The 56415-nt window shown below is 72.1% G+C and carries 51 protein-coding genes (1 of these 51 only partly in view); 25 read left to right on the top strand and 26 right to left on the bottom strand.

What is annotated here, in order from left to right:
• From MKK60_RS08720 to MKK60_RS08710, 3 genes are all read right to left on the bottom strand, one after another.
• Window positions 1-250 carry the 5' portion of a BrnA antitoxin family protein gene (locus MKK60_RS08720; protein WP_243985117.1) on the bottom strand. It extends 203 nt beyond the left edge of the window, so only the first 250 of its 453 coding nucleotides appear in the window; it begins with the start codon at window positions 248-250; the stop codon falls past the left edge of the window.
• Entirely contained in the window at window positions 192-512 is a 321-nt protein-coding gene (locus tag MKK60_RS08715; RefSeq protein WP_243938490.1) for a BrnT family toxin, read from the bottom strand. The genes MKK60_RS08720 and MKK60_RS08715 overlap by 59 nt, the downstream gene beginning before the upstream one ends.
• A 145-nt stretch (window positions 513-657) precedes the next feature.
• A complete protein-coding gene (locus MKK60_RS08710) occupies window positions 658-2193 on the bottom strand; it encodes a PLP-dependent aminotransferase family protein (protein ID WP_243945923.1) in 1536 nt (511 codons plus the stop codon).
• Between the two features lie 90 nt (window positions 2194-2283).
• Here MKK60_RS08710 and MKK60_RS08705 point away from each other — a divergent pair, with 90 nt between their 5' ends.
• Together MKK60_RS08705 and MKK60_RS08700 are read left to right on the top strand one after the other, a co-directional pair.
• Window positions 2284-2940 (top strand): FMN-binding negative transcriptional regulator, encoded by a 657-nt coding sequence (locus tag MKK60_RS08705; protein WP_243985114.1) that lies wholly within the window; start codon window positions 2284-2286, stop codon window positions 2938-2940.
• A complete protein-coding gene (locus MKK60_RS08700) occupies window positions 2937-3647 on the top strand; it encodes a GNAT family N-acetyltransferase (protein ID WP_243985099.1) in 711 nt (236 codons plus the stop codon). Before MKK60_RS08705 ends, MKK60_RS08700 begins: the two co-directional genes overlap by 4 nt.
• 7 nt (window positions 3648-3654) lie before the next feature.
• Here MKK60_RS08700 and MKK60_RS08695 read toward each other — a convergent pair whose 3' ends face one another.
• The 6 genes from MKK60_RS08695 to MKK60_RS08670 all read right to left on the bottom strand — a co-directional run bounded on the left by MKK60_RS08695 (window position 3655) and on the right by MKK60_RS08670 (window position 9297).
• Window positions 3655-4296 (bottom strand): phosphoribosylanthranilate isomerase, encoded by a 642-nt coding sequence (locus MKK60_RS08695; RefSeq protein WP_243985097.1) that lies wholly within the window; start codon window positions 4294-4296, stop codon window positions 3655-3657.
• A gap of 23 nt (window positions 4297-4319) precedes the next feature.
• Entirely contained in the window at window positions 4320-4676 is a 357-nt protein-coding gene (locus tag MKK60_RS08690) for a lipopolysaccharide assembly protein LapA domain-containing protein (RefSeq protein ID WP_147842388.1), read from the bottom strand.
• A gap of 103 nt (window positions 4677-4779) precedes the next feature.
• Window positions 4780-5091, bottom strand: a complete 312-nt coding sequence (gene ihfB, locus MKK60_RS08685; RefSeq protein ID WP_147727600.1) for an integration host factor subunit beta — start codon at window positions 5089-5091, stop codon at window positions 4780-4782.
• A gap of 53 nt (window positions 5092-5144) precedes the next feature.
• Window positions 5145-6128 carry a signal peptide peptidase SppA gene (gene sppA, locus MKK60_RS08680; protein ID WP_147842387.1) on the bottom strand — a complete coding sequence of 328 codons (984 nt, stop codon included), beginning with the start codon at window positions 6126-6128 and terminating at the stop codon, window positions 5145-5147.
• A 398-nt stretch (window positions 6129-6526) separates the two neighbouring features.
• Window positions 6527-8251: a 30S ribosomal protein S1 gene (gene rpsA, locus MKK60_RS08675; RefSeq protein WP_147727602.1), complete on the bottom strand. Its 1725-nt coding sequence runs from the start codon at window positions 8249-8251 to the stop codon at window positions 6527-6529.
• A 338-nt stretch (window positions 8252-8589) separates the two neighbouring features.
• Window positions 8590-9297 carry a DUF1013 domain-containing protein gene (locus MKK60_RS08670; RefSeq protein ID WP_147727603.1) on the bottom strand — a complete coding sequence of 236 codons (708 nt, stop codon included), beginning with the start codon at window positions 9295-9297 and terminating at the stop codon, window positions 8590-8592.
• A gap of 374 nt (window positions 9298-9671) precedes the next feature.
• Between MKK60_RS08670 and MKK60_RS08665 the strand changes: the two genes are divergently transcribed.
• A complete protein-coding gene (locus tag MKK60_RS08665) occupies window positions 9672-10862 on the top strand; it encodes a PepSY-associated TM helix domain-containing protein (protein WP_243985095.1) in 1191 nt (396 codons plus the stop codon).
• Window positions 10863-11016: 154 nt separating this feature from the next.
• Window positions 11017-11775, top strand: coding sequence for a DUF502 domain-containing protein (locus MKK60_RS08660; RefSeq protein WP_243985093.1), 759 nt, complete (start codon window positions 11017-11019; stop codon window positions 11773-11775).
• A gap of 1 nt (window position 11776) precedes the next feature.
• Here MKK60_RS08660 and MKK60_RS08655 read toward each other — a convergent pair whose 3' ends face one another.
• A complete protein-coding gene (locus MKK60_RS08655; protein WP_243938477.1) occupies window positions 11777-12055 on the bottom strand; it encodes a hypothetical protein in 279 nt (92 codons plus the stop codon).
• A 277-nt stretch (window positions 12056-12332) separates the two neighbouring features.
• Here MKK60_RS08655 and MKK60_RS08650 point away from each other — a divergent pair, with 277 nt between their 5' ends.
• Window positions 12333-13307: a quinone oxidoreductase family protein gene (locus MKK60_RS08650; protein ID WP_147842384.1), complete on the top strand. Its 975-nt coding sequence runs from the start codon at window positions 12333-12335 to the stop codon at window positions 13305-13307.
• A gap of 64 nt (window positions 13308-13371) precedes the next feature.
• A complete protein-coding gene (locus MKK60_RS08645) occupies window positions 13372-14001 on the top strand; it encodes a nicotinamidase (RefSeq protein WP_243985091.1) in 630 nt (209 codons plus the stop codon).
• A 46-nt stretch (window positions 14002-14047) separates the two neighbouring features.
• Here the strand turns inward: MKK60_RS08645 and hspQ are convergent, their stop codons facing one another.
• Entirely contained in the window at window positions 14048-14401 is a 354-nt protein-coding gene (hspQ, locus tag MKK60_RS08640; protein ID WP_147728590.1) for a heat shock protein HspQ, read from the bottom strand.
• A gap of 133 nt (window positions 14402-14534) precedes the next feature.
• Complete coding sequence (locus MKK60_RS08635) at window positions 14535-15251, bottom strand: DJ-1/PfpI family protein (protein WP_243985090.1); 717 nt, start codon at window positions 15249-15251, stop codon at window positions 14535-14537.
• Window positions 15252-15305: 54 nt separating this feature from the next.
• Here MKK60_RS08635 and MKK60_RS08630 point away from each other — a divergent pair, with 54 nt between their 5' ends.
• Window positions 15306-16325: a GlxA family transcriptional regulator gene (locus tag MKK60_RS08630; RefSeq protein ID WP_243985088.1), complete on the top strand. Its 1020-nt coding sequence runs from the start codon at window positions 15306-15308 to the stop codon at window positions 16323-16325.
• A gap of 111 nt (window positions 16326-16436) precedes the next feature.
• Here the strand turns inward: MKK60_RS08630 and MKK60_RS08625 are convergent, their stop codons facing one another.
• Window positions 16437-17489, bottom strand: coding sequence for an HpcH/HpaI aldolase/citrate lyase family protein (locus tag MKK60_RS08625; protein WP_147728376.1), 1053 nt, complete (start codon window positions 17487-17489; stop codon window positions 16437-16439).
• Window positions 17490-17715: 226 nt separating this feature from the next.
• On the opposite strand from MKK60_RS08625, the gene MKK60_RS08620 reads away from it, so the two are divergent.
• On the top strand, window positions 17716-19020 hold the full coding sequence (locus tag MKK60_RS08620) for a patatin-like phospholipase family protein (RefSeq protein WP_243985086.1): 1305 nt from the start codon (window positions 17716-17718) through the stop codon (window positions 19018-19020).
• 7 nt (window positions 19021-19027) lie between these two features.
• On the opposite strand, the gene mfd is transcribed toward MKK60_RS08620, so the two are convergent.
• The 3 genes from mfd to recG form a co-directional block, all read right to left on the bottom strand.
• Entirely contained in the window at window positions 19028-22657 is a 3630-nt protein-coding gene (gene mfd / locus MKK60_RS08615; RefSeq protein ID WP_147859186.1) for a transcription-repair coupling factor, read from the bottom strand.
• Window positions 22658-23065: 408 nt separating this feature from the next.
• The gene (locus MKK60_RS08610) at window positions 23066-24283 is read right to left on the bottom strand and encodes a UbiH/UbiF family hydroxylase (RefSeq protein ID WP_243985084.1); all 1218 of its coding nucleotides are present in this window, start codon (window positions 24281-24283) and stop codon (window positions 23066-23068) included.
• A gap of 186 nt (window positions 24284-24469) precedes the next feature.
• Window positions 24470-26626 carry an ATP-dependent DNA helicase RecG gene (recG, locus tag MKK60_RS08605; RefSeq protein WP_243985082.1) on the bottom strand — a complete coding sequence of 719 codons (2157 nt, stop codon included), beginning with the start codon at window positions 26624-26626 and terminating at the stop codon, window positions 24470-24472.
• 231 nt (window positions 26627-26857) lie between these two features.
• Here recG and MKK60_RS08600 point away from each other — a divergent pair, with 231 nt between their 5' ends.
• Both MKK60_RS08600 and MKK60_RS08595 read left to right on the top strand, forming a co-directional pair.
• Entirely contained in the window at window positions 26858-27208 is a 351-nt protein-coding gene (locus MKK60_RS08600) for a 4-fold beta flower protein (protein WP_147729744.1), read from the top strand.
• 60 nt (window positions 27209-27268) lie between these two features.
• On the top strand, window positions 27269-27565 hold the full coding sequence (locus tag MKK60_RS08595) for a succinate dehydrogenase assembly factor 2 (protein ID WP_147729745.1): 297 nt from the start codon (window positions 27269-27271) through the stop codon (window positions 27563-27565).
• Between the two features lie 27 nt (window positions 27566-27592).
• On the opposite strand, the gene MKK60_RS08590 is transcribed toward MKK60_RS08595, so the two are convergent.
• Window positions 27593-27937, bottom strand: coding sequence for a hypothetical protein (locus MKK60_RS08590; RefSeq protein ID WP_147729746.1), 345 nt, complete (start codon window positions 27935-27937; stop codon window positions 27593-27595).
• Window positions 27938-28254: 317 nt separating this feature from the next.
• The gene (locus MKK60_RS08585) at window positions 28255-29595 is read right to left on the bottom strand and encodes an AMP-binding protein (RefSeq protein ID WP_243985081.1); all 1341 of its coding nucleotides are present in this window, start codon (window positions 29593-29595) and stop codon (window positions 28255-28257) included.
• A gap of 302 nt (window positions 29596-29897) precedes the next feature.
• On the opposite strand from MKK60_RS08585, the gene MKK60_RS08580 reads away from it, so the two are divergent.
• Window positions 29898-30665, top strand: coding sequence for an invasion associated locus B family protein (locus MKK60_RS08580; protein WP_147860186.1), 768 nt, complete (start codon window positions 29898-29900; stop codon window positions 30663-30665).
• A gap of 172 nt (window positions 30666-30837) precedes the next feature.
• Here MKK60_RS08580 and MKK60_RS08575 read toward each other — a convergent pair whose 3' ends face one another.
• The 4 genes from MKK60_RS08575 to pabB all read right to left on the bottom strand — a co-directional run bounded on the left by MKK60_RS08575 (window position 30838) and on the right by pabB (window position 34300).
• Window positions 30838-31272 (bottom strand): DoxX family protein, encoded by a 435-nt coding sequence (locus tag MKK60_RS08575; protein ID WP_243985079.1) that lies wholly within the window; start codon window positions 31270-31272, stop codon window positions 30838-30840.
• A gap of 14 nt (window positions 31273-31286) precedes the next feature.
• A complete protein-coding gene (locus MKK60_RS08570) occupies window positions 31287-32138 on the bottom strand; it encodes an aminotransferase class IV (RefSeq protein WP_243938451.1) in 852 nt (283 codons plus the stop codon).
• Window positions 32125-32745, bottom strand: a complete 621-nt coding sequence (locus MKK60_RS08565; protein ID WP_243985077.1) for an anthranilate synthase component II — start codon at window positions 32743-32745, stop codon at window positions 32125-32127. Before MKK60_RS08565 ends, MKK60_RS08570 begins: the two co-directional genes overlap by 14 nt.
• Window positions 32746-32890: 145 nt before the next feature.
• Window positions 32891-34300 (bottom strand): aminodeoxychorismate synthase component I, encoded by a 1410-nt coding sequence (gene pabB / locus MKK60_RS08560; RefSeq protein WP_243985075.1) that lies wholly within the window; start codon window positions 34298-34300, stop codon window positions 32891-32893.
• A 301-nt stretch (window positions 34301-34601) separates the two neighbouring features.
• Between pabB and rimO the strand changes: the two genes are divergently transcribed.
• A complete protein-coding gene (gene rimO / locus MKK60_RS08555) occupies window positions 34602-35957 on the top strand; it encodes a 30S ribosomal protein S12 methylthiotransferase RimO (protein ID WP_147729438.1) in 1356 nt (451 codons plus the stop codon).
• A 121-nt stretch (window positions 35958-36078) separates the two neighbouring features.
• Here rimO and mazG read toward each other — a convergent pair whose 3' ends face one another.
• Complete coding sequence (gene mazG, locus MKK60_RS08550; RefSeq protein ID WP_243985073.1) at window positions 36079-36906, bottom strand: nucleoside triphosphate pyrophosphohydrolase; 828 nt, start codon at window positions 36904-36906, stop codon at window positions 36079-36081.
• Window positions 36907-37710: 804 nt separating this feature from the next.
• Here mazG and MKK60_RS08545 point away from each other — a divergent pair.
• Both MKK60_RS08545 and MKK60_RS08540 read left to right on the top strand, forming a co-directional pair.
• Window positions 37711-38850, top strand: coding sequence for a replication protein RepA (locus tag MKK60_RS08545; RefSeq protein WP_243985071.1), 1140 nt, complete (start codon window positions 37711-37713; stop codon window positions 38848-38850).
• Between the two features lie 160 nt (window positions 38851-39010).
• On the top strand, window positions 39011-39529 hold the full coding sequence (locus MKK60_RS08540) for a winged helix-turn-helix domain-containing protein (protein ID WP_243985158.1): 519 nt from the start codon (window positions 39011-39013) through the stop codon (window positions 39527-39529).
• A gap of 22 nt (window positions 39530-39551) precedes the next feature.
• Here the strand turns inward: MKK60_RS08540 and MKK60_RS08535 are convergent, their stop codons facing one another.
• Window positions 39552-39713: a hypothetical protein gene (locus tag MKK60_RS08535; protein WP_187274950.1), complete on the bottom strand. Its 162-nt coding sequence runs from the start codon at window positions 39711-39713 to the stop codon at window positions 39552-39554.
• Between the two features lie 340 nt (window positions 39714-40053).
• On the opposite strand from MKK60_RS08535, the gene MKK60_RS08530 reads away from it, so the two are divergent.
• Both MKK60_RS08530 and MKK60_RS08525 read left to right on the top strand, forming a co-directional pair.
• The gene (locus MKK60_RS08530) at window positions 40054-41250 is read left to right on the top strand and encodes an alpha/beta hydrolase (RefSeq protein WP_243985069.1); all 1197 of its coding nucleotides are present in this window, start codon (window positions 40054-40056) and stop codon (window positions 41248-41250) included.
• A gap of 257 nt (window positions 41251-41507) precedes the next feature.
• Window positions 41508-43751: a TonB-dependent siderophore receptor gene (locus MKK60_RS08525; RefSeq protein WP_147862995.1), complete on the top strand. Its 2244-nt coding sequence runs from the start codon at window positions 41508-41510 to the stop codon at window positions 43749-43751.
• Window positions 43752-43805: 54 nt separating this feature from the next.
• Here the strand turns inward: MKK60_RS08525 and MKK60_RS08520 are convergent, their stop codons facing one another.
• Window positions 43806-45452 carry an acyl-CoA synthetase gene (locus MKK60_RS08520; RefSeq protein WP_243938464.1) on the bottom strand — a complete coding sequence of 549 codons (1647 nt, stop codon included), beginning with the start codon at window positions 45450-45452 and terminating at the stop codon, window positions 43806-43808.
• Between the two features lie 75 nt (window positions 45453-45527).
• Complete coding sequence (locus tag MKK60_RS08515) at window positions 45528-46124, bottom strand: PAS domain-containing protein (protein ID WP_243985067.1); 597 nt, start codon at window positions 46122-46124, stop codon at window positions 45528-45530.
• Between the two features lie 485 nt (window positions 46125-46609).
• Here MKK60_RS08515 and MKK60_RS08510 point away from each other — a divergent pair, with 485 nt between their 5' ends.
• The 9 genes from MKK60_RS08510 (at window position 46610) to MKK60_RS08470 (ending at window position 55931) form a co-directional block, all read left to right on the top strand.
• Window positions 46610-47317 carry a ParA family protein gene (locus MKK60_RS08510; RefSeq protein ID WP_147727997.1) on the top strand — a complete coding sequence of 236 codons (708 nt, stop codon included), beginning with the start codon at window positions 46610-46612 and terminating at the stop codon, window positions 47315-47317.
• Window positions 47301-47618, top strand: a complete 318-nt coding sequence (locus MKK60_RS08505; RefSeq protein WP_147727996.1) for a ribbon-helix-helix domain-containing protein — start codon at window positions 47301-47303, stop codon at window positions 47616-47618. Before MKK60_RS08510 ends, MKK60_RS08505 begins: the two co-directional genes overlap by 17 nt.
• A gap of 325 nt (window positions 47619-47943) precedes the next feature.
• On the top strand, window positions 47944-49188 hold the full coding sequence (locus MKK60_RS08500; protein WP_243985065.1) for a septal ring lytic transglycosylase RlpA family protein: 1245 nt from the start codon (window positions 47944-47946) through the stop codon (window positions 49186-49188).
• Window positions 49189-49501: 313 nt separating this feature from the next.
• A complete protein-coding gene (locus tag MKK60_RS08495; protein WP_243945891.1) occupies window positions 49502-50722 on the top strand; it encodes a D-alanyl-D-alanine carboxypeptidase family protein in 1221 nt (406 codons plus the stop codon).
• Between the two features lie 46 nt (window positions 50723-50768).
• On the top strand, window positions 50769-51485 hold the full coding sequence (tmk, locus tag MKK60_RS08490; RefSeq protein WP_243985063.1) for a dTMP kinase: 717 nt from the start codon (window positions 50769-50771) through the stop codon (window positions 51483-51485).
• The gene (locus tag MKK60_RS08485; RefSeq protein ID WP_243985061.1) at window positions 51475-52536 is read left to right on the top strand and encodes a DNA polymerase III subunit delta'; all 1062 of its coding nucleotides are present in this window, start codon (window positions 51475-51477) and stop codon (window positions 52534-52536) included. The genes tmk and MKK60_RS08485 overlap by 11 nt, the downstream gene beginning before the upstream one ends.
• A gap of 93 nt (window positions 52537-52629) precedes the next feature.
• Entirely contained in the window at window positions 52630-54210 is a 1581-nt protein-coding gene (gene metG / locus MKK60_RS08480; RefSeq protein ID WP_279604035.1) for a methionine--tRNA ligase, read from the top strand.
• Window positions 54211-54259: 49 nt separating this feature from the next.
• Window positions 54260-55057 carry a TatD family hydrolase gene (locus MKK60_RS08475; RefSeq protein ID WP_147729586.1) on the top strand — a complete coding sequence of 266 codons (798 nt, stop codon included), beginning with the start codon at window positions 54260-54262 and terminating at the stop codon, window positions 55055-55057.
• 43 nt (window positions 55058-55100) lie between these two features.
• A complete protein-coding gene (locus MKK60_RS08470; RefSeq protein WP_243938473.1) occupies window positions 55101-55931 on the top strand; it encodes an MBL fold metallo-hydrolase in 831 nt (276 codons plus the stop codon).
• Window positions 55932-56415: the final 484 nt, after the last annotated feature.

Below are 56415 nucleotides of genomic sequence, written 5' to 3'. Positions count from 1 at the left end.
CGGGACCGGTCGCCTTGTAGGCATCGAGCACACGGCGATCGATCCGAAGCGTGAGTTGCACCTTGGGCGACGCGGCCCGCGGGCGTCCGCCGCGGTTTCTCGGAAGCGCGGCGTAGATATCCGGAGGCAGCTCGCGAGCCGGTCTCAACGCGGCGAGTTCCACGTCCGTCAGGTCGGGGTTGTCGGAGACCTCATCCCAATCCGCCTGGGAAAATGCCGGCGCGTCTGTCTTGCGATCCGAGACGATCATGGACGGCCCTTTCCTTCGGATTGGCGTAGCGCAAACTCACCAGGGCGATGGCTTCCGCCCCCAATGGCGAGACGATCACGACGACGACCAACCGGTCCCGCCATCGACCGATGATCTTGTAGCGGATGCGGCCGGTGCGGCTCGGCTGCGCGGGCAGGTAGACGGCATCCTCGCCATCGAAAGCGGTCTCGAACTCGGCGAAGTCGAGCCCATGCTTGAGCAGGTTCGCCTGCCGCTTCGCCTCGTCCCAGACCGCCGTCACGGGTTTATGTAACTCCGAAAACCATGAGGGACAATCCGGTCGGCTCGTTGGTGCCGCATCGGTCGGTTGTCGAACCCTCTAAAGCCGGATTCGGGATGCTAGCACAGGCGCGCGGTGCGGATGGCAAGGAGCGGGCCACGTCGCCTCATCCCCCGCCGGCGGCCCACAGGGTCGTCGCCAGGCGCGTCACCGCCGGCGCGATGGCGCGCTCGGGCACGGCGGCGTAGCCGAGCAGCAGGCCCGGCTCGGCCGTCATCGGGTCGGCGTGGTAGGCCGAGAGCGCCACGGCCGCGATGCCGGCCTGCGCCAGGGCGGCGACGGCCGCGGCGTCGCCGAGCCGGGGCGGCCAGTCCGGACCGGGGCGAGCGACCAGGTGCATCCCGCCCTCCAGCGGCGCGACCGCGAGCAGGCCCGCGGCGTGGTCGCGGGCGGCGTCGAGCAGGGCGGCCTGCCGCCCGGCATGGAGCTTCCGCGTGCGGCGCAGGTGGCGTCCGAGATGGCCCTCGTCGATGAAGCGGGCGAGCGCGCCCTGGCCGAGGCCGGAGGGCGCCGGCCCGGTCTCCGCGAGCGCCCGCTGGACCGGGCCGGCGAGCCCTTGCGGCAGCACGAGGTAGCTCAGCTGCAGCGCCGGCAGCAGCACCTTGGAGAAGCTGCCGGCGTAGATCACCCGTCCGGTCCGGTCGAGGGCGCGCAGCGGCGGCAGCGGCCGGCCAGCATAGCGGTACGTGCCGCCGTAATCGTCCTCGACGATCCAGGCGCTTGTGGCCTCGGCCCAGGCGAGCAGCGCCAGCCGGTTCTCGAGGCTCATGGCGTGGCCCAGCGGATAGTGATGCGCCGGGGTCACCACGGCGAGGCGCGCGCCCATGGCGGCGCCGGCCCGGTCGATCGCGAGGCCGCCCGGCCCGACCGGGACGGGGGCGGGGCGCAGGCCGGCCTCCGCCAGCGCCGACGCGATGCCGGGAAACCCCGGATCCTCGACCAGAGCCGTCTCGCCCGGATCGAGCAGCAGCTGGGCGAGTAGCCGCAGGCTCTGGCGGATGCCCGCCGTCACGATCACCTCGTCGGCCGTGCAGGCGACGCCGCGGGTGGCGGCGAGGTAGGCCGCGGTGGCGGCGCGCAGGCGCGGGTCGCCGAGGGGTTGGGGCGGCGGGGCGCCGTCGCGCCACTCGGTCTGGAGCAGGCGCCCGAAGGTCGCGAACGGGAACGCGTCGGCGGCCGGCCGCCCGAGGGCGAAGGCATCCGGCGCGACCGGCGCGGAGAACCACGCCCGCGCCGACGACGCCATCAGGGCCGTCCCGCGCCGCGACAGCACGGGCGGTGCCGGGAAGGACCCGGCGGCCTCGGGCGGGCTCGCGACGGCGAGGGTGTCGTCGGGGAGGATGGCGGCCACGCGGGTGCCGGAGCCCCCGCGCGCCGTCAGGTAGCCTTCGGCGACCAGCTGCTCCAGCGCGGCCAGCACGGTGCCGCGGGCGCATCCGAGATCCTCGGCCAGCGCCCGCGAGCCGGGGAGGCGGGCGCCGCGGGCGATCCGGCGTTCCAGGATCGCCCGGCGAAGCGCGTCGCCGATGCGCGCCTGCAGCGGCAGCGCCCCGCCGGGCGCGAGATCGAGCACGAGGGGGAGGGCGCTCGCGTCCCCGGGAGGGCTCGTCCCCGCCGTTTCCCTCTCCGGGTCCTTGCGCACGAAGTGGTCCAGTCGCTTGCGTGAAACCGGATCTTTTGCCTGAACCGGAGATCGGTCAAGCACGGGCCTCCACCGGTCCGGAGCGCCGCGATGTACCAGCCACCGCATTTCCGAGAGGACGACCTCGGGGCGCAGCATGCCCTGATCCGCGCCCATCCCCTCGGGCTCCTGGTCACCGCCGGTCCGGGGGGCCTGATGGCGAACCCGATCCCGTTCCTGATCGACGGCGCGGCGTCCGAACGGGGGACGCTGCGCGCGCACTTGGCGCGGGCCAACCCGCAATGGCGCGAGCTGGCGCAGGTCGCGGAATGCCTCGTGGTGTTCCAGGGTCCCCAGGGCTACGTCACCCCGTCCTGGTACGCGACCAAGCGCGAGACCGGGAAGGTGGTGCCGACCTGGAACTACGCCACCGTCCACGCCTGGGGTCGGCCGCTTGTGGTCGACGACCCCGACTGGCTCCGCCGCCAGATCGCCGAACTCACCGACCAGCGCGAGGCGTCGCGGCCCGAGCCCTGGTCGGCGGACGACGCGCCCAAACCCTTCACCGACGCGCAGGTGAAGGGCATCGTCGGGATCGAGATCCCGGTTGCGCGCATCGCCGGCAAGTGGAAGCTCAGCCAGAACCGGCCGGAGGCCGACCGCGCCGGCGTGGTCGCGGGTTTTCGCGCGGCGGGCGGCCGGGAGGATATGGCGGCGGACATGTCAGCACACATGGCCGACCTGGTGCAGGAACGGAGCGGACGATGAGCGCGCGCGAGAACAGCTTCGGCCAGCCGATCGGGCCGGCCCTGCCCGACTGGCGCCCGCGCCCGCTGCCGCCGCGGGAGGCGATGCAGGGACGCACCTGCCGGGTCGAGCCGCTCGATGCGGAGCGCCATGGCGCCGACCTGTTCTCGGCCTTCTCCGCGGCGCCGGACCGGCGGGGCTGGACCTATCTCGGCAACACCCTGCCGGAGACGGAGAGCGCCTACCGGGCCGAGCTGGCGGCGATGGCGGCCGGCGCCGACCCGCTGTTCCACGCGGTCGTCGATGCCGGCACCGGCCGGGCGGTCGGGATCGCGTCGTACCTGCGCATCGATCCGGCCAACGGCGTCATCGAGGTCGGGCACCTGCACTTCTCGGCCCTGCTGGCGCGGCGGCCCGCCGCGACCGAGGCCATGGCCTTGATGATGGCCCGCGCCTTCGACGAGCTCGGATACCGCCGCTACGAGTGGAAGTGCGACGCCCTCAACGCGCCCTCGCGCGCGGCGGCCCTGCGCTACGGCTTCACCTTCGAGGGCGTCTTCCGCAACGCCGTCGTGGTGAAGGGCCGCTCGCGCGACACCGCCTGGTTCTCGGTCACCGACGCCGAGTGGCCCCGGGTGAGGGCGGCGTTCGGGGCCTGGCTCGCCCCCGACAACTTTTTCGAAGACGGGCGGCAGCGGCGATCCCTCGCCGATCTGCGAGCGGGCTGATCCCGGCTCAGCCCCCCGCGCGGGCCGCCTTGACGAAGGCGGCGATGCGGTCGGGATCCTTCACGCCCGGGCCCGCCTCGACGCCCGAGGAGACGTCGACCGCGGTGGCGCCGGTGCGGGCGAGCGCCGCGGCGACGCTGACCGCGTCGAGGCCGCCCGACAGCATCCAGCCGGCGGGAAGGTCCGCTCCGGCGAGCAGATCCCAATCGAAGGCGCGGCCGTTGCCGCCGGGCAGCGCGGCTCCGGGCGGCGGCTTGGCGTCGAGGAGCAGGCGGTCGGCGACGGCGTAGGCCGCGATCCGATCGAGGTCGGCGCGGGTCGCGACGCCGATGGCCTTCATCACCGGGCGGCCGGCGAGGCGGCGGATTTCGCCGACGCGCTCCGGGGTCTCGGAGCCGTGCAGCTGGATCAGGTCAGGATCGATCGCCTCCATCGCGGCGGCAAGCGCGGCATCGTCCGGATCGACCAGCAGCACGACGCGCTCGGCCCTGCCGCGGGCCTGCTCGGAGAGGGCGCGGGCCGTGTCGAGGCCGACATGGCGCGGGCTCTTTTCGAACCGCACGAGGCCGATCCAGTCGGCCCCGGATTCCAGCGCGGCGGCCAGCGTCTCGGGCGTGCTCAGGCCGCAGATCTTGACGCGAATCGACATGGCCCGAGAACCGGAATCGCGCGTCAGCGCGGGGCCGGCAGCGCGGTCCGCCCCGGCAGCGTCAGGGCGGTGCCGGGCTCCGGCGGGGCGTAGGCCTTCAGCCGCTCGGTCTCGCCTTCGAGCCGGCGGATCTCGCGGCCGCGGTGGCGGACCTGGCGGCGCGCCTTGCCCTGCCCGAGCCAGGCGAAGATGCCGCCGACGACGATGCCGAGCGCCACGGCGCCGAACAGGATCGCGTAAAGGGGCAGCGTCACGCTGAACACCGGATCGGGCGAGAACGGATCGAGCGAGAGGCGGACGGGATCGCGGTTGGCGACCGCGAGCAGGATCACCAGGACCGCGATGGGCAGCAGCACCAGACTCTTGAGGAAGCGGACCATCGATCTCTCCGAACCGTTCTTAACCGTGCTGCGGATGGCCCGAGGGGCCATCCGCGATCCGCCGCACCGGCGGCGACGCGGCCGCCCAGCATCCCGCGGCGCCCTACTCGGCCGCGGACTGGCTCTCGCCGATCCCGGCCGCGTTGAGGCGCAGGCGCATCTCCTTGCCGGTCTTGAACACGGGGATGGCCTTTTCCGACACGGCAACGGCCGCACCCGTGCGCGGGTTGCGCCCGCGGCGCGCATCCCGGCGCTTCACCGAAAACGCGCCGAAGCCGCGCAGCTCGACCCGGTCGCCCCGTGCCAGCGCGTCGGCGATCGTGTCGAGGATCGCGTTGACCAGCGTCTCGACGTCCCGCTGGTAGAGGTGCGGGTTCTGCTCGGCGATCTTGAGGACGAGCTCCGACTTGATCATGGCGTCTGGTCTTCTCGAAGTTCCGGGGCGCGAATCCTGATGGATCGCACCGATCAGGGCGCGGCGGACGGGCTCGGGCGCCACAGCACGAGCATGCCGCCCCGGGTGACGGCCCCCGCCTCGGCCCCGGCCTCGGCCAACCGGGCGGACAGGCCGTCGAGCCCGAGGAGGTCGGCACCGAGGCCGAGCGCCGAGAACAGGCCGAAGCCCTGGCCGGAAGCCGGCTTCCAGTCGGTCACCGGCAGGTTCTTGGGCACCTTGCGCGCGCTCTCGAGCCAGGCGATCGCCTGCCGCTCGCTGCCGAGCTCGTCCACGAGCTTCAGCGGCACGCTCTGGCGGCCGCTGAACACCCGGCCGTCGGAGACCGTGGCGACCTGGGCGCCGTCCATCCCGCGCCGCTCGGCCACGAGGTTCTTGAACCAGGCGTAGGTGTCGCCGACCACCGCCGCAAGGGCGGCGCGCGCCTCCGGCGAGGTCGGGGTGAAGCCCGACGGCTCGGCCTTGAGCGGCGAGGACTTCACCGATTCGACCTTCACGCCGACCTTGTCGAGCAGCCCCGACACGTCCGGATACTGGAACAGCACGCCGATCGAGCCGACGAGCGAGGTCTCGCGCGCGACGATGTGGTCGGCGGCGATCGCGGTGATGTAGGCGCCCGAGGCCGCGGTGCCGTCGACGAAGGCGACGATCGGCTTCTTCTCGGCCAGCGCCCGCAGGTTGCGGAACAGCTCCTCGGAGCCGGTGGTGGTGCCGCCCGGCGAGTTGATCGAGACCACCACGCCCTCGACGGCGGCGGATTCACCGACCCGCTTCATCAGCTTGGCGGTGGCCTCGCTGCCGGAGATGAAGCCCGAGATCGAGATGCGGGCGATCTGCGGCTTCACCGCACCGAACAGCCCGCCCTCCGTTCCGGCGCGGACCCGCAGGCCGACCGCGCCGACGGCGACGACGAGGCCGCCGATGCCGACGACGCGCCACAGGGACAGCTTGCGGCGCAGCCGCCGCCGGTCGATCAGGAGTTCGGCGTCGGCTGCCATGCGATGGTCTGCTCCCTCACGGTCCCGGCCGCGCGGGCCGGCCGGTTCTCAGCCCACCCGCAGACCGATGCCCGGGGCAGGGCGCACGAGGCTCACGTGCCGCGACGTGGTCCGCACCTTAGGCAGCGGTACAGACCAAGTCCTTGGCAGGCTTGAGCTCGTGGGCGCCGGGCGGTTGCCCGCGAGCGGTGTTCTAGCCCTGCCGGACACGGACCGGCAAGGGGCGCAGGGGGCCAAAACCGCATCGCCTTGCGGTTGCGCCGCGCCTGTCATGGGCCGCCGGATCGTCTTGCCCCGCCAAACGAAAGGCCCGCGCCGGACGGGTGTCCGGCGCGGGCCTTCGATCGACCGGGACCTGACGGCCGCCCGGATGGACCGGGCGGCCGGCCTGGACCGGACTACTTCTCCTCGACGTCGTCGCTGGTGCGGGCCTTCTTGAAGGCCGCACCGAGGATGTCGCCGAGCGAGGCACCCGAATCGGCGGAGCCGAACTGGGCCATCGCCTCCTTCTCCTCGGCGACTTCCAGCGCCTTGATCGACAGCTGGACGCGGCGCGCCTTGCGGTCGAACTGGATGACGCGGGCGTCGAACTTCTCGCCGGCGGCGAAGCGCTCGGGGCGCTGGTCGCCGCGGTCGCGGGCGAGCTCGGCGCGGCGGATGAAAGTCGACATGTCGGTGTCGACGATCTTCACCTCGATGCCCGAATCCTTCACCTCGACGACCTCGCAGGTGACGATCTGGCCCTTCTTGACGTCGCCGGCCTCCGCGAAGGGGTCGCCGCCGATCTGCTTGATGCCGAGCGAGATGCGCTCCTTCTCGACGTCGACGTCGAGAACCTGCGCCTTGACCATGTCGCCCTTCTTGAACTCCTCGATCACCTGCTCGCCGGGACGGTTCCAGTCGAGGTCCGACAGGTGGACCATGCCGTCGACGTCGCCTTCCAGGCCGATGAACAGGCCGAACTCGGTCTTGTTCTTGACCTCGCCCTCGACCTCGGACCCGACGGGATGCTTCTCGTTGAAGGCCTCCCACGGGTTCTGCAGGGTCTGCTTGAGGCCGAGCGAGATGCGGCGCTTGACCGGATCGACCTCGAGGATCTGCACTTCCACTTCCTGCGAGGTGGAGACGATCTTGCCGGGGTGGACGTTCTTCTTGGTCCAGCTCATCTCGGAGACGTGGATCAGGCCCTCGATCCCCGGCTCGAGCTCCACGAAGGCGCCGTAGTCGGTGATGTTGGTGACGCGGCCCTTGAGCTTGGCGTCGACCGGATAGCGCTGGGCGATGCCCTCCCACGGATCGGCGAGCAGCTGCTTGATGCCGAGCGAGATGCGGTGGGTCTCGTGGTTGATCTTGATGATCTTGACCTTGACCGTCTGGCCGATGGTCACGACCTCGGACGGATGGTTCACGCGGCGCCACGCCATGTCGGTGACGTGGAGCAGGCCGTCGATGCCGCCCAGATCCACGAACGCACCGTACTCGGTGATGTTCTTGACGACGCCGTCGATGACCTGACCCTCCTCGAGGTTGGCCACCAGCTCGGAGCGCTGCTCGGCGCGGCTCTCCTCGAGGACGGTGCGGCGCGAGACGACGATGTTGCCGCGGCGGCGATCCATCTTGAGGATCTGGAACGGCTGCGGGGTGCCGAGCAGCGGGGTCACGTCGCGCACCGGGCGGATGTCGACCTGGGAGCGCGGCAGGAACGCCACGGCGCCGTCGAGGTCGACGGTGTAGCCGCCCTTGACCTGGTTGAAGATCGTGCCGGAGACGCGCTCGTTGGCCTCGAAGGCCTTCTCGAGCTTGACCCACGACTCCTCACGGCGCGCCTTGTCGCGCGAGATGACGGCCTCGCCGAGCGCGTTCTCGATGCGGTCGACGTAGACCTCGACCTCGTCGCCGACGGCGAGCTCGCCCTCGCGGCCGGGGCCGTTGAATTCCTTGAGGGCGACGCGACCCTCGGTCTTGGCGCCGATGTCGATGACCGCGACGTCCTTCTCAATCGCGACGACGCGACCCTTGACGACGGAGCCTTCGGTGATCTCGTGTTGGAGGAACGATTCCTCGAGCAGCGCCGCGAAGTCGTCGCGGTAGGCGTCGCGCTGCAGAGCGGTACCAGCAGTCATTCTGTCTCCTGAACGGGCTCCCTCAAGGGATGCCCTCACGTCGGCGGCTCGTGTTGCGAACGCCCCCGTTGCCGCTGCCGCTCCGGATGGGGGAGCGACCGATCCGAAAATGGGATCGGCTTGCCGACGCGTTCGTACGGTGTCCGAGGGCGGTCGTCCCGGGGCGGCGCGGCGCAACACGAGAACACGCGCGTGCGGTCGGCCCGGAAGGACGCCGGCTCTCTACAGCAACGGGCCCTGAAGTTCAACAGAAACGGATGTCGGCACGAAAATGGGCCCGCTTCCTTCGAAGCAGGCCCACGCCTTCGGTCCGGAGACTTGAGCCCCCCGAGTACGATCTAGTCTTCGTCGTCGTCCGCCGGGCGGACGCCCTTGAGCTTGGCGAAGACCGAATCGGCGTTGATCCGCTCCTCGCGGCCGCCGTGGCGGTGCTCGTCGGCCTCGGGCGCCTCGTCGCGGGTGGAGACCTCGGTCGGCAGGAGCGAGGCTCCCGAATCGGCGGCGAGCGCGGCCGGCCGGTCCTTGGCGGCGCGCTGGACCTCGAAGTCGAGGTCGATCTGGGTGCATAGGCCGAGCGTCACCGGGTCCATCGGCTGCAGCGAGCCGGAATTCCAGTGCGAGCGCTCGCGGATCTGCTGGATCGTCGACTTGGTGGTGCCCACGAGCCGGATCACCTGCGCGTCCTTCAGCTCGGGGTGGTTGCGCAGCAGCCAGAGGATCGCGTTCGGGCGGTCCTGGCGGCGCGACAGCGGGGTGTAGCGCGGCCCCTTGGTGGTGCGCTTGACCTCGGGCAGCTTCACCTTCGAGACCGCGACCTTGAGCTTGTAGGCCGGCGACTTCTGCGCCTTCTCGATCTCGTCGCGGGTGAGCTGGCCCGCGGTGATCGGATCGAAGCCCTTGATCCCGGCGGCGACCTCGCCGTCGGCGATGCCCTTCACCTCCAGCGGGTGCAGCTTGCAGAAATCGGCGATCTGCTCGAAGGCGAGCGAGGTGTTCTCGACCAGCCAGACGGCGGTCGCCTTGGGCATCAGCGGACCCTGGGTCATGTTTCGCACGGGCTCCAAAACCGACGCGTGGACGGACGGGGCCGGGCATCGGTCCGCAGCCTCCGGACCGCTCGATCCGAAAGTCCCGTCTCACGCATTCAAAAGGGGAATGACCTTGTATACGCGGGGCCGCCGGAGGGCGCAATCGACTCGACGGCCTGCGACCGGGCGATCGTCGGGCGGCGCCGGGTCGAAGAACCGGCCCCGGCCCTCCGGTCCGTCCGTGTCGGGCGAAGGGTTTCGGGGCGTTCGACCATGGCCGGGCAAGCAACGCGAGGGGACACTACCCTGAATTGTAGTAATTCAGCGTCGAGAATTTCGGGGTCCCGCCGGAAGACTTGACTTCGCGTCGTTCTCATGACGTACCGCCCGCGATGCCCGTCCCCCTCCGCACCGTCCTGTTCCGCCTGCACTGGGCGCTCGGCCTCATCGCCGGTCTCGTCCTCGCCGTGGTCGGCGTCACCGGCGCGATGATGAGCTACGAGGAGGCCATCGTCGATCTCGCCAATGCCGACCGTGCGCGGATCGCGGTCCTGGACCGGCCGCATCTCGGCCCGGAGGCGCTGGTCGCGCGAGTCGGCGCGCAGCGCCCGGGCCTGAGGGTGAGCACGCTGACGATCGCCGGCGACCCGGCGATCGTCCCCCGCGTGCGCTTCGCCGACGACACGTCCGGCGCGCGGCCGCCCTCGGTCTACCTCGATCCCTACCACGGCACGCTGCGCGGCGAGATCCGCGGCGAGGCGACCTTCGCGACGATCCGCGGCCTGCACCGGTGGCTGCTCCTGCCCGGGGAGGGCAGGGGCTGGGGTCGGACGATCACCGGGGCGGCGGCGGTGGCGCTGCTCGCGTTCCTCGCCACCGGCCTGTACCTGCGCTGGCCCAAGGCCCACGCCTGGCGGATCTGGCTGAGGCCGAGCCTGCGCCGGCCGGGGCGCCCGCGCTACTGGTCGCTCCACGCCGTCGCCGGCACCTGGCTGCTGCCGGTCTACGCCGTGATCGCGCTGACGGGGCTGTGGTGGTCCTACGAGCCGTACAGGTCGGCCGCGACCCGGCTCCTCACGGGCAAGGCGCCCGAGGCGCGTGCCGGGCGCAAGGCGGGAGAGAGGCAAGGCGAGGCGAGCCCGGTCGGGAGCACCGAAAACCCGCTCGCCCTGGACAGGGCCTGGGCCGCGTTCCGGGCGGAGGAGGGCGCGTCGGCGGCGCTCGCGACCGTGACGCTGCCGGGGCGCGACGCGACGCGGATCCGCATCCGCTGGATCGCCGCGGCGTCCGACGCCCCGAAGGCGCGCAACGAATCGACCTTCGACGCCGCGACCGGCACCCGCCTCTCGCGCGTGCGCTTCTCCGACGAGGCGCTCGGCCGGCAGATCGCCGAGTCCATGCTCGAGGTCCATCGCGGGCGCTTCTTCGGTGGGGTCTTCGCCCTGGTCTTCTGCCTCGCCGCGCTCATGATGCCGCTGCTCGCGATCACCGGCCTCGTGCTCTACGTCCTGCGCCGGCGTGCCGGGGCCGCGCGACGGTCGGCGCCGCGCGGCCCCGGTCTCGTTGCCGAACCGCGGCCTTGAGACGGGCCGGCGGAGGGAGTAGGTCTGAGGGCACCGGAGCCGTGCCCGGCATCGTGCCTTCGCGACCTTGCCTTCGGGGGCTGCCCTGGTTTCCGTGAGACCGCCGACCACGCTGCCGCCGTCCGAGCCGGACCCCGCGGGCCCCCGCCCCCGCGTGAGCGCGCGCGGACGGCTGCGGACGTACTTCCTCACCGGCATCATCGTCGCGGGGCCGCTGGCGATCACCGCCTACATCACGTGGTGGATCATCACGCTGATCGACGGGTTCGTGAAGCCGCTGGTGCCGGCGAGCTACCTGCCGGACCATTACCTGCCGTTCTCGATCCCGGGGCTGGGCATGCTCATCGCCTTCGTGGCGGTGACCCTGCTCGGCTTCCTCACGGCGAACCTCGTCGGGCGCAGCGTGATCGAGTTCGGCGAGGTGCTGCTGGCGCGCACGCCCGTGATCTCGGGGCTCTACAAGGGCCTGCGGCAGATCTTCGAGACGCTGTTCTCCGCCAACGGAACCTCGTTCCGCACGGTCGGCCTCGTCGAGTTCCCGGTGAAGGGAACTTGGTCGGTGGTGTTCCTGTCGGCGCCGGCCGCGCCCGACGTCCAGGCGGCGCTTCCCGGCGGCAAGGGAGAAGCAGGGGAGGACGGCCGCAACGACTATGTCGGCGTGTTCCTGCCCTGCGCGCCGAACCCGACCACGGGGTTCTTCTTCTACCTGCCGCGCACCGACATCATCGAGGTCGGGATGAGCGTGGACGATGCGGCCAAGCTGGTGATGTCGGCCGGCGTCATCCAGCCGGACGATCCGCAGGCCCGGCTTCAGGCCATGGCCGCGACCCTGCGGACGGCGCAGGGGCTCGCGCCCGAGACGTCGCGGGAGACGCCGCCGGCAGGCGCCGCCCCGCGTCGCGAAACGGTCTGACTCAGGAGGCGCTGGCGGTGACGACGGTCTTCGGCGTCGCCGCGAGGCGGTTGCCGCTCATCCAGCCGGTCGAGGTCTCGGCGGCCAGCAGGAGCGCCAGGGCGAAGCAGAGGCCGTTGGCGGCGATCCAGAGGGGCCGCGCGGCCCGGCGAACCGCGATACCCACGTCGGAAGCCTGCTCGGAGGCGGCGTCGGAGATCGGCAGCAGCCAGGGCTCGTGAGCGAGGGACTGCCATCCCTCGGAAGACCCCGGCAGGCGTTGGAACGGTCCGGTCAGCATCGCTGTCCTCCATCTTTCCCGTGACGGCCTGAACGAATCAGCCTTTCGTTCAGGTTCAGTTAAGATTGAAACATGGCCACTGCAAGGCATGCTCGGCGACGTGGGCCTCTCAACCGCGTCCGGGCCGATCGCGTTCCCTCCCCGGATCGATGATTTGCTCGCGGCGCCGGGATGCGCGCCCCGCTCTGTATCGCCCGCCCCGATCGAAGCCATTGCGCCGGGCGCCCCGTCCCTTATCTCGCCGGGCACGATCTCACGCGAGGAAGAGGCGACGACGATGCCGAAGGCGATACGCGTTCAGGATTACGGCGGCCCCGAGGTGATGGCTTACGAGGACGTGCCGACGCCGCAGCCCGGCCCCGGCCAGATCCGCATCCGCGCCGGCGCGATCGGCGTCAACTTCATCGACATCTACTTCCGCTCCGGCGCCTACAAGGCGGCACAGCTGCCGTTCACCCCGGGCAAGGAGGTCGCCGGGACGGTGACGGCGGTCGGCGAGGGCGTGACCGGGTTCTCGGTCGGCGACCGGGTCGCCACCGGATCGGGGGAGGGCACCTACGCCGAGGAGCCGCTGATCGCGGCCTCGGCCGCCGTGCACGTGCCGGACGGGATCGACGATTCGACCGCCGCCGGCATGATGCTGAAGGGGCTCACCGCCGAGTACCTGCTGCACCGGACCTATGCGGTGAAGCCGGGCGACACGATCCTGTGGCACGCGGCCGCCGGCGGCGTCGGCCTGATCGCCTGCCAATGGGCCAAGCACCTCGGCGCCACCGTCATCGGCACCGCCGGCTCGGCCGATAAGGCGGAGCTTGCCCGCGCCCACGGCTGCGACCACGTCATCCTCTACCGCGAAGAGGACGTGGCGGCCCGCGTCCGCGAGATCACCGGCGGCAAGGGCGTCCCGGTGGTCTACGACGGCGTCGGGCAGGACACGCTGATGGGCTCGCTCGATTCGCTGGCCCCGCTCGGCCTGCTCGCGAGCTTCGGCTCCGCCTCCGGCCCGATCAAGGCGCTCGACCTCGGCCTGCTCGCCGCCAAGGGCTCGCTCTACGTGACGCGCCCGACCCTGTTCACCTACGCGAGCCGCCCGGAGATCCTGGCCGAGATGGCGAAGAACCTGTTCTCGGTGGTGCAGAGCGGGGCGGTCAGGATCCCGGTCAACCGGACCTACAAGCTGTCGGAGGCCCAGCAGGTCCACCGCGACCTCGCCGGCCGCGAGACCACCGGCTCGACGGTGATGGTCCCGTGATCCCGGGATCGCCGGGTCGGAGGATCCCGGGCGGACGCCGTTCCGCCGAAGCCGGGGGCTGCCCGTGACGGTCGGCGCGGCCGAGGCCCTGCTCGTCGTCGACGTGCAGCACGACTTCCTGCCCGGCGGCGCGCTCGCAGTGCCCGACGGCGACGCCGTCGTCGCGCCGATCCGGGCGCTGGCCGCGCGGTTCCGGACCCTGGTGCTGACGCAGGACTGGCACCCGGCCGGGCACGTCTCGTTCGCGAGCGCGCATCCGGGCCGGGCGCCGTTCGAGACGGTGCGGCTGGCCTACGGCGAGCAGGTGCTGTGGCCTGACCACTGCGTGCAGGGCAGCGCCGGGGCGGCGCTCGCCCCCGGCCTCGACCTGCCCGGCGCCGCCCTCGTCCTGCGGAAGGGCCTGAGCCCCGGAGTCGACAGCTACTCGGCCTTCGTCGAGGCCGACGGAACGCCGACGGGGCTCGCCGGCTACCTGCGCGAGCGCGGCGTCCGGCGCGTGGTCCTGTGCGGGCTCGCCACCGATTACTGCGTCGCCTGGAGCGCCCTCGATGCGCGCGCGGCAGGCTTCGAGGCCGCCGTCGTCGCGGACGCGACGCGGGCGATCGACCAGGGCGGATCGCTCGCCGCCGCCTGGGCACGGATGGAAGCCGCCGGAATCGTCAGGGCGACGAGCGCCGACGTCACGAGATCGTAGGCCACGAAGGCGCTCGAAGGGCCGGACGGTGCGCGTCCCGAAACGGTCAGTTCGCGGTGCGGTCGCGCATGCGGTAGGTGCCGCCGGGGTCGCGCTCGAACATCTCCGGGATGCCGGCGTGGCGCAGGCTCTCGCCCGAGGTGTCGGGCACCAGGTTCTGCTCGGACACGTAGGCGACGTACTCGGTCTCGGCGTTCTCGGCGAGCAGGTGGTAGAACGGCTGGTCCTTGCGCGGACGCGCCTCCTCGGGGATCGCCAGCCACCAATCCTCGGTGTTGTCGAACACCGGGTCGACATCGAACACGATGCCGCGGAACGGGTAGATCCGGTGGCGCACCACCGCGCCGATCCCGAACTTGGCGATGCGCAGTCTCGATTCGGTCGGTCGCGGGTCGGTCATGGCCTGATCCATCATGACGGATCAGATAGGCGCGGATGGCGGGCTTGTCACCGGGTTCCGGGGGCGGTGCATCGGAACCGACCCGCGTCGCGGGTCGCCCGCGCCCGTGCGGCCGTCGTGATCGAGGCGAGCCTCACCCGCCGGCGGGGAGGGCGATCCCGAGCTCGGCGGCGACCCTGCGTGCGGTCGCCTCCCGCCGCGCGGTGATCTCGGCGACGCCGGTGCGCGCCCGCTCGAGGATCGCGGCCGGGGCGGTCCGCGGCGTGCCGCTGTCGAAGGGCGGCTCGGGGGCGTATTCCATGCCGAGCTGGATCGCCTGGGCGACCTCCGGGCCGCGCAGCTCGGCCGCAAGCTGCAGCGCGCCGTCGATGCCCGCGGTGACGCCGGCCGCGAACACCCACGACCCGTCGACCACGACGCGCCGGTCGACGGGCTCCGCGCCGAAATACGGCAGCAGCGCGAAGGCGCTCCAATGCGTCGTCGCCCGGCGCCCCCTGAGCAGCCCGGCACCGCCGAGGAGCAGGGCGCCGGTGCAGACCGAGAAGACGTGCCCGGCTCCCCCCGCCTGCCGCCGGATCCAGCCGAGCACGGCCTCGTCCCGCATCAGCGCCTCCTGGCCGAAGCCGCCGGGCACGTGCAGCACGTCGAGCTGCGGCGCATCGGCCAAGGCCGCGTCGGGGGTGAGCCGCAGGCCGCGGACGTCGCGCACGCTCTCGGCGGTCGGGGCGTAGATCCGGTAGGTCGCGTTCGGGATGCGGGACAGCACCTCGAACGGGCCGGTGAGGTCGATCTGGTCCAGCCCCTCGAACAGGAGCGAGCCGATCTGCAGGTGGGTCTCGGGGGGGATCATCGCGGGGTCTCCGTGGTGGACAGGGACACCCTAAGGCCTCAAGATCTGGCCGGGATGCCACACGACCCTCGTTTCCAGCCAGATGCCGCTCGAACCCATACCATTCGAACCCACGCCGGATCGCCCCGCATCGTCGAGGTGCTGGCCTTTCCGTCCGTGCAACTGCTCGACGTGGCTGGTCCGCTGCAGGTCTTCGCGACGGCCAACGAGCAGGCACGGGGCTCGCGGCCCTACGCGCCGCGTGTGGTCGGCTGGGGCGACGGCGCGCTGACCTCGTCCGCGGGCCTGCGGCTGGCGGTCGACCCCCTGCCCGACCGCGACGCCCCGCTCGACACGCTGATCGTCGCCGGCGGCCCCGGCGTCGTCGCGGCCTCGGCCGACGCGGACCTCGTCGACTGGATGCGGGCGCGGGCGGCGCGGGCGCGGCGGGTCGCCTCGGTCTGCACCGGCGCCTTTCTGCTCGGGGCGGCAGGGCTCCTCGACGGGCGCCGGGCGGCCACCCACTGGGCCCATTGCGAGCGGCTCGCCGAGCTCTATCCGCTGGCGCGCGTCGAGCCGGACCCGATCTTCGTGCAGGACGGCCCGGTCTGGTCCTCGGCGGGGATCACCGCCGGCATCGACCTGGCGCTGGCGCTGGTGGAACAGGATCTCGGCCGTGCGCTGGCGCTCGGCGTCGCCCGCCATCTCGTGATGTTCCTCAAGCGCCCCGGCGGGCAGGCGCAGTTCAGCGCGGCGCTCGCGCTCCAGGCCGGCGACGACCGGTTCGACGCCCTCCATGCCTGGATCCGGGAGAACCTGGCCGGCGACCTCTCGATTCCGGCGCTGGCGGCGGTGGCGGGCATGAGCGAGCGCAGCCTCGGCCGGCACTACCGCGCGGCGACCGGGCTGACGCCGGCCAAGGGGGTGGAGCGCCTGCGGGTGGAGGCGGCGCAACGGGCGCTGTCCGAGACCAGGCGCCCGGTGAAGCGCATCGCGCAGGCCTGCGGCTTCGGCTCGGAGGAAACCATGCGCCGCAGCTTCCTGCGGCTCGTCGCTGCGCTGCCGCAGGATTACCGAAGCCGGTTCGGGCCGTGACGGCTCATGCCGGACCTCATGGGCGAGAACCCGTGAGGTCCGGCGGAGAGCCGCCGCCCCGCGGTCGCGGGGGCCAAGCCTCGATGCGTCGGGCTCATCGAGGTCTGGTCATCAGCCGAGCTTGTACACCGCGGCCAGCTCCGGGTCCTTGGCCGCCACGAGCTTGGCCAGGTCGACGATGACCTTGGCCTGCTTCCAGGTGGCGTCATCCTGCATCTTGCCGTCGAGCATCACCGCGCCGGTGCCGTCGGGCATCGCCGCGACGATGCGGGCGGCGAAGGCCACCTCGTCCGGATCGGGGGCGAAGACGCGCTTGGCGATGGCGACCTGGTTCGGATGCAGCGTCCAGGCGCCGGCGCAGCCCATGAGGAAGGCGTTGCGGAACTGGACCTCGCAGGCCGGGCCGTCGGAGAAGTCGCCGAACGGGCCGTAGAAGGCCTTGATGCCGTTGGCCATGCAGGCGTCGACCATCTTCGCGATGGTGTAGTGCCAGAGGTCCTGCTGGGCGGAGGCGCGGGCGACGCCCTCGCCGGCCGGGTCGGCGATCACGCGGTATTCCGGGTGGCCGCCGCCGACGCGGGTGGTCTTCATGCCGCGGGACGCCGCCAGGTCGGCGGGGCCGAGGCTCATGCCGTGCATGCGGGGCGACGCGCAGGCGATGGCGTCGACGTTGGCGACGCCTTCGGCCGTCTCCAGGATCGCGTGGATCAGGATCGGCTTCGTCACGCCGTGGCGCGCCTCGAGCTGGGCGAGCAGCTGGTCGACGTAGTGGATGTCCCACGGGCCCTCGACCTTGGGAATCATCACCACGTCGAGCTTCGAGCCGACGGCGGCCACGAGCTCGAACAGGTCGTCGAGAAACCACGGCGAGTTCAGCGCATTGATGCGGCTCCACAGGCCGGTGCCGGTCGCCGCGAAGTCGGTCGCCTGCGCCATCTGGACGAAGCCCTTCCGGGCCGCCTCCTTCTGGTCCATCGGCACCGCGTCCTCGAGGTTGCCGAGCACGACGTCGACGGTCGGCGCGAGCTCCGGCACGCGGGCGCGGACCTTGTCGTTGTGGGGCGGCACGAAGTGGATCATCCGCTCCAGCCGCACCGGCAGCTCGCGGAAGGGCTCGGGCGCGCCGGCGGCGAGCGGCTGGAAGAAGCGGCGCGGCAGTTTCATGGAAGAACCTCGTTGCAGGTCGGCTTGCCGAGTCGGCGTGACGGACCGGTTCGTCCGGTTAGTGCAAGCACAGGCCCGGCGTAAAGCGATCCGCGTGGCAAGCGTCATGGTGCGCTGCCGCACGAACGGCGCGGCCGGCTCGGTGGTCGTGCCCGGTTGCGGGAACACCGCGGACGGCGCAGCGTTTTCGAAACGAGGCGGGTCAATCGGTATCGGGAAACGGGCTATGCCCTCTTCGAAGACGCGTCAGCTCGCGCTTTGCGCGACGATCCTCGCACTTGGAATCGGTGCGCCTGACCTTTCCCGTGCCGGATCGGATACTGCCAAACGCACCGAGCGCACGGCGTTCACCGCCGGCGAGATCGCGACGGCGCGTCCTGCCGCCCTGAAGGGCGAGATCCGCATTGCCGGCGACGACGGGCAGGCCTTCCAGGCGCTGATCGACAGGGCGTCCGCGGCGGCCGACCCCTGGCTCGTGCTGTCCGGCGGCGGCGAGAACGGCGCCTTCGCCGCGGGCCTCCTCTCCGGCTGGAGCGCGAGCGGGCGCCGCCCGGCCTTCGGCGTGATCACCGGCGTCTCGACGGGCGCCCTGATCGCCCCCTTCGCCTTCATCGGTGCCGCCGGCGATGCCGCCCTGCGCGAGGCCTACACCACGGTCTCGGCGGCGGACGTGTTCGAGTTCGGCGGCTCGGCCGAGGCCCTGACCGACACCTGGCCGCTCAAGCGCCGGATCGAGAAGGCGGTGACGCCGCGCCTGCTCAAGGCGATCGCCGCCGAGCACGCCAAGGGCCGGCGCCTGCTGGTCGCCACCACCGAGCTCGACACCGAGCGCCCTGTGCTGTGGGACATGGGCGCGATCGCGACGATCGGCGACGACAAGGCGCTGAACCTGTTCCGGTCGATCGTGCTGGCCTCGTCCGCCGTGCCGGGCGTGTTCCCGCCCGTCTCGATCGACTCGACGACCGTCGACGGCAAGACGAACCAGGGCAAGACGATCCAGGAGATGCACGTCGACGGCGGCACCACGGCGCCGTTCTTCCTCGCGCCGAAGCCGGCGCTGATCGCGGCGCAGACGGGTGCCGGCGGGGTCAGGATCCCGGCCCGGACGGTCTACCTCGTCGTCAACAACAAGCTCGCGCCGTACTTCCAGATGGCGACGCACACCACGCTCTCGGTGCTCGGCCGGGCGATGTCGTCGGCGATCAAGGCGCAGACGCGCGACGCCCTGGCGCTGGCCGACGCCTTCGCCCGCCGCGAATCCATCGACCTGAAGGTCGCCGAGATCGACGACCGCTTCACCGACACCTCGCCGGCCCCGTTCGACCAGCGCTACATGAAGGCGCTGTTCGCCCACGCGGAGAAGCTCGGCCAGGAGGGCACGGCCTTCGGCGGACCGGAGGCGCTGGCCGAAGGCTCGTCGAACCTGTCGACCGGCTCGCTCGGCGCGCTGCATCCGAAGGCCCCGCAGCCGGCGACGCCGCGCCTGGACGCATCCCGACCGGACGCCTCGCAGGCCCTGGCGACGCGCTGAGCGGCGCTTACGCCGCCTTCTTCTTCCCCCCGCGCTCGGCGATCCCTGCCAGCGCCCGCACCACCTGCGTCGCGGTCTTGAGCCGGGCCGGGATCGAGTCGAGCTCGCGGATGAAGACCACGCTCATGTCGGGCCGGACCTTCGCGAACGAGGCCTGCTCGGCGACGTAGGCGACCAGCCCCTGCGGGTTCGCGAACGACTTGTCGCGGAAGTGGACCACGACGCCCTTCGGCCCGGCCTCGACCTTGGCGATGTTGGCGGCCAGGCACAGGATCTTGATCGTCACGATCTTGAGCAGCTGCTCCACCTCCGGCGGCAGCGGCCCGAAGCGGTCGATCAGCTCGGCGCCGAACGCCTCCATCTCGGCGTCGTTCTCCAGGGTCGAGAGCCGGCGGTAGAGGGCGAGCCGCACGCCGAGATCCTCGACATAGGTCTCGGGGATGGTGACCGGGGCGCCGAGCGCGATGGTCGGCGACCACGCCTCCTCCACCGGCTCCTCGTAGCCGGCCTTGAGCGCGGTGACCGCGTCCTCCAGCATCTGCTGGTAGAGCTCGTAGCCGACCTCCTTGATGTGGCCGGACTGCGCATCGCCGAGCAAGTTGCCGGCGCCGCGGATGTCGAGGTCGTGGGAGGCCAGCTGGAAGCCGGCGCCGAGCGTGTCGAGCGTCTGCAGCACGGTGAGGCGCTGCTCGGCCTGGGCGCTCAGGGTGCGGTTGGCCGGCGTCGTGAACAGGGCGTAGGCGCGGGCCTTAGAGCGGCCGACGCGGCCGCGGAGCTGGTAGAGCTGGGCCAGGCCGAACATGTCGGCCCGGTGCACGATCAGCGTGTTGGCGGTGGGGATGTCGAGACCGGATTCGACGATCGTGGTCGAGAGCAGCACGTCGTACTTGCCCTCGTAGAACGCGGTCATCACGTCCTCGAGCTGGCCCGCCGCCATCTGCCCGTGGGCGACCGCCACCGTGGTCTCGGGCATCTCGGTGTCGAGGAAGCGCTTCACCTCGGCCAGATCCTCGATCCGCGGCACCACGTAGAACGACTGGCCGCCGCGGTAGCGCTCGCGCAGCAGCGCCTCGCGGATGGTCAGCGGATCGAACGGCGTCACGAAGGTGCGCACCGCCAGGCGGTCCACCGGGGGGGTCGCGATGATCGAGAGGTCGCGCACGCCCGTCATCGCCAGCTGCAGCGTCCGTGGGATCGGGGTGGCCGAGAGCGTCAGCACGTGCACGTCGGCCTGCAGCGCCTTCAGGCGCTCCTTGTGGCTGACGCCGAAATGCTGCTCCTCGTCGACGATGATCAGGCCGAGGTCCTTGAAGGCGATGGTCTTGGCCAGCACCGCATGGGTGCCGACCACGATGTCGACGGTGCCGTCGGCGAGCCCGGCGCGGGTCTGCTTCATCTCGGCCGCGCCGACGAAGCGCGACAGCTGCGCCACCTGGATCGGCAGGCCCTTGAAGCGCTCGGCGAAGGTGCGGAAGTGCTGGCGCGCGAGCAGGGTGGTCGGCACCACCACCGCCACCTGCCGCCCGGAGATCGCGGCGGCGAAGGCGGCGCGGAGCGCCACCTCGGTCTTGCCGAAGCCGACGTCGCCGCAGACGAGCCGGTCCATCGGGCGGCCCTCGTTGAGGTCCGAGAGCACCGCCTCGATCGCGTTGGCCTGGTCCTCGGTCTCCTCGAAGGCGAAGCGGGCGGCGAACTCGCCGTAGAGGCCCTCGGGCGGCACCAGCCGCGGCGCCTGCCGCACGAAGCGCTGGGCGGCGACCTTGATGAGCTCGCCGGCCATCTCGAGGATGCGCTTCTTCATCCGCGCCTTGCGGGCCTGCCAGCCGGCGCCGCCGAGACGGTCCAGCGCCACCTCGGAATCCTCGGAGCCGTAGCGGGTCAGGAGCTCGATGTTCTCCACCGGCAGCAGCAGCAGGCCGGTGGCGTATTGCAGCTCCAGGCAATCGTGCGGGGCGCCGGCCGCCGTCACCGTCTTCAGGCCGACGAACCGGCCGATGCCGTGGTCGGCGTGCACGACGAGGTCGCCGGGCTGAAGCGCCTGCACCTCCAGGATGACGTCCTGCGGGCGCTTGGACTTCCGCTTCTGGCGCACCAGCCGGTCGCCGAGGATGTCGCCTTCCGAGATCACGGCGAGCTGGCCGGCGGTGAAGCCTGATTCGAGGCCCCAGACCGCGACGGCGACGTCGGTGCCGCGCTTCAGCGCGTAGACGTCCGACAGGCGCGAGATCGCCATCGGCTTCCTGAGGCCGTGGTCGGCGAGCACGCCGCAGAGCCGGTCGCGCGAGCCCTCGGACCAGGATCCGAGGATCACGTGATGACCGGATCCCTGCAGATCCTTCACGTGCGCCACCGCCGCGTCGAAGACGCTCGCCGCCTCGCTCGCGCGCTCGGCGGCGAAGGTGCGGCCGGGCTCGGCGCCGCAATCGATGGCCGGGCCGCCGGCCCCGCCCTCGGGCACCGCGAACGGCGTCAGGCGGGCGACGGAGCAGGCCGCGATCCGGTCGCGCAGCTCGTTCTGGGTCAGGTAGAGCGCGCGCGGCGGCAGCGGCTTGTAGGGCGCGACGCCCGATTGCGGGGTCTTGCGCGCGCCTTCGCGAGCCTGGAAGTAGTCCTGGATCAGGGCCAGCCGCTCGGCGGCCGCATCCTCGATCTGCGGCTCGAACACCATCGGCACCCCGGCGACGTAGTCGAACAGGGTGTCGAGGGATTCGTAGAACAGCGGCATCCAGTGCTCGAGGCCGGCATAGCGCCGGCCCTCGCTCACGGTCTCGTAGAGGCGGTCGTCGCGGGTCGCGGCCCCGAAATTGGCGACGTAGCCCTGGCGGAAGCGCCGGATGGTCTCGGTGGTGAGCTGGACCTCGCTCATCGGCACGAGATCGAGGGAGCGGAGCTGGCCGACGGTGCGCTGCGTCTCCGGATCGAAGGCGCGGATCGATTCCAGCGTGTCGCCGAAGAAGTCGAGGCGGATCGGGTTCGGGAGCCCCGGCGGCGACAGGTCGAGGATGCCGCCGCGCACGGCGTACTCGCCGGTGTCGCGCACCGTCCCGGTCCGCAGGAAGCCGTTGGCCTCGACCCAGGCCACGACCTTGTCCATCGAGACGACGTTGCCGATCGCGACGGAGAAGGTCTCGACGGCGATGCGCTTCATCGGCGGAACGCGCTGGATCAGGGCGTTGACCGTGGTGCAGACGATGCGGGGCGCGGCCTCCGAGGAGCGCGTGCGCGTCAGCCGCGAGAACGCGGTCATGCGCTGCGCCGCCGTGGCGCCGTTGGGCGACACCCGGTCGTAGGGCTGGCAATCCCAGGCCGGCACGCTCATCGCCTCGATCTCGGGCGCGACGAACTTCAGGGCGTTGACGAAGGCCGCCGAGCGCCCGGAATCGCGGGCGACGTGGACCAGCACCGCCGGCCCCTCGAAGCCGGCGCTCAGGGCGCGCGCGAGGTCGGCCACCACCAGGGCGTCGAACCCGTCCGGGACGCCGGCCAGCGTCGGGCTCTCGCCGCGCGCGAATGCGTCGCGGATCCGCGCCAGCGGCCCGGACTTGGGAAGCGCGAAGCGCGCCGTCTGAACCTTCGGCGCGGGGACCGGGGGCGCGGGCGTCTTGGATGCGGATGTCTTGGATGCGGGCTTGGCCATCGGGTGTCTGTTCGTCGTCGAATCGGGCGGGCAGGCGATGCCCGGGGGCGGGACGTGGAGCCCACGAAACGGGATGTATAGACCGGAAGGCAGGGTGTCAGGAGGCGGCGATCCGACGATGCGGCGCTCCGACCCGGGCCGCCATGGTCCGACCGGACGAATGCATGGGATGAGCTTTTCGAGGCAACCTACTCGAAATCAGCGATTTTCGATCGTTTTTTCCCGAGGCGGCCCCGTCGGCTCTTGCGCCGACAGGGCCAGCATGGAGCGGCTCGGGTCGGTGCTCCGCATGCCGGTGTCGCAGGGGCGGATCGCCGGAGGGACGCGCACCCGATTTTCGCGCCGAAACGCTTGATGCTCAACGCGAGCCGATAGGGACAACCCACACGTCGAAAAGAGTTTTTCCGTTCAGTGCGTGGCCCGCATCTGCTCGGGTGCGCCGAGCCGCGGCAGGACGCCCTCGCGCATCACGGCGCGGCGCAAGGGCCCGATCGCGCTCATCGCCAGCAGGCCGAAGCCGCGCAGCGCGTCGACGGGCACGAGGTCGGCGAGCAGGCTCCGGTTGAGCGTGTCGACCGCCGTGGATCGCAGCGCCGCGTCGAGCCGGCGGGCGCGGGCGAAGCCGGACAACGCCGCGCGGGAGCCCGGATCGCGGCGCTCGCGGGTGGCACCGAGCACCGCGTCCCGAAGGGCGGCGGCATCCCGCAATCCGAGGTTCAGGCCTTGCGCGCCGATCGGCGGGAAGACGTGGGCGGCCTCGCCGATCAGGGCGAGGCGGTGGGCGGTCGGGGTCGCCACGGAGAGGCCGCGCATCGGCACCAGGCCGCGGGGGCCGTCGATCCGCATCGTCCCGAGCATGCCCTGCGCCTGGCGCGTGACCGCCTCGGCCAGCGCCGCGTCGTCGAGCGCGGCGAGCCGGCGCGCGACGCCCTCGGCCGCGACCCAGACCAGGCTCGAGCGGTTCCCCGGCAGCGGCACCAGGGTGAAGGGGCCTCCGCGGGTGTGGAACTCGGTCGAGACGTCGCCGTGCGGGCGGTCGTGCGCGAGGATCGTGGTGATCGCGGATTGCGGGTAGGACCAGTCCCGCACCCGGATGCCGCTCGCGCTCCGCAACGGCGACCGCCCCCCGTCCGCGGCGACGACGAGCTGTGCCGAGACGCGCCCGCCATCGACGAGCCGAACCTCGGAAACCTCTTCGCCAGGAACGGCTTCCGCGGCATCGCTCTCGAACAGCGTGAGGTTCTCGGTGGCGCGTGCCTGCCGGCGCAGGGACTCGACCAGGAGCCGGCTCTCGACGTTCCAGCCGAACGCTTCCAGCCCGATCTCGCCGGCCTGGAAGCGCGCGGGCGGGGGGCGGAACAGGCTGCCGGTGTCGTCGATGATCTGCAGCGTCGCCAGCGGGCCGGCCTGCGGGGCGATGCCGCCCCAGGCCTTCAGCGCCGCGAGGAAGCGCACGGACCCGTCGAGCAGGGCGACGGTGCGCCCGTCGGCCACGGGTGCATGGCGTCCGACCAGGGCCGTGGGCACGCCGTCGCGGGCGAGCGCCAGGGCGGCGGCGAGGCCCGCGGCGCCGGCGCCGACCACCGCGACGGCAAACGTCCTGTCCTGTCGGGGCGGCTGGGGCACGGGCGGAGAATCCTTGGTACGACCCAAACGGATCTAGGGCGATCGCGCGCGCCTGTCGCCCAGGCTGCGGCAACCCGCGCCGGCGAGAGCATGGTCCGTGATCCGTCAATCACGGACACGGCTCGCTCTCGTCTCGAGGACGCATCGTCGTCACGCCAGCGGGAATCCACCTCGCTCGACGATGCTCTAGCCGGCTCCGAGCAGCCGGATCGCGGCGTCGCGCTCGAACAGGTAGAGCAGCACCCGCAGCGCCTGGCCCCGCTCGGTCCGCAGGGTCGGATCGCGCTCGACGATCAGCCGTGCGTCGTCGCGGGCGACCTCCAGCAGGGCGCCGTCGCTCTCCAGGCGGGCGAGCCGGAAGGCCGCGAGGCCGGATTGGCGGGTGCCGAGCACCTCGCCCTCGCCGCGCAGCCGCAGATCGGCCTCGGCGATGCGAAACCCGTCCTCGCTCTCGCGCATCATCTCGAGGCGGGCCTTCGACACCTGGCCGAGCGGCCCGCGATAGAGCAGCAGGCAGGACGAGGCCTTCGCGCCGCGCCCGACCCGGCCGCGCAGCTGGTGGAGCTGGGCCAGCCCGAAGCGCTCGGCATGCTCGATCACCATGATCGTCGCCTCCGGCACGTCGACCCCGACCTCGACCACGGTGGTCGAGACCAGGACCCGGGTCTCGCCCGCAGCGAAGCGAGCCATCGCCGCATCCTTGTCGGCGCCGGGCATCTTGCCGTGGATCAGCCCGACCTCGGCCCCGAAATGCTGCTTCAGGTCCTCGAAGCGCTCCTCCGCCGCGGCGAGGTCGACGAACTCCGATTCGGCCACCAGCGGGCAGATCCAGTAGACGCGCTCGCCGCCCTGGAGCGCGCGGTGGAGGCCGGCCACGACCTCGTCGATGCGCTCGGTCGGGATGGTGATCGTCCGGATCAGCTGCCGTCCGGCCGGCTTCTCGTCGAGGACCGAGACGTCCATGTCGCCGAAGCAGGTCAGCGCCAGCGTCCGCGGGATCGGGGTCGCGGTCATGACGAGAATGTCGACCGCCGCGCCCTTGGCGCCGAGCGCGAGGCGCTGGTGAACGCCGAACCGGTGCTGCTCGTCGACCACCGCCAGCCCGAGATCGGCGAACACCACGCTGTCCTGGAACAGGGCGTGGGTGCCGACCAGGATGTCGATCTCGCCGGCGGCGAGGTCGGCCAGCGTCGCCCGGCGCTCGGCGGCGCGGTCCCGGCCGGTCATCAGGCGCAGGCGCAGGGCGCCGGCCAGCGGCTTCAGGCGCTCGAAGTGCTGGCGTGCCAGGATCTCGGTCGGGGCCATCAGCGCCGCCTGCCGGCCGGCCTCGCAGGCCGAGGCCATGGCGAGGAGCGCCACGGCGGTCTTGCCCGACCCGACATCGCCCTGGAGCAGGCGCAGCATCCGCTTGTCGGAGGCCAGATCGCCGCGAATCTCGGCGACGGCGCGCGTCTGCGCGCCGGTCAGCGCGAAGGGCAGCTCCGCCTCGATCCGGGCGGAGAGGCGGCCGTCGCCGGCGTTGACCCGTCCGGGCTTGCGCCGGCTGCGCGCCCGCATCAGCGCCAAAGCCAGCTGCGAGGCCAGAAGCTCGTCGTAGGCCAGCCGTTTTCGCGACGGCGTCGCGGGCGGCGGGACCGCGACGCCGTTGGGGCCCAGCGTCGAGGGCTTGGGCGCCTCCTCGGGCCGGTGCTCGGCGCGCAGCGCGTCGGCGAAGGGCGGCAGCCGGTTCTGCCGCAGCCAGGCCGGGTCCTGCCACTCCGGCAGCACCGGCAGCCGCTCTAGGGCGGCCACCGCGAGCTTGCCGATCGCCCGCGAGGTCAGGCCTTCCGTGGCGCCGTAGACCGGCTCGACGGAGGGCAGGGCGGCCAGGCCTTCCGCGTCAACGATGCGGGAGGGATGCACCATCTGGCGGCTGCCGTCCCAGAGGTCGATGCGGCCGGTGACGTAGCGGTGGCTGCCCAGCGGCAGCATCTTCTCGACCCGCGCCGCCGGCATCCCGAAGAACACCAGGGTGATGTCGCCGGTCTCGTCCTCGACCAGCACCCGGTGCGGGCGCCTGCCCGGCCCGGTCCCGGCCGGCCGGTGATGCGAGACGGTGACGCCGACGGTGACCGGCTCACCCACAGGGGCCTCGCCGACCGAGCCGACGAGCTTCTGCGCGATGCCGCCCTGCGGAAGGTGGAACAGCAGGTCGACGATGCGGGCCGGCCGCTCGGGCGTGCCGAGCAGCCGCTCGATCATGGGCGCCATCTTCGCGCCGACGCCCGGCAGCCCGCGCGCGGGCGCGAACAGCGGATCGAGGATGCTGGGGCGCAGGAGCGCAGGGGCCGTCTCGTCGCGCATCGCCAATCCGCTCGTTCGGACCATCCTGCCCGGCGGGCCCTAATAGCCCGTGCATCCCGCCCCGTCGCGCGCGGCCGCTCGACGCTGGCGCGCCGCGTCGCCCTCCCGTGATCGGCGGATCGGAGGATCCTGTGCCCGGCGCCCGGATGCGGCCGGCTGGCAGGTCGGCCGCGATGGCTTAGATACGGACGGTGGCGGCGCTCGGCGCGGCCGGCGGCGGGAGCCAAGGCGATGATCGAGTTTTTCGACCGGGAGGGACGTCCATCCGCCTTCTGCGACGACGGCCGGGCGGTCTACCACTGGGATGGGCGGCCCGCGGCGATCATCGACGACGACAAAGTCTTCGCCTATTCGGGCCGCTTCGTCGGCTGGTTCTCCGACGGATGGATCAGCGACGCGCGCGGGAACCGGCTGCTGTTCGAGTTCGATGCGGTCGGCGGCCCGGCCAAGCCGGACCGCGGCACCCGGGTCGCCAAGGGCCAGCGCGGGCACAAGCCGCCGGTCGGCCCGCGCGATCCCGTCCCGGCCCCGCCCGGGCCGTCCGCGGCGTGGTCCGAGACCGCCTTCGCGGGCCTGGTCTGAGCCTTTCGTCCCGTGATCCTCGGATCACGGGTTGTCTCCAGCGATCCGAAGGCCCTCACGATGTCCGGCACCACCCGCACCAGCGCGGATCTCGATCCCCGCCGCCGCCGCACGCTGTTCCGCGCCTGGCACCGGGGCATCCGCGAGATGGACCTGATCATGGGGCGCTTCGCCGACGCCGAGATCGGCAGCATGAGCGATGCGGATCTCGACCTGTTCGAGGGCCTGATCGAGGTGCCGGACCGCGACCTGTTCCGCTGGCTCGTCGGGGAGGAACAGGTGCCGGGAAACTACGACACGGCGCTGTTCCGCCGTCTCAAGGCGTTCCACAAGCACGACGCGCCGATCCATTCGTAGCGGATCGGCGCCCGGGCCGGGCGATGCCTAAAGGTCGGGTTCGTTGACGACGTAGGGGCCGATGCGGCTCATCAGGTCGATCGGCGCGCCCGCGCGGCGCCCCTTCGCGCCGTCGATCACCAGGACCGGGATGCCCTGGTCGCGGACCTGCGCACGAAGCCGGGCTGCGAGGCGGGCATAGCTCGAATCGCGGCGCGACGAGGTCTGGAGCAGGATGGCGGCAGGCCGGGCGATCACCGCCAGCACGTCCGCCGCCGCCTCGAGGGAGACGGTGACGCTGGCATAGCCGAGCTCGGCCAATTCTCCGGCCAGGGAGTGATCGATGGCACGGACACCATCGTCGACGACGAGCACTTGTTGCAGCGCACCCATAAGATCGAGAGCTACCCCATCGCAGGCCACTTGGGAAGAGAGCTGAGCTTTAAACCCTCCGCCAACGGTTTGGTTCGCCGGCGCCCTTTGCAGATGCGAAAATAAACCCTTTCGATGAGCGTCCGATGAACCGCGCGGCCGGCGCCATCGATCGTACCGGGCACAGGCGCGGGCACGGGCGGCCAAGGCCCTGGCGACGCTGAGCTTTCGGAACGGTTTCGTTTCACGGGCGAGGATGCGCGGTCGAGGGATGCGCCGGGCGGGCACGCGGCACCGCCGCGCCGGATGGTGCGGCGCGGGGCGGCCCGAGCGGCCGCTCAGGCCTCGGTCACGGCGATCCCGGTTCCGGCAAAGCGATCGACGCGGAAGCGCGAGGCGCGAAACTCATCGGCTTCGGACGCGCCGGCCTCGCCGCGTTGCACCAGGGCCGTCGCGCAGGCCTGGCCGCGGAAGGCGAGGCGGCCGTCGGGCTCGCGGCGCAGGTCGAACAGGGCGGGGGGCAGGGCGGGGGGCAGGGCGCGGTGGCCGGGCTCGGTGAGCGCCCCGGCGAGGCCCGGCCCCTTGCGCCTGACCGAGAGGATCGCATCCTCGTCGAAGGCCAGCACATCGAGCACCGGCCGTGCCGGGTCCGGTCCGGGCGGAGGCACGGGCCCGGGCGCACGGCGTGCGAGGACGACCGAGCGCAGCGTCGTCGCGGGCAGGGCGTCGAGCGCACCCTCCAGGAAGGCCGGGGCGACGAGATGGGTCGGGCGCGGATGCGCCAGGCTCTCGATCAGCGCGCCTCCGTCGAAGACCGGCATCGTCTCGAGGTCGGCGCCGACGGCGAGCGCCGCGCCGAGGCCGGTGACGATCCCGCGCAGATCCGAGGGCGGCAGCAGGGTGAGGATGCGGTCGCCGGGCTCGATCCGGGCCGAGACCAGGTGCGCGGCGACCGCCGCGAGCAGGGCGTCGCCCGTCCGGTGGACCGGCCGCGCCGGATCGCCCGCCACGAAGCTGACGAGGCCGCCGCCGGTCTCGGGCAACGCAATGGCGCCCCCGGCCCGGTCGAGGGCGAGCGCGTCGAGGTTGATCACGCCGTCGGGCACGGCCGGGCCGAAGGCGGCGAGATAGCGCAGGCCGAAATAGCCGGCCGCGATCCGGCACATCGCCTCCGCCGGGCGGCCGGCGCCGACATGGGTCTGGGTCAGCACCGCGGAGAGGCCGGCCGCCTGGATGCCGGCCGCCGCCTGCGCCTCGGTCCAGGACGCGGGCAGCGGGCAGGGGACGTGCCCCGCCGCCTCGACGGCGAGGTGGGCGACCAATCCCTCGGTGCTTCCGGGAAACCACAGGCCGATCCGGCTTCCCGGCGGCAGCCGCCACGTCCGCAGGGCCCGGCCCAGCCGCCCGACGATCTCGGCCGCCGTCCCGTAGGTCCAGGTCATCGGCGGCCTGTCGCTCCAGCCGCGCTTGGGCGCGGCGTCGGAGAAGGCGAGGCGGGCGGGGTCGAGGCGGGCGGTTCCGGCGAGCAGCGCGCACAGCCCCACCCGCGGAAGCACGACCTCGGCGGCGGCCGGCGACCGCACCGGCTCGCGGGCCGCCGTCCGGGGCAGGGGGCGTCGATCGGCGGCCGGTCCCCATCCGGCGGTCGACGGCTCGAGGGAGGGCTGCGCCGCGCTCACGGGGTACTCGAACTCCATCCGAAGGGCGTCGCCCAACATCCCGCACGGGGACGACTGGTCATCGATGCAGGTTTAGGGTTAACCCCCGCCTAAGGCCGACCCGCGGATGTCCCGCATGCGCGGGGCCGGGTGTCGCGGTGGGTGTCATGCCTTCGCCGCATTCGGCGGGGAATGCAGGCCGCCCGATCGCCCGGGACCAGCGCGGCGCCCTGTCGGACCGGCCGCCCGCGTCCCGCACCGCATCACGTTTTCCCGTCACGACGACGTCCTCTTCATCGACGAACTTCAAAGGGTCTGAGCCGATGTCCTTCGCCAAAAGCCCGGCGCTCCTGATGCGCGCCGCCGCGTTCCTTGCGCTCGCCGGCCTTGCCGGACCCGCCCTCGCCCAGCCGAAGAAGGCGACGCCGGCCCCCGCGGCCCCGGCGCCGGCGGCCCCCGCCCCGGCCCAGAGCACGCCGGCGGCCAACACCGCGGCGCAGACCGGCCCGCAGACCGTGACCGTGAAGTCCGAGCCGAGCCAGGCCGACTGGACCAAGGTCTGCGGCAAGGACGGCGGGTCGGGCACCGACATCTGCTACACCACCCGCGACTTCGTCTCCGACCAGGGCCAGCCGGTCCTCGCGGTCGCCGTGTACGAGATGAAGAACCCGGCCACGAAGCAGGAGGTGCGCGTGGTGCGCTACCTGCTGCCGCTCGGCCTGCTGCTGCAGCCCGGCATCCGCTTCACCGTCGACGGCCAGCAGGGCACCGCCGGCAAGTTCGCGGTCTGCTTCCCCAACGGCTGCTTCGCCGAGGCCGGCGGCGTCGATGCCGGCGTCGTCGCCGCGATGAAGAAGGGCACCACGCTCAACGTCTCGGTGCAGAACCAGACCCAGCGCGAGGTGACCTTCGCCGTGCCGCTCGCCGGCTTCGGCAAGGCCTTCGACGGCCCGGCCATGGACCCGAAGGTGCTCGAGGAGCAGCAGAAGAAGCTCCAGGCCGAGCTCGAGAAGCGCAGCGAGGACATGCGCAAGAAGCTGGAGCAGCCGGGCGCGGCCGGCGCCGGCGCCGCGGCGGCCCCCAAGCCCTGATTCGCGACCGCCGATCCCGCCGTCGGGATCGGCCCCTGCAAATTGACTTTTGCAAGAAGCCCGGCGCCCCGAAGCGCCGGGCTTTTCCGCTTTGGGGTGCCGGCATGATGCGATCGGCACAAGATCCCGTGATCACGGGATCGCAGCATGACCGGATCACGGGATCACGGGATCATCGCCCCGGGGCGCGCCGGCCCGCAGCCCGCGACGCCGCGCGGCGGAACGGCCAGTCGATCGCGCCGCCGGCAAACAATCCGGCCCAGATCAGCACCGGTTGGAAGGCCAGCCGGGGGCCGTGGTACCACCAGGAATCCGGCAGCGGCGGCACCACGATCCCCTCGACCGCCTGCTTGATGTTGGCCGGCCAGACGCAGAGCGCGTAGAGCGCGAGCCCGATCCCGGCCGCCCGGCGCAGGGCCGGGCGCGTCAGCGCCAGCGCGCCCGCGACCTCGCAGAGCCCGGTGCCGAGGATCACGAGGCGCGGCTCCGGCACCCAGGCCGGCATGATCGGCATCAAGGTGTCGGGCGCGGCGAGGTGCACCGCGCCGACGAGGCCGTAGAGGCTGACCAGCCCGCGCCGCAGCCAGATCCGCCCGGGCGTCTCCATCGATCGCCCGTCCGTCATGCGACGACGCTGGCGGGAACGCCGCATTCCGCTGCGACGCGGTCGCGCAGGGCCGCGATCAGCCGCATCAGCACCGGGTGGTCGGTCGCGTAGGCGGTGTCGCCGATCGCCGCGACCGGTGCGACGAGCCGCAGCGAATTGGTGACGAGCACCGCGTCGGCGCGGCGCAGCTCGGCCCTCGTCGCGGACCGTTCCTCGCAGGCGAGCCCGCAGGCCGGCGCGAGCTCGGCGATCACGACGGCGCGCACGATGCCGGCCAGCACCCCGTCGCCGAGCGGCGGCGTGACCAAGCGGTCGCCGAACAGCGCGAAGACGTTGCCGGTGCCGGCGCAGGCGAGGTGCCGCCGGGTGTTGCAGAACAGGGCCTCGTCGAAGCCGGCCGCCCGCGCATCCCGCGCCGCGAGGATCGCGTCGCCGTAGCCGAGGGTCTTGAGCCGCGCCAGCGGCGAGGTCTCGTTCCGGGCGATGGCGGTGGGCCACAGCCGCAGGGGCGCGAACGCGATCCGGCGGTCGCTGACGGCCGCGGTCGCAAACAGCGTCGGGCGCGGATCGGGCGGCGGGGCGAGTCCGCGCGGGCCCGTGCCGCGGGTGACGGTGGTGCGGATCGCCAGGCGATCGCCCGTGGCGGCGAGCGCATGCATCGCCGTGCGGGCGGCATCGGCGGGCACGGAGAAGCCCAGCGCTTCGGCCGAGGCGACGAGGCGGGCGACGTGCGCGTCCGCGAAGGCGACCCGGCCGGCCAGCGCCAGGGCCGTGTCGAAGACGCCGTCGGCCAGGGTCAGGCCGCGATCGGTCAGGTCGAAGGGCAGGGTGGTGCCGTCGATCAGGCGGCCGTCATGCCACAGCATCGCCGCCCTCCCCGGATGCGGGCCGCTCCCGCCAATCGCGGGCCAGGCCGAGGAAGTTCGAGAAGATCGCGTGGCCGTTCTCGGTGAGCACCGATTCCGGGTGGAACTGGATGCCGTAGGTCGGATGGCGGCGATGCGACAGCGCCATCACCTCGCCCTCGGCCGAGCGCGCGTCGACGGTGAGGTGGGCCGCCATCGCCGGCTGCGGCGCCACCACGAGGGAGTGGTAGCGCCCGACCTGCATCGCCGGCGGCAGCCCGGCAAACAGCCGCTCCCCGCCATGCGCCACCGGCGTCGCCTGCCCGTGCAGGGGCTTCTGCGCCCGCTCGACGGTGCCGCCGAAGGCCGCGCCGATCGCCTGGTGCCCGAGGCAGACCCCAAGGATCGGCATCCGACCCGAGAGCTCGCGGATTGCCGGCAGCGAGATCCCGGCCTCGGCCGGCGTGCACGGCCCCGGCGAGATCACCAGGGCGTCGGGGGCGAGCGCGCGGATGCCGGCCACGTCGAGGGCGTCGTTGCGCACCACGCGCACCGTCTCGCCCAGCTCCTCGAAGTAGCGGACGACGTTGAAGACGAACGAGTCGTAGTTGTCGACGACGAGGATCATGGGGTTTCCCGGTGGCCCCCGGCCGTCGCCGGCCGCAGGCATCGGCCGCGCCGCCGGCGACGCGCGGTCGCGCGCGCCGACCTCCGCTCGGATCTCCCCGTGCGGCCCTCGGTCGTCGCGCCGGCCCGGGCTCGCGCAGGCGCGCTCATGTTTCGAACGCCTCTGCCTCGAACGCCTGGAACACGCGGGCGGCCTTGGTCAGGGTCTCGTCGTACTCGGCCGCCGGCTCGGAGAGCAGGGTGACGCCGCCGCCGGCCTGGAGCACCGCGGTCGTCGCGTCCATGAACACGGTGCGGATCGCGATCGCGGTGTCGAGCGACCCGTCGAACCCGATCCGGCCGATGGCCCCGCAATAGAGCTCGCGCGCGTCGCCCTCGATCTCGGTGATGATGTCCATGGCCCTGAGCTTCGGCGCGCCGGTGATCGAGCCGCCGGGAAAGGTCCTCTCCAGCAGGTCGAAGCCGTCGAGACCGTCCCGCAACGTGCCCGTGACGACCGAGACGAGATGGTGGATGCCGGCATAGGATTCCAGCCCGCACAGCACCGGCACCTGCACGCTGCCCGGCGCGCAGACCCGGGACAGGTCGTTGCGCAGCAGGTCGACGATCATGGTGTTCTCGGCGCGCTCCTTCGGGTCCGCGAGCAGCCGCGCGGCGCGGGCCGCGTCCTCGACCGGGTCGGGGCTGCGCGCGAGCGTGCCCTTGATCGGCCGGGTCTCGACCTGGCCGCCCTCGAGCTTCAGGAAGCGCTCGGGCGAGCTCGACGCGACGGTCAGCCCGTCGAACTCGAGATAGGCGCCGAAGGTCGCCGGGTTGGTCTCGCGCAAGCGGCGGTAGAACGCGAACCGGTCGAAGCCCGCGGGCAGGGCGGCGGTGAAGCGCTGGGCGATGTTGGCCTGGTAGATGTCGCCGGCCCGGATGTAGTCCCGCACCCGGTCGACCGCCGCCTCGTAGCGGGCGCGCGTGAAGTTCGAGTGCCAGGTCGGCGGGGCAGCGCGCGGGGGCAGGGCGGCCGGTTCCGGCGTCGCCCCGCTCAGGCGATCGGCGAAGGCGGCGAGCCGCGCCTGCGCGCGGGCCTCGCGCCGCGACGGCTCGGTCTCCGGGAAGCCGGTGGCGGCGAGGCGGCAGGTGCCGACGCCGTGGTCGATGGTGAGCGCGACGTCGTGGAGGTCGAAGGCGGCGTCGTCCGTCAGCCCGGCCCGGCGCGCGGGCGGGACCACCCGCTCCAGCGCCTGCCCGAGATCGTAGGCGCAGTAGCCGATCGCGCCGCCGGAGAACGCGGCCCCCTCCTCCGGGCCGAGCCGGTAGGGCGCGAGGCAGGCGCGGAGCGCCGCCATCGGCCCGCCGGGGACGGGCCGCCCGTCCAGCGTGGCGCGGCCGTCGCGAAACCGGAAGCGGGCGAAGGGGTCGGCCGCCAGGATCGAGACCCGGCCGAGGGTGTCGTGCCGCATCGCGCTGTCGAGGAAGGCGAGGCCGGGCCAGCGGCGCAGCCGCATCGCCGCCGCGACGGGGTCGACGAACGGGATCTCCCGGGTCCAGATCTGTTGCGCCGCCATGTCCTGCGCTGTCGCGTCCGGTTCGAGGGCGACGGGTGCCGGCCCGTCGGTGGGTCCGAAGGCCTCGCACAGGCGGTAGCCCCTGGGAAGCCGCAGCCGATGCCGCAGGGTTTTGCGACCGATGCGCCCGACGCAATCCCACTCGGCGCTCGGCCGCGCGCCGGCGGGGCTCGCGCGGGCGCCGCGATCCCGCTATAGCGATGCCCCATCACGAAAATTCGGGCCCGAAGATCGGGATGTCCCCCATCCTCGGATTCTCGAGGCGTCCGACCTGGCGGCGTCCACGCCGCACGAAGGCAGCATGACCGCATCCGCTCTTCCGTCCGATCCGACGCCCGCAAGGGTCTCGGCCGCACCCAAGATCTCGTTCGTCTCGCTCGGCTGCCCGAAGGCGCTGGTCGATTCCGAGCGGATCCTCACGCATCTGCGGGCGGAGGGCTACGAGCTCGCCCGGCGCCACGACGGGGCGGACGTAGTCATCGTCAACACCTGCGGCTTCCTCGATTCGGCCAAGGCCGAATCGCTCTCGGCGATCGGCGAGGCGATGGCGGAGAACGGCCGGGTCATCGTCACCGGCTGCATGGGCGCCCAGCCCGACGAGATCCGCGACAAGTACCCGAACCTCCTGGCCGTCACCGGCCCGCAGGCCTACGAATCGGTGGTGGCCGCCGTCCACGAGGCGGTGCCGCCGGCCCACGACCCGTTCCTCGACCTGGTGCCGCCGCAGGGCGTCAAGCTGACCCCGCGGCACTACGCCTACCTGAAGATCTCGGAGGGCTGCAACAACCGCTGCACCTTCTGCATCATCCCGTCGCTGCGCGGCGACCTCGTCAGCCGCCCCGCCGGCGACGTGCTGCGCGAGGCGGAGAAGCTGGTCAAGGCCGGCGTGAAGGAGCTGCTCGTCGTCTCGCAGGACACCAGCGCCTACGGCGTCGACCTGCGCTACGCCGAAAGCCCGTGGCGCGACCGCGCGGTGCGGGCGAAGTTCTACGATCTCGCCAAGGAACTCGGCGAGCTCGGTGCCTGGGTCCGGCTGCACTACGTCTACCCCTACCCGCACGTCGACGAGGTGATCCCCCTGATGGCGGAGGGGAAGATCCTTCCCTACCTCGACATGCCGCTCCAGCACGCCTCGCCGACCGTGCTCAAGCGCATGCGCCGCCCGGGCAACCAGGAGCGCCAGCTCGAGCGCATCCGGCGCTGGCGCGAGACCTGCCCGGACCTCGCCATCCGCTCGACCTTCATCGTCGGCTTCCCCGGCGAGACCGAGGCCGAGTTCTCGGAGCTGCTCGACTGGATCGGGCAAGCCAAGCTCGAGCGCGTCGGCTGCTTCACCTACGAGCCGGTGACGGGCGCGCTCGCCAATTCCGTCGGCGCGGCGGTGCCGCCGGAACTGCAGGCCGAGCGCAAGCGCCGCTTCATGGAAGCGCAGCAGCAGGTCTCGCTGCGCCTGCAGAAGGCGCGCATCGGCAAGCGCCTGCCCGTGATCGTCGACACGGTGGGGCCCGACGGCATCAAGGGCCGCTCGAAATACGACGCGCCCGAGATCGACGGCACCGTCCACGTCGCCAGCCGCCGGCCGGTGCGCCAGGGCGACATCGTCACCGTGAGGATCGAGGCGGCCGACGCCTACGACCTGCGCGGCAGCGTGGTCTGAGAGCGGGTTTCGAAAGGGATCATCCCTTTCGTGGGTCCAGGGCGAAGCCCTGGTGCCTATTCGTCGGGCTCCGCCCGACACCCGCCGAAGGGATGATCCCCTCGGCATCCCGGATCCGCGATCAGGCCTCGCCGCGCTCAGCGCGCTTCACGGCGATCCAGGCCGCCTCCATCGCGGCGAGGTCGGCATCCGACAGCGTCCCGCCCTCGGCCTCGAGCCGGGCGGCCATCGCGGTGAAGCGGCGCACGAACTTGTCGTTGCCGGCCCTGAGCGCCGCCTCCGGGTCGATCCCGGCGTGCCGGGCGAGGTTGGCCACCGAGAACAGCAGGTCGCCGATCTCCTCGGCCACGGCCTGCCCGTCGTCGCCGGCGAGCGCCTCGGCGACCTCGTCGGCCTCCTCGCGGACCTTGGCGACCACGTCCGCCGCATCCGCCCAATCGAAGCCGTAGCCGGCCGCCCGCCGCGAGATCTTCTCGGCCCGGGTCAGGGCCGGAAGCGTCCGGGCGACGCCGTCGAGCGGTCCCGCCGGGGCGCGGGACGGCTTGGCGGCGCGCTCGGCGGCCTTGATCGCCTGCCACTGCGCCTCGACCGCGCGCGCGTCGCGGCGCGGGCTGCCGGCCGGGAGCAGGGTCCCGTCGGGCTCGAACACGTGCGGGTGCCGCCGCACCAGCTTCGCCACGATCGTGCGCGCGACGTCGTCGAGATCGAAGGCGCCGGCCTCCTCGGCCATCCGGGCGTGGAACACCACCTGCAGCAGCAGGTCGCCGAGCTCCTCGCGCAGGTCGCCGAGATCGCCGCGCGCGATCGCGTCGGCGACCTCGTAGGCCTCCTCGAGGGCGTAGGGCGCGATGCTTGCCGAAGTCTGGGCGACGTCCCAGGCGCATCCGCGGTTCGGATCGCGCAGCGCGGCCATCACCCGCCTCAAGGCATCGAGCGGCGCTTCGGCCATGCGTCACGGCTCCTCACGGGGTCGGCCTGCCCGACGCCCACCGGCCGCAGGGGTAGACCGGCACGGCCGCGAAATCACCTGCGCGAGCCTCGCGGCGTACGCCGCCGCTCCCGGTCCGGCTCCGCGCTTCCGACGCGCCTTATGGGGACAAAAGCGGCATATTCCCTGTGTTCCAAGTGGACATTCTGAGGGTTTCGGGGTGTTCGCCAAAGCGAACGACACCGCAGGAGGCCTAGGAAATCTATCAGAAAGGATTCTCAGAGAGTCTGTTCTGAAGGTTATATGGGGCGCCGAAAACCCTATCCCCGACAATGGCTTGGTGGGGGTTCTCGCATCCGACTCTGCGTGGGTCCGCATCCGACTCTGCGTGGGATCGCATCGAAGTCTGCGTGGGATTCCCGGGAGGCTGCATCGGAGTCTGCGTGGATCCGCATGCGATTCGGCGTGATTTCACGCCAAGGGCGGTGGGGAATGGGGACAAGTCGGCGGCCCCTGCGCGTATCGAACTCTGCGTGGCCGGCCGGCGGTCGCGACCCCGCATCGAACTCTGCGCGGCGCGCATCGACCCACCCCCACGCATCGGACGCCGCCCGCGAAACCCTGGGGGACGCCGCCCGCGAAACCTTGGGGGGAGGGGAAGCGTGGATAGCCGGGATAACCCGCCCGCCCCCGGGGACACCGGGCCGGCCAATCGTGTCATGACCGTCGTGCCCCGGCCCGATGCGGCCGCGGGATCGGGCGCTTGCAGGTGCGGCCCGGGCAGGGATGGTCCGCGCAGCGCGGTCGCGGAGTTTCGGAACGGGCATGGGGATCGAGGACAGACTGGCCGGCATCCGCGACGCCGACCTCCGCGCGGAGGTCGAGGCGGCGCGTGGCGGCTTCCTGTTCGCCCAGATCGTCGAGCACATCCTGCACCGGCAGCAGGTCCGCGACGCGGAGGCCTCGGCCAAGGGCGCGGTCGCCGGCCGGCGGGCCGGGATGGGGCGGGACCAGCGCCGGCGCGACGCCGTGCGCGAGGTGATCGAGAACCAGCCGACCGTGCCGGAGAACCTCCAGCACATCCATTCGGTGCTCGCGCTCTGCGGCCTGCCCTACCGCGATCCCGGGCCGGTGCGGGAATTCTCGCGCGATTACGGCCGCAACTCGCTGAACCTCGTCGCCGGCCGGCTGAAGAGCCCGATCACCGGCGAGATGGAGCCGCAGGGCCTGCCCTACGGCCCGAAGGCGCGGCTCGTGCTGCTCCACCTCTGCACCGAGGCCGTGCGCCAGCGCAGCCCGACCATCGCGGTCGCCGATTCCCTCTCCGGCTTCATGCGCGAGATGGGTTTTGCCGTCACCGGCGGCGAGCGCGGCACGATCCGGCAGTTCAAGGAACAACTCAACCGCCTCGCCGCCTGCTCGATGCAGATCGGCCTGTGGGACGGGCACGACCAGGCCAGCACCCTCAACGTGCCGCCGTTCCGCAGCCTCGACCTGTGGCGGCCCACGGCCCGGGACGGGGCCAAGGATGGGATGAGGGACGGGGCGAGGGACGGGGAGGGCGCGGCCTGGTCCCGCACCGTGCAGTTCCACCAGGACTTCTACGACAACCTGATCCGGCACGCCCTGCCCGTCGACATCCGGGCGGCGCGGGCCTTCTCGGGCTCGGCGCGCAAGCTCGACCTGCTGTTCTGGGTCGGCTACCGCCTGCGCGCCCTGCAGCGGCCCCTGAGGCTTACCTGGACCAACCTGCACGGCCAGTTCGGCGCCGAGAACGCCTGCATCCGCAGCTTCCGGCAGGCGTTCAAGACCGACATCGCCCACCTGTGCGAGGTCTTCCCGAAGCTGCCGATCGCGCTGGACGACGGCGGCATGACCTTGCAGCCGGCCGATCCCGGCATGCTCCTCGTCCCGCCGCGCAAGGGAATACGGAAGGCGCCGGCAGGGAAGGACGCGGCAGCCTGAGGAAACTGGCATCGTCTGACTGATCTATTCCCTTAGTACGCGTCCAGGGAACGTCACCTCCATTCCCTCAGCGGAGCAAAATTCCGAGGCAAAACAATCTTCCGTTCGAGCGCGATTCCTTATATTCCCTATCTGAGAATCAGGGAAGATGCAGGCCATCATGGGATTGTCGGAAGCGGAGATCGAGGCGCGGCTCGCGAGCCTGCGGCGCCAGCGCGACGCCCTCGAGCGCGAGATCGCCGATCACGTCCTCTACCTCGAGCTCGGCCGTCGCCTGCGCGGGGGCGAGCCATCTCGGGCGATCGAGGCGCCCGAGGATCACGTCCCGCCGGAGCCCGCCGCACCGCGCGCCGCCGGCGCCGCCCTCCGGGCCGAGCCTCCCGCTCCCGAGCCATTGCCGGAGCGGGTGCCCGTCGCGTTCGAGGTCGATCCCGTCGGCGCGCGCCGCTACGGCCGCGCCCTGGTCGAGGCCGCCTGCGGCATCCTCGTGCGCGCCGGCCGGCCGATGCATGCGGGCGAGATCCTGGAGGCGCTCGTCGCGGAAGGGTTCGCCGTCCCCGGCCAGGATCCGGTCGCGGCGCTGAACACGCGGCTGTGGAAGCGCGCGGGCCCGCACGGGCCGCTGCGGCGGCTCGGCGACGCGGTCTACGCGCCGGCGCTCGATCTGGATCGGGGCTGAGGCGGATCCGGCGGAAGGGCGCCTAGTCGCGGCGGTCGTTGCCGGCGGTTACGCGCTGCGCCCGCGCGCTGCGGAGATCCCGGCCGACCTCCAGCACGAACATCCGCAGCGAGATGCCGCTGAACAGCACGATGGCGCAGACCAGCACGGCGGAGACGAGGGTCTTGGCGGTCGAGACGTCCACGGCGAAAGGTCCTGAAGCGGGTGCGGTTGCGATGGCCCTGAATCTGGGCCTCGTGCCCGGCGGGCACCACCGGGCCGCACGCGGTGGCAGTCATGTGCCCGGCTCGGGTCTTGTGCGTCTTCGCACGCGAATGCTGCATCGAACGCATGATCGATGGAGAAACCGTGAAGAATTTCTTCGGTTCGCCGATCCGTCCGACCCGACAGCGCCCAAACCGGGCTTCCGCGGTGCGGGTTTCGCGGCCGCTCCGGGCCGGATGCGGCCGCGGACGGCTGGCCCATCGCCGCAAATCCCGCGATAAGCCGCCCGGCGGAGGGCAGGGCCTCGGCGGGAGGACGGCATGATCGCCAGGCGGGGCTTTTCGGGGCGCGGCGTGCGCAAGCGGCTCGGTGCGGGTCTCGTCGCCGTGGGGCTCGCCGTCGCCGGGGTGCAGCCCGGGCCGTCCGCCGCCGCGGACGCCCCCGCCCAGGGCCCCCTGACGGTGGCAAGCTACTTCTACATCGGCGGCCGCTACGAGCGCGTCGCCGACAAGACCGTGATGGTCGGCCAGATGTTCGTGCAGTCGCGGCGGCCGGCCACCGTCACGCAGCCCTGGCCGGTGGTGATGGTCCACGGCATCTCGCAGACCGGGGTCAACTTCCTCGGGACGCCGGACGGCCGGCCCGGCTGGGCCCAGCGCTTCGTCGAGAAGGGGTTCGCGGTCTACATCGTCGACCAGGTCGGCCGCGGCCGGTCCGGCACCAACCCGGAAGTCTACGGGCCCTACGCCCGGTTCTCGACCCGCGCCCTGGAGGAGACCTACACCGCCCAGGAGCTCTACGACCTGTTCCCGCAGGCCAAGCTCCACACCCAGTGGCCGGGCGGCCCCGGCGTGCAGGGGAACGCCGCCTTCGACCAGTTCTTCGCCAGCCAGGTGCCCTACCTCGCCGGCGCGCAGCAGACCGAGGAGCTGGTCGACCCGGCGCTGATCGCGCTGCTGGACAAGATCGGGCCGGCGGTGCTGGTCACCCACGGGCAGGCCGGGCTGTTCGGCTGGGCGGTCTCGGATGCGCGGCCCGACCTCGTGAAGGCCCACGTCGCGATCGAGCCGAACGGGCCGCCCTTCTTCGACGTGCGCCTGCGCGGCGGCAAGGACTTCTACGAGAAGGCGGGCGACGGGCGCGCCCGCGCCTACGGCATCACCCGCGTGCCGCTGACCTTCGACCCGCCGGTGACGTCGCCCGAGGATCTCGTGGTGATGCAGGCCAAGGCCCCGACGGCCGAGGGGCGGATCCGCTGCTGGCTCCAGGGCGAGCCGGTGCGCCGGCTCCCGAACCTCGCCCGCGTGCCGGCGGTGATCGTGACCGCCGAAGCCTCGTTCCGCACCCCGGTCGACGACTGCACCACCGCCTTCCTCGCCCAGGCCGGTGCCAGGCCCGACAGCCTCAAGCTCGTCGACCAGGGCCTGCGCGGCAACGGCCACATGATGATGCTGGAAAAGAACAGCGACCAGGTCGCCGACGCGGTGATCGGCTGGATCGCCGCGCGCCCGCGCTGAGGCCGCCCGGGCAGAGAAGAGCAGGGCAGGGCACGCGGAGCGCCGTGGCCGGGATGGCGGTATCAACCGTGGCTTGCAGGCCACAGGGCGGGTGCATCCGTCCGCCGAGGCCTTGTGCGCGATCCGGCCCGGCCGTAACGAAGACCCGGAAAAGCTAGTAATAACATCAGTTTAGCATCATTCCAAACAACGTCGCGAAGCCGTTTTCGCAGCGATCGTCCCCTGCTGTCCGCATCCTGGCAAGGCCCTTCAGTCCCATGCGTCGTCCCGCCCCCCGCCCCACCCCGAACCCGCGTCGCCTCGTGCTGGCTGGCGCCTCGCTGATCGCGCTGGCGCCGTTCGTCCTGCCCTCGTCCGCGCAGGAGGCGACCGCGCCGCGCCGCGGCGTCGGCGAGCCCTCGGCGCAGGGCAGCGTGCGCCTGGAGGAACTGACCGTCGAGTCGCGCGACGGCACGGCGGCGCGCGTCGTGGTCCCGCGCGAGGATCCGCGCGGGCCGATCGACGGCTACGTCGCCAAGCGCACGCTGACCTCGACCAAGACCGACACGCCGCTGATCGAGACGCCGCAATCGGTCAGCGTGATCGGCCGGCAGCAGCTCGACGCGATCAAGCCCCAGCAGATCGGCGAGATCATCAATTATTCGGCCGGCGTGTTCGGCAACGCCTTCGGCCCGGATTCGCGGGTCGACTTCTTCCAGATCCGCGGCTTCACCGCGAGCGACACCGGCCTGTACCGGGACGGGCTGCAGCTGTTCAACTACGGCTTCGCCTCCTACAAGGTCGATCCGTTCGGGGTCGAGCGCGTCGACGTGCTGCGCGGCCCCGCCGCCGTGCTGTTCGGCCAGGGCGGCCCCGGCGGCCTGATCAACATCATCAGCAAGAAGCCCCCGCTCGAGCCGTTGAACTACGTCGAGGTCGGCGGCGGCTCGTTCGGCCAGAAGTACCTCGCCTTCGATTTCGGCGGCCCGGCCGACAACGAGGGCCACTGGTTCTACCGCCTGACCGGCATCGGCCGGCAGGGCGGCACGCAGGTGGACGGCCTCGACGAGAACCGCGGCTACATCGCGCCGAGCTTCACCTACAAGCCGGACGGCGCCACCACGCTCACCGTGCTGACGAGCCTGCAATACGACGACACCGGCCGCATCAACGCCTTCCTGCCCTACCAGGGCACGGCGCGCCCGGACGTGTTCGGCGCGCGCATCCCGCGCAGCTACAACGTCCAGGACAAGGACAACAACGTCTATCGCCGGACGCAGTACAGCCTCGGCTATGAGTTCGAGCACGTCTTCGACGACACGTGGACGTTCCGGCAGAACCTGCGCTACGCGTACAGCGAGTCCTACGACAACTCGTTCAGCATCAACGGCTACGCCGACCCGCTGCAGACGCAGCTGGCGCGCTACCGCTTCCGCGCCACCTCGCGGATCGGCGCGTTCAACGTCGACAACAACGCGGTCGCCCGGTTCGACGACGGCTTGTTCCGGCACACCTTCCTGGTCGGGCTCGACTACAAGAACGTGCAGCTGAACGACAACCAGGCGACGGGCGGCTTCGTCGGCCCGGCGGTCGCGAACTTCAACCTGCTGGCGCCGAACTACGGCTCGCCGACCGTGGCGGCGGCGCCCTACCTGGTCAACTACGACGTCTTCCAGCAGGTCGGTCTCTACGCGCAGGACCAGATCAAGCTCACGCCCGAGCTGACCCTGGTGCTTTCCGGCCGCGGCGACTTCACCTCGAACGAGGTCAACAACCTGCTGGCCAGCACCGTCACGCGCCAGACCGCCAACGCCGGCACCCAGCGCTACGGCCTGATCTACAACTTCGATTTCGGCCTGGCGCCCTACGTCTCCTACGCGAGCTTCTTCAACCCGCAGATCGGGACGAACTTCTTCAGCCAGCCGTTCAAGCCGACCACCGGCGACCAGTACGAGGTCGGCGTGAAGTACCAGCCGCCGGGCTACGACGCCTTCCTGACGCTGGCCGCCTTCGATCTGACCCTGGCCAACTCGCTGACGATCGACCCGAGCAACAACCTCAACCAGCTCCAGCTCGGCGAGACGCGCTCGCGCGGCTTCGAGGCGCAGTTCGTGGCCAACCTCACCCGCGACCTCAACGTCACCGCCTCGTTCACGACCTTCAACATCGAGGTCACCCGCGGCGACGTCGGGGTGATCGGCCGGGCGCCGACCGCGACCCCGGAGACTCTGGCCACCGTGTTCGCCGACTACACGATCCCGGGGGGCGAGTGGCGCGGCTTCGGCTTCGGCGGCGGCGCGCGCTACGTCGGGCGCTCGTTCGCGGACACCGCCAACACCCTGACGGTGCCCGAGCGGGTGCTGTTCGACGCGGTGGTGCACTACACCCGCGACAACTGGCGCTTCGCGGTGAACGCTCAGAACATCGCCGACAAGCGCTACGTCTCGGCCTGCCAGTCGACGGCGGCCTGCTTCTACGGCGAGGCCCGACGCATCACCGCGAGCCTGAGCTACAAGTGGTGAGCCTCCCGCGGGCGGCGTGCGCCGCCCGCGTCGACTGCCATGATCCTCGGCTCCCTACGATCCTTGCCCCGGCTCCTGCCGCGCCCGCTCGCGCAGCAGGTACTTCTGCACCTTGCCGGTGGAGGTCTTGGGCAGCTCCCCGAACACGATGGTCCGGGGCATCTTGTAGGCGGCCAGCCGCCCGCGGCACCACCGGATGAGGTCGTCGGCGCTGGCCGCGGCGCCGTCCCTGAGCTCGACGAAGGCGCACGGCGTCTCGCCCCACTTGTCGTCGGGCTTGGCGACGACCGCGGCGGCGGCGACCGCCGGGTGCTTGAACAGCGCGTCCTCGACCTCGATCGAGGAGATGTTCTCGCCGCCCGAGATGATGATGTCCTTCGAGCGGTCCTTGAGCTGCACGTAGCCGTCGGGGTGCTTCACGCCGAGGTCGCCGGTGTGGAACCAGCCGCCCCGGAACGCCGCCTCGGTGGAGGCCGGGTTCTTGAGGTAGCCGCGCATCACCACGTTGCCGCGCATCATCACCTCGCCCATCGTCCGGCCGTCCGCCGGCACCGATTCCAGGGTCTCGGGGTCGCGCACGTCGAGGCCCTCGAGCACGGGATAGCGCACGCCCTGGCGGGCCTTCCTGGCGGCCTGCGCGTCGGCCGGGAGGTCGTCCCACTCGGCATGCCACGCGTTGACGACGGCCGGGCCGTAGCTCTCGGTCAGCCCGTAGAGGTGGGTGACGGCGAAGCCCGCCTCGCGCATGCCCGCCAGCACCGCCTCCGGCGGCGGCGCGGCGGCGGTGAAGAACGCGACCCGGTGGGGCAGGGGGCGGCGCTCGGCGTCGGAGGCGTTGATCAGCAGCTGCATCACGATCGGCGCCCCGCACAGGTGGGTGACGCCGTGCTCGGCCATCAGCGCGTACATCGCCTCGGCCCGGACCTGGCGCAGGCAGACATGGGTGCCGGCCACGATCGACAGCGTCCACGGGAAGCACCAGCCGTTGCAGTGAAACATCGGCAGCGTCCAGAGATAGACCGGGTGCTGCCCCAGGCTCCCGGTGACGACGTTGCCGAGCGCCAGCAGCGCCGCGCCGCGGTGGTGGTAGACCACGCCCTTCGGGTCGCCGGTGGTGCCGGAGGTGTAGTTCAGGCTGATCGCGTCCCACTCGTCGTCGGGCATCGCCCAGTCGTGCTCGGGATCGCCCTCGGCGAGGAACGCCTCGTAGTCGCGGGTGCCGAGGGCCTCGCCGGCGCCGGCATAGTGCGGATCGTCGTAATCGATCACCAGCAGGCTGCGCCCGGCCTGCGCCAGCGCGTCGCGCGCGACGCGCGAGAACTCCCGGTCGGCGACGAGGACCTTGGCCTCGCCATGATCGAGGCAGAAGGCCAGGGCCGCGGCGTCGAGGCGGGTGTTGAGGGTGTTGAGCACGGCGCCGGCCATCGGCACGCCGTAGTGGCACTCGATCATCGCCGGCGTGTTAGCGAGCAGCACCGCGACGGTGTCGCCCCGGCCGATCCCGTGGGCGGCGAGCGCCGAGGCCAGGCGGCGGCAGCGGGCGTAGAGCTCGGCATAGCTGCGCCGCAGGGGCCCGTGGATCACCGCGACCTGGTCGGGAAACACCCGCGCCGCCCGGTCGAGATAGCCCAGCGGCGTCAACGGCTGGTGGTTGGCCGGATTCCGGTCGAGGTCGCGGTCGTAGATCGTGTCGCGGCGCATGGCGGCCTCCCGGCGAGCAAGGCCCGGACAGTACCGCGCACGGCAGCGTGATCCAACGGCCTGCGGCCGCCCGGATCAGTGGTGGCGCTCGGCCCGGATCTCGCCGAGGGCGCGCGGATCCTGCAGGAACTTGGCGAGCTCGAAGCCGATCTCGATCATCAGGCCGTCGATCAGCTTGGTCAGGTTCGCCTCCCCGAGGCCGTCGGCGAGGGCGCGGAGCGCGATGGCGTGCTCGGCCATGCGGTTCACGAGGCGCTCCGTCTGGCGCAGGTCCGCCGACCGGTTCTCGGTGAGATCGATCGCGATGCCCCGCCCCTGCGCCGTCCCGTCGACTGCATTGCGCTCGACGCGCCCGCGGATGAGGAGCTTGCGCACGCCCGCCGCCGATTCGACGGTCCGGAACTCGGCCTCGACCGGCCCGCCGATCTCGCCGGCCGCGTGCAGGCAGCTCTCGACCCGGCTGCGGTCCTCGGGATGGGTCCGATCGAGGAACGTGTCGATCGATACCCCGCCGGCGGCGACCTCGGGATCGAGGCCGAGCAAGCCGGCGAAGTCGCCCGACAGCGTGAGACGCCCCGCCCAGTGATCGTGCACCCAGGCGCCGACGACGCCGGAGGCGTCGAGGACAGCCCGGAGCTCGTCGTTGGAGTGCGGGTTCGGAGCCTGTGCCATGCAACTCCTAAAGGCCGGCGGCAGCAAAAATAAACTTGAGGTACGATCGACGGACGGGATGGCGCCCTCGAAAAGCAATCTAAGGCATCGCTTCCTCTAAGAAAAGTGAGAACCGACAGGGAGCCCTCGAAAACAAACTTGAGGTTGGAAAAACCCTCCGCATCCCGGGTCTCGGGCCGCGTTCCGGAGCCGGCGGATGGCGAGCGGATGCCGGCCGGCCCGAGACGGGGCCCGCCTCCGTTAACGGCCTCTTAACCATAACCGACGCGATATCGGGATCACGGCATCCCTGGGTCACAGGATCCTCGCCTTCGCGCGGAGCTCCCCGATTCTAGGTTGCCCGGAGCGCGTGCGCCGCAACTCCGGCTTTGGCCTGCGAACGGGACGGCGGCATGCCCGCGCCCGGCAGGACGCCGGATCGTGCCGCACCGCGACGCGCATGCGCGCGCTTTTGAGCCAAGGCAGCTTGAACCGAGGACCGGCCGATGAAAGCGATCACCTTCGTCACCCAGAAGGGGGGCAGCGGCAAGAGCACGCTCTGCATCTCGCTCGCGGTCGCCGCACAGGAGGCCGGCCGCTCGGTCTGCATCCTGGAGATGGACCGGCAGGCCACGATCTCCGACTGGCTCGACCACCGCACCGCGGAGGGCCCCGAGGTCGCGCAGATCGATGCGACGCAGATCGACGCCGTGATGACCCAGCTTCGGGACTCGGCCTACGACTACGTCTTCATCGACACGCCCGGCGTCGATTCCACCGGCACCCTCTCGGCGATCCGCGCCGCCGACCTCTGCATCATCCCGTGCCGGCCGACGCCCGCGGACCTGCGCGCCTTCAAGCCGACGCTGGCCGCCGTGTACCGGCTCGAGAAGAAGTTCGCCTTCGTCCTCAACCAGACGCCGCCGCGCTCCTACCGCATCCGCGACGCGGCCGACGGCCTCGCGGTGCTGGGCATCCTCCCCGACGTCAACATCGTGGCGCGCACCGACCACCAGGACGCGATCGGCGTCGGCCAGGGCGTCACCGAGTTCAACCCGAAGGGGCAGGCGGCGGGCGAGGTGCGCCGGCTGTGGTCCTGGATCGAGAAGCGCACGCAGGCGGGCAAGGTCGGATCGGGACAGGCGGTCTCGGGCAAGCCCGTTTCGGGCCAGATAGGATCCGGCAAGGCGGTGAAGCATGTCGAAGCCGCCTAAGCTCAATCTCGCCTCGATCGTCGCGGCCTCGGTGCCGGCCGCGCGCGCCGTGCCGCAGACCGCCGAGATCGTCCAGCTCGACCGCGGCGCGAGCCCGCCGAAGCGCGGGCCCGCCACCCTGAAGGAGCGCGCCCGGCAGATGTCGGTCTATCTCGAGCCGCCGGTCTACGACCAGCTGCGCGACCTCGCCTATGCCGAGCGCACCAAGATGCACGCGATCATGCTGGAAGCCCTCGACCTGCTGTTCAAGCAGCGCGGCGCCCGCTCGATCGAGCAGCTCTCGGAGCCGCTTCAGCGCTGAGGCTCCGCAACCGCACCGGCGAGATCACGGGTACAGGCCTTGCCCCCGCCCGGTCTCGCCGATCCGCGTGCGAGCGGTTTCTGAACGATTCTGGAACGCCTTGGCGCCGAACGCTCAAGCGATGCGGGAACGCGAAACCCTGTGAATCGCGGCGGTCGGACGGCGCGCGGCGCGTTCCGTTCAGGCTTCCTTTACGGCGTTCGGACAAGTGTCGGCTCGTTCGGTCGCCGCCCCCTTGTGCAGGGGGCGAGCCGGACGCCCCGGCGTGACCGCTCCCGTGCGGGCCGGACCTTCGGCACGTGGCGTACAGGCGGATCCGGTGGGCATGGCGCGTTCGACGCTTCTTCGAATCCCGGATTCGCGCCGCGGCCCGCTTCCCTTGCGGCGCCTGCTCGCGGTCTCGGCGATCGCGCTGGCCACCGCCAACTGCAGCACGAACCCGCAGAAGTTCGCCGGCCCCGCCGGCAACGGGCTCGACCCGAAATACGGCGTGAAGACCAGCCCGCGCCTCTACAACGAGGGCGACGTGATCCCGAAGGGCGGCGGACGCCGCTTCTCGGGCAAGCCCTACGTGGTCGCCGGCCGCACCTACGTGCCCAAGGAGGATGCCCGCGGCTACGTCCGCGAGGGCCTGGCCTCGTGGTACGGCGCCGCCTTCCACGGGCGGATGACCGCCAACGGCGAGGTGTTCGACCGCCACTCGATCGCCGCCGCCCACCCGACCCTGCCGCTGCCGAGCTACGTCCGCGTCACCAACACCGCGAACGGCTACTCGATGGTGGTGCGCGTCAACGACCGCGGCCCCTACCATGCCGACCGCGTCATGGACGTCTCGGAGGAGGTCGCCCGGGCGCTCGAGTTCCACAACAAGGGCACCGCGCACGTGCGCGTCGCCTATCTCGGCAAGGCCTCGGTCGCTGGCTCCGACGACCGCAAGCTCCTGGCGACGCTGCGCACCGACGGCGGGCCGGCGGGCGTGCGCACCCCGGTGATGGTGGCCGATCTCGGGCCCTCGGAGGAGCCGGAGCGGTTCTCGCGCACGACGCCGGCGCCGCTGGCGTTCAAGCCGGCACCGGAGCGCGAGGAGCGCGACGAGGCCCCCGCCCCGCATCCGGTGCGCGCGCCGATCGTGCTGGCGCGGGCGGCGGTGGCCGTGCCGGCCGCCCTGCAGCCGACGGCCGTGCGCGGCCAGGCGTTCCGGCCGGCGCCGGTGCGGGTGGCGGGGCTCAACCCGGCCGCGGAGCGCATGGCGACGGCCTCCGCGCCGATCGTTCGGCTCCCCGGCAAGGACGCGCCGGTCCGTCTCGCCGCGACTTCGCCCGCGACGCGCACGGCCCAGGCCGTGCCCGCACGGGTGCCGGCGGCCCGGCCGGGCTCCGTCCCGCCCGCGATGCCGCCTTCGGCCAAGCTCGCGCTGGCCCGGCTCACGGGCGCCGCGGCCCCGAGCGACAAGGGCTCGGGCGACAAGGGAACGGCCCGCGCAGTCGTGAAGAGCCGCGTCGACCTCGCCGCGAAGCCGCCCGGCAAGCCTGCCGACAAGCGCGGCGCGCGGCTCGCCGGGATCTACTGACGAGCCGGCGCCGTCCCGTCCTGGCGGAGCCCGGTCGTCCGCGAGACGACTGGCGGTCCCGCGGTCGCGGGGAGGGCCGGCGGGCCGGGGCCGACCCCCTGCGTATCCCTGCGGCCGGGGGATCGTTCAGGTCCCGGCGATCTCGGCCCGAAGCAACCTCGGATCGTAGAAGAACCCGCCTCGGTCGGTGCGCGGGCAGGTGCGCTGCGTCATTTCGCATTCGATCCGGCGCGGAAACCGTAATATGGTCACGCTTGTTATCCGAGGCGGGATGTTCGCGAGCGTGGCGGCCCGGCCGCACGGGAGTCTTTTGATGCGCAGGACCTGGGTCTTCCTTCTGGCGGCGGCCTGCGCGCTCGCGACGCCGGCCCGCGCGCAGGTCTTCCAGACCGCGGCGCCGCACGCGATCCTGGTCGACGCCGATTCCGGCTCGGTGCTGTTCGAGAAGGCGGCCGACGAGCCGTTCGCCCCGGCCAGCATGGCCAAGCTGATGACCACCGACATCGTGTTCGACGCCCTCAAATCCGGGCGGCTGACGATGGAGACCGAGTTCACGGTGACCGAGGACGCGTGGCGCCGGGGCGGGGCGGGGGGCGGCGGCTCGTCGATGTTCGCCCAGGTCAACAGCCGCATCAAGATGCAGGACCTGCTGCGCGGGCTTGTGGTCCAGTCGGGCAACGACGCGGCGATCACGATCGCCGAGAACATGGCCGGTTCCGAGGAGGCCTTTGCCGCCATCATGAACCAGCGCGCGAAGGAGATCGGGCTGACGCGCTCGACCTTCCGCAACGCCACCGGCTACTCGGCGCCCGACCAGCGGGTCACCGCGCGCGACATGGCCAGGCTCGCCGCGCACATCATCGACACCTACCCGGACCTGTACAAGATCTTCTCCGAGCGCGAGTTCACCTGGAACAAGATCAAGCAGCAGAACCGCAACCCGCTGCTCGCCCTCGACATCGGCGCCGACGGCCTCAAGACCGGCTACCTCGAGGAATCCGGCTACGCGCTCACCGGCTCGGCGGTGCAGAACGGCCAGCGCCTGATCATGGTGATCTCCGGCCTCAAGACCGCGCGGGACCGTGCGGCCGAGGCGCGCAAGCTGATGGAATGGGGGTTCCGCGCCTTCGAGCCGCGGCAGGTGTTCACCCCCGGCGAGACGGTGGCCGAGGCCTCGGTGTTCGGCGGCGCGTCGGGATCGGTGCCGCTGGTCGCCAAGAAGCCGGTGCGGGTGCTGCTGCCGCGCGGCTCCTCCGATCGCGTGACGGCGCGCGCCGTCTACCAGGGGCCGCTGGTCGCCCCGGTGGAGGAGGGCCGCGAGGTCGGCCGCCTGAAGATCATGCGCGGCGATGCGGTGGCGCTCGACCAGCCGCTCTATGCCGGCGCCTCCGTCGAGGCCGGCACCATCCAGCAGCGCGCGATGGATGCCGCGCTCGAGTTCGGCACCGGCCTCGTCCGCCGCGCCTTCGATAAGGCGGGCAAGGGCGAGAAAGCCGGCGACAAGCCTGGCGAGAAGGCCGCCAACCCGTCGTGAGGACCGAGAGGCGCGGCCCCATGCTGCCACCACCGCGTCGGCAGCCATGACCGCTTCGACCCCGACCGCTTCGACACCTCGCGGCGTCTTCATCACCTTCGAGGGCGGGGAGGGCGCGGGCAAGTCGACGCAGGTGGCCCGTCTCGCCCGGACGCTCGGCGCGCACCGCACGGTCACGACCACCCGCGAGCCCGGCGGCTCGACCCGCGCCGAGGAGATCCGCACGGCGCTGCTCGCCGGGGTCGCCAAGCCCTACGGGCCTTTCGCCGAGGCGCTGCTGTTCTCGGCCGCCCGCATCGACCACCTCGACCGCCTGATCCGCCCGGCGCTGGCCTCGGGCGAGGTCGTGCTGTGCGACCGCTTCATGGATTCGACCCGCGCCTACCAGGGCGCCGCCGGCGGTCTCGATGCGGAAGCCGTCGCGGCGCTCGAGCGGGTCGTCGTCGGGCCGACGCGGCCCGACCTCACCCTGATCTTCGACCTCGACCCCGAAATTGGCCTGGCCCGTGCGCGGGCGCGGGCGGCCGGGCAGGGGGCACAAGGGGCGCAGGCCGCACCGGACCGCTTCGAAGCCGAGGCGCTGGCCTTCCACGCCCGCCTCCGCGATGCCTTCCGGGCGATCGCGCGGGCCGAGCCGGCGCGCTGCGTCCTCGTCGACGCGGCGCGCGATCCCGATGCCGTCGCGGACGCGGTCCGCGCAGCGGTCGCCGCGCGCCTGCCCGGCCTCCTTGCCGACACCGAAGGCCGCACCGATGCCGCCTGATCGCGCCCCCGACGACGTCGAGCCCGGCGACCTTCCCGGCATCGTCCGCCCGCGCGAGACGCTGCGCCTCGTCGGCCATGCCGAGGCGGAAGCGGCCTTCGCCGAGGGCATCGCGTCGGGCCGCCTGCACCATGCTTGGCTGATCGGCGGCCCGGCCGGCATCGGCAAGGCGACCCTGGCCTACCGCGTCGCCCGCCGCCTGCTCGCCGACCCCGACGGGGTCTCGCGCGCGCCCGGCCTCGACATCGCCGCGGGCGATCCCGTGACGGCCAAGATCGCGGCGCTCTCGCACCCGAACCTCGTGGCCCTGCGCCGCCACCGGGTGCCGACCGCGAAGACGCTGCCGACCAGGATCCCGGTCGACGCGGTGCGCAAGGCGCTCGAGCTGTTCGGCTCCACCGCGGGCAATGCCGGCTACCGCATCTGCATCGTCGACAGCGCCGAGGACCTGAACGCCAACGGCGCCAACGCGCTGCTGAAGATGCTGGAGGAGCCCCCGCCCCGCGCGCTGTTCCTCATCGTCAGCCATGCGCCGGGCCGGCTCCTGCCGACGATCCGCTCGCGCTGCCGCGCCCTCGCGCTCCGGCCCCTGGACGCGGGCGCCGTGGCGGCGGTGGTGTCCGGCTTCCCGCCGCCGTTCCCGGCGCCCTCCGCCGAGGCGCTCGCCCGGGCCGCCGACCTGTCCGAGGGCTCGGTGGCGCGCGCCGTCGCGATGCTCGATCCGGCGATGCAGGGGCTGGTCGCCGAGATGGAGACCCTGCTGTCGCGCGCCGACCATCCGGATTGGGGCCGCGTCCTCAAGCTCGCCGACAAGCTCGCCGGGCGCGAGGCCGAGCCCCTGTTCGCGGCCGGCCTGGAGACCGTCGAGCGCTTCGTCTCGGCCGAGCTCCACCGCCGGCGGGCGGAGCCGCCGGCGCGCCTTGCGGCCCTGGTCGAGGTGTGTGAGAAGTTCGGCCGTACGGCGCGCGAGGCCGCGACCTACAATCTCGATCGCCGGCCCGTGGTCCTGTCGCTGTTCGCGGACCTCGCGGGCGCCGTGCGGACCGGCTAGAGCATCGTCCCGAACGGTGCCGGTTCGGCGCCGGCGAACGCGCACGACGCCGGGCCGGAACGGCGCCGATCCTGCAGAGCCGCGTATCCGGGAATGTCCGACGTGACCGCCAAGACGAACAGCACCAAGACCTTCAGCATCACCACGGCGATCTCGTACCCCAACGGCGCGCCGCATATCGGCCACGCCTACGAGGTGGTCGCCACCGATGCGATCGCGCGCTTCAAGCGCCTCGACGGCTACGAGGTGCTGTTCACCACCGGCACCGACGAGCACGGGCTCAAGATCCAGCAGACGGCGTCGCGCGCCGGCACCACGCCGCGCGCCTTCGTCGACGGCATGGCGGCCCGGTTCCAGGCGGTGGCCGACCGGCTCGACTGCGCCTACGACCGCTTCATCCGCACGACGGAGCCCGCCCACACCGCCGCCGCGCAGGAACTGTGGCGGCGGATGGAGGCCAACGGCGACATCTACCTCGACACCTATGCCGGCTGGTACTCGGTCCGCGACGAGGCCTATTACGGCGAGGACGAGACCCGCCTCCTGGAGGACGGCACCCGCCGCTCGCTCGCCACCGACACCCCCGTCGTGTGGATGGAGGAGGAGAACTTCCTGTTCCGGCTCTCGGCCTACGCCGACCGCCTGCTCGCCCTCTACGAGGCGCAACCGGACTTCATCGGCCCCGAATCGCGGAAGAACGAGGTCGCGAGCTTCGTGCGCTCCGGCCTGAAGGACCTGTCCGTCAGCCGCACCACCTTCGACTGGGGCGTGCCGGTGCCCGACCGGCCCGGCCACGTCATGTACGTCTGGGTCGACGCGCTGACGAACTACCTCACCGTCACCGGCTTCCCGGACGAGGCCGACGAACGGCGGAAATTCTGGCCGGCGGACCTGCACGTCATCGGCAAGGACATCGTCCGCTTCCACGCGGTGTACTGGCCGGCCTTCCTGATGTCGGCCGGGCTGCCGCTCCCGAAGCGCGTCTTCGGCCACGGCTTCCTGCTCTCGAAGGGCGAGAAGATGTCGAAGTCGCTCGGCAACGTCCTCGACCCGATCGACCTCGCCGACACCTACGGCGTCGACGCCGTGCGCTACTTCGTGCTGCGCGACGTGCCCTTCGGCGGCGACGGCAGCTACAGCCACGAGGCCATCATCACCCGCATCAACGCGGACCTCGCCAACGACCTCGGCAACCTCGCCCAGCGCTCGCTCTCGATGATCGCCAAGAACGTGTCCGGAGCGGTCCCGGAGCCGGGTGCCTTCACCGAGGCCGACCGGACACTGCTCGCCGCCGCCGACGCCCTGCCGGCGCGGGCGCGGGCGCTGATGGACGACCTCGCGCTCCATTCCATCCTCGCCGAGATCTGGGCGGTGGTGGCCGACGCCAACCGCTACTTCGCGGCCGAAGAGCCGTGGAAGCTGAAGAAGACCGATCCGGAGCGGATGGGCACCGTGCTCTACGTGACCGCGGAGGTTCTGCGCGCGGTCGGCATCCTGGTGCAGCCCTTCGTGCCGCGCTCGGCCGCGAGCCTGCTCGACGTGCTGGCGGTGCCGGCCGACCGGCGCCTCTTCGCCGACGTGGGGGAGGGCGGCCGCCTGACGCCCGGAACGCCGCTGCCGGCGCCGAGCCCGATCTTCCCGCGGTTCGAGAAGCCCGAGGCACCGGCTGCGTGAGCCGGCCGTTCCCGCCACACCGAACCCCTCGCCCAGGCTCCCGGACCGCATGCTCGTCGACAGCCACTGCCATCTCGACTTCCCCGACTTCGCCGCCGACCTTCCGGGCGTGATCGCCCGGGCGAAGGCCGCCGGCGTCGGCCGGATGCTCACGATCGCGACGCGTGTCGCCAAGGCCGACACCTATCGCGCCATCGCCGAGGCGCACCCGGAGGTCTGGTACACGGTCGGCACCCATCCGCACGGCGCGGCCGAGGAGCCGGACGTCGCGCCCGAGACCATCGCGGCGCTGACCGACCACCCGCGCTGCATCGGCATCGGCGAGGCGGGGCTCGACTACCATTACGAGGACGCGGCGCCCGAACCGGTTCAGGAGCGGGTGCTGCGCGCCCACATCGAGGCCGCCCGCGCGACCGGGCTGCCGCTGGTGATCCACGCCCGCGACGCCGACGCCCACATGGAGCGGGTGCTGACCGACGAGATGGGCCGCGGCCGGTTCTCGGCGGTGCTGCACTGCTTCTCGTCGGGCGCGCGGCTGGCCGAGGCGGGCGTCGCGCTCGGCCTCTACGTCTCGTTTTCCGGGATCGTCACCTTCCGCCGCTCGACGGCTCTGCGCGACATCGCCCGGCAGGTGCCGCCCGACCGCATCCTGGTCGAGACCGACGCGCCGTTCCTCGCCCCCGAGCCGCATCGCGGCCGGACCAACGAGCCGGCCTACACCGCCGACACCGCCCGGTCGCTGGCCGGGACCCTCGGCCTCGAAGCGGAGGCCTTCGCCCGCCTGACCACCGCGAACTTCCATCGCCTGTTCGCCAAGGCGGACCTGAAGGCAGGCCCGTCCGCGTGACAACCGGCGCCGTCCTCGGATACCACCCGAGCGGGAGGTCCGGATGGCGACGCTGACTCTGCGAATCCTCGGTTGCGGCTCGTCCGGCGGCGTGCCCCGCGTCGGCTACGGCTGGGGCGCCTGCGACCCGCACGACCCGAAGAACCGACGCCGGCGCTGCTCGATCCTCGTCGAGCGCCGGGAGGGCGAGGCCGCCACGACGCTGCTGATCGACACCTCCCCGGACCTGCGCGAGCAGCTGCTCGATGCGGGGGTGACGCGCCTCGATGCGGTGCTGTTCACCCACGCCCATGCCGACCACACCCACGGCATCGACGACCTGCGCCCCCTGGTGATCCAGATGCGCGCGCGCATTCCGGTCCATGCCGATACGCTCACGAGCGACCTGCTCCGCGCCCGCTTCGGCTACTGCTTCAAGACGCCGCCGGGCAGCGCCTACCCGCCGATCCTCGACCTTCGCGATCTGCCGATCCACGAGATCGTCGCAGTCCGCGGGGAGGGCGGGGCGATCGAGGCGGAGGCGCTGCCGGTCGAGCACGGCAACGAGGCGGCCCTCGGGTTCCGCCTCGGGCCGGCCGCCTACATCCCGGATCTCAGCCTCCTGCCCGAGGCGAGCCGGGCGCGGCTCCACGATCTCGACCTGCTGATCATCGACGCCCTGCGCGAGACCCCGCACCCGACCCATTACTCGGTCTCGGAGGCGCTGGCGTTGATCGCGGACGTGCGCCCGCGCCGCGCGATCCTCACCAATCTCCACACCGACCTCGACCACGCGACGCTGGCGGCCAAGCTGCCGCCCGGCGTGGTGCCGGCCTATGACGGCCTGACCGTCACCCTCGATCTCGATCGGCCCGCGCGGGCGTACGGGGATTGAACCCGATGCCGGGTGGGCCAGGCGCCTGACGCTCGCGCGATCGGCGGCAGATGGCGGAGCTCGGGCGATCGCCCGGCCGGCCGGCCGACGGACGTCGATGTCGTGCCGAACGACTCCGCGGTCCAGTTTCGCGAAGACCCCGTGATCGCACCGTCAAAGGGTTCGGCAGGCTTCCCATCCGCGCGGACGGTGGCCCGACGCCTGCCGTCCGAGAGCCGCAGCCACTGACGCGCGAAAAGGACGGGTGGGGATGAGTCGACTTCCCGGAGAGGCCTGCCGTCGTCGTCGGAACCCGGGAGGACCGCGTCACACGCCTGTCGCGGATTTTATGGATTTCTCCGCATTTGGCTGTTGACGGGCTGCTGGGTGGTCCGTATACCCCTGTTCATCGAGACGGGGCGGCGGCGACGCGGTTCTGGACTTGGTCCACCGACATGACGAGCGATGGGGCAGCTGGCGAGAGCCGGGTGGCCTGGTGTTTGTG

It is taken from the genome of Methylobacterium sp. J-092, from assembly GCF_022829325.1.
Taxonomy (GTDB): Bacteria; Pseudomonadota; Alphaproteobacteria; order Rhizobiales; family Beijerinckiaceae; genus Methylobacterium.
Note: the sequence above shows the minus strand (reverse complement) of the source record. Positions and strands in the feature narration are given on the sequence as shown.

Coding starts and splice junctions, on each gene's coding strand:
- MKK60_RS08705 (WP_243985114.1), top strand. CDS start 2,284: ATGTACCAGCCACCGCATTTCCGAGAGGACGACCTCGGGGCGCAGCAT.
- MKK60_RS08700 (WP_243985099.1), top strand. CDS start 2,937: ATGAGCGCGCGCGAGAACAGCTTCGGCCAGCCGATCGGGCCGGCCCTG.
- MKK60_RS08695 (WP_243985097.1), bottom strand. CDS start 4,296: ATGTCGATTCGCGTCAAGATCTGCGGCCTGAGCACGCCCGAGACGCTG.
- MKK60_RS08690 (WP_147842388.1), bottom strand. CDS start 4,676: ATGGTCCGCTTCCTCAAGAGTCTGGTGCTGCTGCCCATCGCGGTCCTG.
- ihfB (WP_147727600.1), bottom strand. CDS start 5,091: ATGATCAAGTCGGAGCTCGTCCTCAAGATCGCCGAGCAGAACCCGCAC.
- sppA (WP_147842387.1), bottom strand. CDS start 6,128: ATGGCAGCCGACGCCGAACTCCTGATCGACCGGCGGCGGCTGCGCCGC.
- rpsA (WP_147727602.1), bottom strand. CDS start 8,251: ATGACTGCTGGTACCGCTCTGCAGCGCGACGCCTACCGCGACGACTTC.
- MKK60_RS08670 (WP_147727603.1), bottom strand. CDS start 9,297: ATGACCCAGGGTCCGCTGATGCCCAAGGCGACCGCCGTCTGGCTGGTC.
- MKK60_RS08665 (WP_243985095.1), top strand. CDS start 9,672: ATGCCCGTCCCCCTCCGCACCGTCCTGTTCCGCCTGCACTGGGCGCTC.
- MKK60_RS08655 (WP_243938477.1), bottom strand. CDS start 12,055: ATGCTGACCGGACCGTTCCAACGCCTGCCGGGGTCTTCCGAGGGATGG.
- MKK60_RS08650 (WP_147842384.1), top strand. CDS start 12,333: ATGCCGAAGGCGATACGCGTTCAGGATTACGGCGGCCCCGAGGTGATG.
- hspQ (WP_147728590.1), bottom strand. CDS start 14,401: ATGACCGACCCGCGACCGACCGAATCGAGACTGCGCATCGCCAAGTTC.
- MKK60_RS08635 (WP_243985090.1), bottom strand. CDS start 15,251: ATGATCCCCCCCGAGACCCACCTGCAGATCGGCTCGCTCCTGTTCGAG.
- MKK60_RS08630 (WP_243985088.1), top strand. CDS start 15,306: ATGCCACACGACCCTCGTTTCCAGCCAGATGCCGCTCGAACCCATACC.
- MKK60_RS08625 (WP_147728376.1), bottom strand. CDS start 17,489: ATGAAACTGCCGCGCCGCTTCTTCCAGCCGCTCGCCGCCGGCGCGCCC.
- MKK60_RS08620 (WP_243985086.1), top strand. CDS start 17,716: ATGCCCTCTTCGAAGACGCGTCAGCTCGCGCTTTGCGCGACGATCCTC.
- mfd (WP_147859186.1), bottom strand. CDS start 22,657: ATGGCCAAGCCCGCATCCAAGACATCCGCATCCAAGACGCCCGCGCCC.
- recG (WP_243985082.1), bottom strand. CDS start 26,626: ATGCGCGACGAGACGGCCCCTGCGCTCCTGCGCCCCAGCATCCTCGAT.
- MKK60_RS08600 (WP_147729744.1), top strand. CDS start 26,858: ATGATCGAGTTTTTCGACCGGGAGGGACGTCCATCCGCCTTCTGCGAC.
- MKK60_RS08595 (WP_147729745.1), top strand. CDS start 27,269: ATGTCCGGCACCACCCGCACCAGCGCGGATCTCGATCCCCGCCGCCGC.
- MKK60_RS08590 (WP_147729746.1), bottom strand. CDS start 27,937: ATGGGTGCGCTGCAACAAGTGCTCGTCGTCGACGATGGTGTCCGTGCC.
- MKK60_RS08580 (WP_147860186.1), top strand. CDS start 29,898: ATGTCCTTCGCCAAAAGCCCGGCGCTCCTGATGCGCGCCGCCGCGTTC.
- MKK60_RS08575 (WP_243985079.1), bottom strand. CDS start 31,272: ATGGAGACGCCCGGGCGGATCTGGCTGCGGCGCGGGCTGGTCAGCCTC.
- MKK60_RS08570 (WP_243938451.1), bottom strand. CDS start 32,138: ATGCTGTGGCATGACGGCCGCCTGATCGACGGCACCACCCTGCCCTTC.
- MKK60_RS08565 (WP_243985077.1), bottom strand. CDS start 32,745: ATGATCCTCGTCGTCGACAACTACGACTCGTTCGTCTTCAACGTCGTC.
- pabB (WP_243985075.1), bottom strand. CDS start 34,300: ATGGCGGCGCAACAGATCTGGACCCGGGAGATCCCGTTCGTCGACCCC.
- rimO (WP_147729438.1), top strand. CDS start 34,602: ATGACCGCATCCGCTCTTCCGTCCGATCCGACGCCCGCAAGGGTCTCG.
- mazG (WP_243985073.1), bottom strand. CDS start 36,906: ATGGCCGAAGCGCCGCTCGATGCCTTGAGGCGGGTGATGGCCGCGCTG.
- MKK60_RS08545 (WP_243985071.1), top strand. CDS start 37,711: ATGGGGATCGAGGACAGACTGGCCGGCATCCGCGACGCCGACCTCCGC.
- MKK60_RS08540 (WP_243985158.1), top strand. CDS start 39,011: ATGGGATTGTCGGAAGCGGAGATCGAGGCGCGGCTCGCGAGCCTGCGG.
- MKK60_RS08530 (WP_243985069.1), top strand. CDS start 40,054: ATGATCGCCAGGCGGGGCTTTTCGGGGCGCGGCGTGCGCAAGCGGCTC.
- MKK60_RS08525 (WP_147862995.1), top strand. CDS start 41,508: ATGCGTCGTCCCGCCCCCCGCCCCACCCCGAACCCGCGTCGCCTCGTG.
- MKK60_RS08520 (WP_243938464.1), bottom strand. CDS start 45,452: ATGCGCCGCGACACGATCTACGACCGCGACCTCGACCGGAATCCGGCC.
- MKK60_RS08515 (WP_243985067.1), bottom strand. CDS start 46,124: ATGGCACAGGCTCCGAACCCGCACTCCAACGACGAGCTCCGGGCTGTC.
- MKK60_RS08510 (WP_147727997.1), top strand. CDS start 46,610: ATGAAAGCGATCACCTTCGTCACCCAGAAGGGGGGCAGCGGCAAGAGC.
- MKK60_RS08505 (WP_147727996.1), top strand. CDS start 47,301: ATGTCGAAGCCGCCTAAGCTCAATCTCGCCTCGATCGTCGCGGCCTCG.
- MKK60_RS08500 (WP_243985065.1), top strand. CDS start 47,944: ATGGCGCGTTCGACGCTTCTTCGAATCCCGGATTCGCGCCGCGGCCCG.
- MKK60_RS08495 (WP_243945891.1), top strand. CDS start 49,502: ATGCGCAGGACCTGGGTCTTCCTTCTGGCGGCGGCCTGCGCGCTCGCG.
- tmk (WP_243985063.1), top strand. CDS start 50,769: ATGACCGCTTCGACCCCGACCGCTTCGACACCTCGCGGCGTCTTCATC.
- MKK60_RS08485 (WP_243985061.1), top strand. CDS start 51,475: ATGCCGCCTGATCGCGCCCCCGACGACGTCGAGCCCGGCGACCTTCCC.
- metG (WP_279604035.1), top strand. CDS start 52,630: ATGTCCGACGTGACCGCCAAGACGAACAGCACCAAGACCTTCAGCATC.
- MKK60_RS08475 (WP_147729586.1), top strand. CDS start 54,260: ATGCTCGTCGACAGCCACTGCCATCTCGACTTCCCCGACTTCGCCGCC.
- MKK60_RS08470 (WP_243938473.1), top strand. CDS start 55,101: ATGGCGACGCTGACTCTGCGAATCCTCGGTTGCGGCTCGTCCGGCGGC.